A 55,256-nucleotide genomic window follows, 5' to 3' on the forward strand; every position below is an offset into this window, starting at 1 on the left:
TTACCCCTTGATGACCAAACCCCGGCATGAATTACGTCTACAATTGCAAACTGCTTAAACCGCAAGGGTTTCGGCTTTTCTTAGTGCCATTCAGTCAAGACCATAGAACTGATCCCCGCAAGCAATACTAAAAGAAATATAAATTATTTATTCAAAACTAGATTTTTTTTAAGTGATGTAGGCCACTCAATGATTAAATTTTAATATACCAAGTATATGGCTGAAAGTAACGCATAGAATGAGAAACATCTTGGTGTAAACTTTAGCAACGAGGTTAAAAAATTTCTCAATGCTTAACAAAGTCATCGCTTTTTCACAAACTACAGTATAAAGAATTGGCAACATTGGTAAAGACAGTAAACAATAACCATAACTAACCTTGGAGTTTTGCCAACCTATGCAGCCAATTCGCACATTTAACGTATCCCCTTCACTACCGCCGCGACTCGAACCACTTCGTCGGCTAGCATATAACTTGCACTGGGATTGGAACGTTGAGAGTAAAGATGTATTTCGTCGTTTAGACTCTGACTTGTGGGAGTCTAGCCATCATAACCCAGTGTTAATGCTGGGTACTATCTCTCAAGCGCGGCTTTTGGAAGTTGTTGAAGATGAAGGCTTTCTCGCGCAAATGGATCGCGCTGATCGTCAGTTAGACGATTATTTACAAGAGCGCACTTGGTATCAAAAACAACGGGAAGATAAACCAAAAGAATGTTACGCCTATTTTTCGGCGGAATTTGGACTTGTCGATTGTTTACCTGTTTATTCTGGGGGCTTGGGAGTTCTGGCGGGGGATCACCTCAAATCTGCTAGTGACTTGGGGCTACCGCTTGTCGGTGTAGGTTTGCTGTATCAGCAAGGCTACTTTGCCCAGTATCTCAATGCCGATGGCTGGCAGCAAGAACGCTATCTGCTCAACGATTTCTATAATATGCCCTTGCATCTAGAGCGCAATGCCGATGGTTCAGAACTACGGATTGCGGTAGATTATCCTGGACGCAAAGTATACGCCAGAGTTTGGCGCGTACAGGTGGGAACGGTTCCCCTATATCTGCTGGACACCAATATTGAACCAAACAACACTTACGATCACGACATCACAGATCAACTGTACGGTGGCGATATCGATATGCGTATCCACCAGGAAATCATGCTGGGGATCGGTGGTGTGCAAATGCTCAAAGCTTTGGGGCTGAAAGTCACAGCCTACCACATGAATGAAGGACACGCCGCCTTCTCTGCCCTAGAACGCATCCGCTTGCTGATTCAGGAAGAAGGACTGAGTTATATCCAAGCAAAACAGGTGGTAGCTTCGAGTAATATCTTTACTACCCACACACCAGTCCCGGCGGGAATTGACTTGTTCGCTCCCGACAAAATGTTGTACTATCTGGGATACTATGCAGAGATATTTGGCTTGTCCAGAGAGCAATTTTTAGGATTGGGGCGCGAGAATACAGGCGATTTATCTGGGCCTTTCAGTATGGCGGTGCTGGCGCTGAAAATGGCAACATTTTCTAACGGTGTCGCCCAACTACATGGTGTGGTATCGCGGCAAATGTTCCAAGGCTTGTGGCAGAAAGTGCCAGTAGAGGAAGTACCGATCGCAGCAATTACTAACGGTGTCCATGCTCGAAGTTGTGTTGCCAAATCAACTCAAGAGTTGTACGATCGCTACCTTGGCCCAAATTGGTCATCGGCACCACTAGATAGCCCATTATGGGAGCGGATGGAAGCCATACCCGATGAGGAGTTGTGGCGCAATCATGAACGCTGCCGCTTGGATATGGTTTTGTATGTGCGAGAGCATTTAGTCAAGCACCTACGCGATCGCGGCGCTTCCGCTTCCGAAATTACCCAAGCCCAAGAAGTTTTAGATCCTTACGCTTTCACCATTGGTTTTGCCCGTCGCTTTGCCACCTACAAACGTGCTACCCTATGGATGCGTGATTTAGAACGCATTAAGCGGCTTTTACTGGGTAACAAAGATCGGAAAGTGCAATTTGTAATTGCTGGTAAGGCACATCCCAAGGATATTCCCGGTAAAGAACTGATCCGCGATATCAATCACTTTATCCGCGAACAACATTTAGAAAAACAGGTAGTGTTTGTTCCCAATTACGACATTCACATAGCCCGGTTAATGGTTGCGGGTTGCGATATCTGGTTAAATACACCGCGTCGTCCACGGGAAGCCTCTGGTACTAGCGGCATGAAAGCAGCAATGAATGGATTGCCAAATTTAAGTGTCCTAGATGGCTGGTGGGATGAAGCTGATTACGTCCGCACAGGCTGGGCAATTGGACATGGCGAGAATTACGACGATCCTAACTACCAGGATGAAGTAGAAGCAAATGCTCTCTACGAGTTATTAGAGAAGGATGTTGTACCACTATTTTACGATCATCGGGATAGTGATGGTTTACCTCGTCCCTGGGTTGCCAAAATGAAGGATGCAATTCGGTTGAATTGTCCTTTCTTTAATACAGCGCGGATGGTGGGAGAATATGCTGCGAGAGCTTATTTCCCAGCTAGCGATCGCTATCATACTCTGACTGTTGATAACTATGCCCCAGCGAAAGAACTAGCTGCTTGGAAAGAAAAATTGGGCGAACACTGGTTCAACATCAGAATCAAAGATGTTGACGTATCGGTAGCTTCAGACATTGAAGTTAACCAAACCGTTACTGTCAAAGCCAAGGTTGACTTAGCAACCTTGACCACTGATGATGTGCAGGTAGAGTTATATCAAGGTGCGATCGATGCCAATGGTGAGATTGTCAACGCTGTAACAGTGGTGATGGATTACCAAGGTGAAGATGCACAGCAATTGAGTACTTACACAGGTACTATTACTTATACCGCTTCTGGTTTGCAAGGCTTGTCTTTGCGTGTATTGCCGAAAAATCAAAATCTAGCTAATCCTTATGAACCAAGGTTGATTGCTTGGGCAGAGTAATAGTGCTGAGTAGTTATTAAATACTCAAAATTAGGCGTTGCTAATTTACGTTTAGCAACGCCTTTTATGTTACAAGTTTTCAGGTAGATAATTAATACAGCGTATTGCGGGTAAATAAAGTACACGGGTAGGGGCACAACATGTTGTGCCCCTACGATGATCTGTACCTCACCAAGTTGCAATCTGCTGTATCTAGGAGCTGTTCTAAGGTGTAAGTACAAAACTGAGGTAAATTATCGAGTTTTCCCTCAGTTTTATCAATTACATATCCTAACGCATCATCATAAATTGATGCTAATTCATTTTCTAAGTATTGATATAAATTTGTTGTTATCTGACGTTTTAATTGATTCCTAAAACTTCTAATTTCTGCTTTCCAATGTCCAGAATTATATTGAGATTCTTCTGTCCAATATTGCAGCAATAAAAGATGTCTAATAATTTGTTCTAATAAACTAGCAACCTTGGCTTTGTCTCTACGACCAAAATTCTCTAACTCCTCAATTAAATTTTCTAAATCTAATTCTCCTAACTTGTTAGCTTTTAATAGCTTGATTGTTTCCTCCAACCAAAGATGATCGTCAATTTCATAAAGTTGTTTTAAACTCAAATTAGAACTAACTCTTTGCATAAAAACTCCTTGAGTTAAATCTTACAATATTACAATTTTAGGCTAATATTCTTTGGGGGATGATAATGTAGCCTGTGGTGCGATCGCCAAGTACTAAGTTACGTTGTTCTCCCCAATACCACCAATAAGCGGCAACATAAGCGCAAACTAGGCTATCTAGTTTATCTTCGGTTGCTTTCAGGGCTGCGCCTGTGGTGGGGATTTCAAGAGGAAACGAACCGCAGAGGCGCAGAGAAGCCAGTGCGTTGCGGAGCGAGTGTGGTGTTGGGGGTTTCCCCCATGAACAACTCGCGTCGGGGTTCCCCCCGTTGTAGCACCTGGCGCAACGCAGAGGAGGAGAAAGAGAGGGGAGGATATTGAGAAGATAATTTTGGAGTTTAATTAGTTCTAGGCGGCGATCGCTGAGTCGTCCTTTTTTGTATTTGAGGATGCGTTCTAAGTTGAATAGGTTAACGATTGCTGGGTGGGGGAAGACTTCTATTTGATATCTGCTGAGTTTTTGCGGTTCAATGGTGGGTGCGTGGGCAAAACCGCGTGATTCTAATTCTAAGCCAAAGTTGATGGTGCGATCGGCGAAGGGTAAGTTTTGATTAGCTGGGTAGCATCCCGCATGATATTTACCAAAGTATTTGTGACTAAGTTTATCTGGGAGGCGACTTCCAGTAGCGTTGGGTATGAGGGTAGGTGCATCTACGGCGATGATGGCTGGTTCGTCTGGTTGGACGCTGCAATCAATCCAGGTGAGGATGTCTGCAATGGCTTCTTTGCGATCTAGATCGAGTAGTTGCAGTTGTCCATCTATCCATTCTAAACAGCATAGTCCGCTTGGTTGCGATCGCCAGCCTAAATCAATACCAATAAATTTCATTGTCATAACACGAATTTGCGATTATTCTCACATTTCCTGACAACCATTTATCTAAATTTACTTGCTCAAAATCTTAATAAATAATCTTATAATCTTAAAAAGATTGTCTTAATTTATTTTATCTCGCAATAAATTAATCAAGATTATTCCAATGAAAATCTTATTTTTACATCCCAATTTCCCCTCGCAATTTCGCAATCTAGCGATAGTTTTAGGAAAAGATCCTAATTGCCAAGTCGTCTTTGGAACAAACCGTCGGGAAGGGGAAATACCTGGCGTTTATAAAGCTATTTATACTCCTTCTCGTGAAGCGGCTCCCCAAACCCACCATTACGTTCGCAACCTGGAAAATGCTGTTCTTAGCGCGCAAGCTGTCTATCGCGTATCCGAAAAATTAAAAGCTGAGGGTTTCATTCCAGATGTAGTTTATGGGCATTCTGGTTGGGGGCCGACTTTATTTATGAAAGATGTTTTTCCCAAAGCAGAGTTATTGTGTTATTTTGAGTGGTTTTATCGCGCTCACGGTTCCGATGCCGATTTTGATCCCAACGAACCACTAAATGCTGATGATGAATGCCGTATCCGCGCGAAAAATGCGCCGATTTTGACTGATTTATATAGCTGCGATCGCGGGCTTTCTCCCACCAATTGGCAGCATCAGCAGTTTCCCAAAGAATATCATAGCAAAATCACTGTCCTTCATGATGGTGTTGATACTAAATATTTTGTTCCAAAACCAGACTCAAAATTAGTTTTACCAAGAATAAATCTTGACCTTTCCCACGTTGAAGAGTTGGTAACTTATGTAGGACGGGGAATGGAACCTTATAGAGGATTTCCACAGTTTATGGAAACGGTGGCACTAATTCAGCAACGAAGACCTAAATGCCATGTAGTAGTTGTGGGAGAAAATAGGGTTGCTTATGGCAAGAATCTCCCCGATGGTCAGACTTATAAACAATTAATGTTAGAAAAATTGAAATCATCTTTAGATTTATCCAGGCTGCACTTTACAGATAGGCTACCTTATAATGAGTATCTTCAGGTTTTGCAAGCTTCTTCTGCTCATATTTATTTAACCCGTCCTTTTGTTTTATCCTGGTCAATGTTAGAAGTAATGGCAGCAGGATGTTTGTTAATAGCTTCTAAAACTCCGCCAGTATTGGAAGTGATAAAGGATGAGGTAAATGGATTACTAGTAGATTTCTTTTCTCCCCAGGATATTGCTAATCGGGTTGAAGAAGCGCTGAATAATCCTCAAGAGATGAAAGCAATTCGGGCGAATGCGCGAGAGACAATTTTGAAGCGTTATGATTTAGCCAAACTATTACCACAGCATTTGCAATGGATATTTGCTGGTAAAAATTCTGAGACTTTGAAAAAGCCCTCAGTTTCTAAAGGATTTGGCAAAAGTCATTAGTCATTGTTCATTGGTCATTAGCCTCTTGCATAAATATTTTTTGCTTCCAGCAAAAGTGGAAATAAAAACCTGAAAATAAAGACTTTTGTAACGACTATTTTAATTATTAGCTATGGGTCAATAACAAATAAAAAATGAAAAATTACAAATATAAAAGCGATAATTAAAATGCGGATTCTTTTTACCATTGCCCATTTTTTTAAACCTAGCAATGAGGGTAGTCATGCTTCCCAACGTAAAGACCCACAACCCCGCTTGCAGGCATTAACTAAAAGCCTTACCGCTTTACACGAATTATTTAGCAAATCTCAAAGGATCATCAATATTGCTCAACGAATAGCTTTCCCTGCTAACCAACCTCAATCTCACGAACTAGATATTGTTGTTTGTACAACTAAAGATAATCATCTTTTAAATCGGCTTCCTTTACCATCCCATTTATATAAGCATCATTCTACTAATGTAGAACCTTTACTTTTGGGGTTTGAGTGCCAAGCTGTTCTGCAAAGCTCTCTCGGTCAGTATGATTACTATTGCTTCCTTGAAGACGATCTAATTATCTATGACCCTTGGTTTTTTATAAAATTAAACTGGTTTACCCAACAAGCGGGTGATTTAAATTTACTCCAGCCAAATCGTTATGAAGTCTCCGCTCACGGTATGGTTAACAAAGCTTACATTGATGGGGATTTGGCTTTCCGAGTAACTGCTCCCTTCCAAAATGTGCAGGAGCAACAAGAACTAAAGGGTACAATCCTGAATACACCAATTACCTTTCGTCGTGCGCTCAATCCTCATTCTGGCTGCTACTTTTTGAATGCAAATCAGATGGCTCAATGGGCTAATCAAACTTATTTTATCGACAGAGATATTAGCTTTGTTGGGCCTCTAGAAAGTGCTGCTACCTTGGGAATTATGAAGACATTTCGGATTTATAAAACTTCACCTGAGCAAGCAAGCTTTTTGGAAATTCAACACTTTGGAACTGGGTTTCTGGGGCTAATTGGAGGGCAGGTAGATTTAGCCGAATAGTAAATCGAATTTAATTTGGTTGGGTAGAAGTTCATCTATACAATAATTCCAAAAATGTAAAAAGATGTATGATAATTCAGCTACTTGCAACCATTAATAAATATCTAGCCAAGAGGATATCTCTCGGCTAAATCTCATATTGTATCTTAAAAAATATTTCTAAAAGTATCTTAAGATTTATTACATTTTAGCGTTATCGTTATAAAACTAAAAAAATCTAATTATTATACTCATGTAGCGTTATCTGAATGCTTTTAGGAGTTATGACTATGACTGTTGATACTCTGCTGCAAGAAATAGAAAAGCATATCCCTATTGTGGGAGATATAAATATCAAGAGTCCATTGGCATACCAAGCAACTCGTGGAGCAGTTGAGGTAGTGAACACAGTGCAAATGGCAGTTGCAGAGGCTTATATCAATGGATTAGAAGTTCCTGATTCAGTCCTAGAATCGCTTTTCGATACTTGTATGCCAATTTTCTTTCAGTATTTCCCATCCCTGCTAGCACCTTATGAATGGGTATTAAAAGAAACGGATCATCTCGCCGAAGGATCGCGGGAACTAATGAAAATTCAGTACGACTTGCCTCAAGCCATGCTGAATACTATGTTGGGGGATGGAAAACTCATTTATCCTAAGTACAGTATGGGATTGTGGGAAAAAGGAGCATTAAACCTTGAGCAATCCCAGATGCAGATGATTGATGATGTGATTGAAAAGCTAGACATCAAGGACGGAGACAATATTTTAGACTTTGGGTGTGGGTGGGGATGTGTTCCTAATTACATTCTTTCTAAGTTCCCCAATGTCAAGTTTACGGGTCTTAATTTGAGTCATGAGCAATGTGAATATATACGCCACAAAATGCAAGATCCTCAGAGTTATCTTAGTTCAGATCGCTTTACCCTATATGAGGGTGATTTGAATAATGCAAATTTTGAAACCAAGTTTGATAAAATCCTCTCGATTGGTGTTTTCTGTCATGTTGGTAACTTAACGGAAGCCTTTAAAAAATTAGCTTCGTTTTTGAAGGATGATGGGAAAGTTTTTATTCACATCATCACAGTCCGTATCCCTAATAATATGTCCAGCGTTTACACTCACAAATATATTTTCCCACACGGTCGGTACTGGAATTACAATGCTGTTCCTAGCCATCAACAAGACCTCAAAACAGTTAAGCAATGGTATCTCAATGGCTTTAATTACTCTACAACACTAACTAACTGGTTACGGAATTTTGACAACAATCAGGCAACAATAAAAACATTAAACTATGGCATGGACTATGCCAAGTTTCGCCGGATATGGAGATTTTATTTGATATGGTTTATTCGCAATTTTGCTAGTTGTGATGGAGAATATAATGGTAATGGTCAATTTTTAATGGTTCATTCTTAACTGGACAAAGCTAGAGTTTCCTCTCATAGGGATTGAACAAAATAATGTTAATCTCAATTAGATTCTCTTTGCTTAGTTTGACCAATCTGTTAACCAGAATATCAGACGAATGTCTTTCCTTTACCCTTGAACACTGAGTTTTGACAGTTTTGGTTTCTGGCACGGGCAATAACTTCTGTTTCAGAAGGCACTCTAACTTTTGACGCTAGCTTCAGGAACTCAAGCACTCTGATAAACCAAAATGTTGGGTCTGGAAGATAAGCAACCTGCCCCTCTCGCACGGTGATGCCATGTCGGGCTGACGACTGGAATGCATGATGAAGATTATGCCAGCCTTCACCCAAAGTCAGAAATGCGACAAGCCAAGAGTTCCGGCTGTGGTCGTTGGTTGTGAACGGTTGTTCGCCCAGGATGTGGCTGAGTGAGTTGACAGTGGCGACACCGTGGAAAAGGACAGTCGTGCTGAGGAAAAAAGCGCCGAGATATTCAGTTCCACCAATGTAGTACGAGAACATACCGAGAGCAATGGTGGGAATGAAGTGCAAGCGGTCAATAAGCTTCAAAACCAGATTACTCTCAACATCCGTGGGAAGTTTCGAGGGAAAAAACTGTGGGGAGAATAGCCATCCAGCTTGAGACCACCAGAATCCTTTGATTCCCTTGAAAGGCATATAAGGGGAGTGAGGATCTTGTTCTTGGTCTGAGTATTGATGATGGGTCATGTGGTGAGCTTTCCACCAACTTGGCCCCATCTGCCCAGCTGAAGCAGCCACGATGCTTCCAACGCAGAGAACTGAGGTTGGAGCCTGGTAGCTCTTATGGGTGAGTAGTCTATGGTAGATACCAGTAGTTGCAAGCATTCGTATTACATATAACCACACAGCCCACAAGGCAGCACCCCACGATAAGCCAGTAAAAATAATTAGTAGCGATCCTAAATGACTCACCACGATCAAAGTAGGGCCTACTATGTAAGAAATAATCGTGAGATGAGAGTACTGTTTCATTAGTCTTCTAACGTCCTTAAGCTTCAAAATAAAAATGCATCATATCCTTGCCGTAGCTAATACTGGCAACGGTAGACACCCACTCTTGCCAGTATTAACACCATAGAGATATCTTGGCACAATTCACTTCATAAGACCTCTTGCAAAAGTCCCTAACATCCCACCCCCAACACCTCCCCTTAGCAAGGGGAGGGGAGACAAAGCGTAGCTTTGGCGGGGTGAGGTTCTTATATTTTTGATTTATGCAAGAGGTCTATAGAATATGAAAAGCAGCTTCAAACCATCAGTGAGAGGTTAAGGTAATTGCACATTTGTCAAGAGGGTGCAGGAAAAGGCGATAAATCAAGCTTGGAGACTGGCGATCGCCTAGCTTTGACTACTTTTAAGTCTTGATTCTCTGGGGTAGAACAGCTAGAGCGCCAGCCCAGTAGAAGGAGTTGACATAAAATGCAGAATATATTTGTTGTTTAAATTGAACATTTAGGAGCTTCGTTTTAATGCGATCGCTAAAAACCAGACCTAAATATTTAGCCCAAAATAGACGTTCAGCCCTGACACATATACTTAAGCTTTTGTCAACATACAGCGTATTGCAGGTAAATGAAGTACACGGGTAGGGGCACAACATGTTGTGCCCCTACGATGATCTGTACCTCACCAAGTTGCAATCTGCTGTATATTAGTGGACTGGCTCTCTAGCTGTGCTACCCTACTGCGTGTTGCATCCAAAAGAAAATTGCTAATTTTGAGAAACGTAGGCATAGATATCGCCTCCACCTTGTTAGATACAAAATCTAGATGAATATCAGATAATAAATAACTTTAAGTAATATCTTAGGAAGTTGGCAATAAATAAAGTGAACTATTAAGGGTTATCATTTTTTATCTAGAAATAGTCAAAGATACTTGATTTATAAGCATTAACGGCTTTCACTAGGGAAGAAAAAATAACAATAAATATAGCTATGTTTATTTATACCTACTTATCTAATTTCTCATAATTGTCTATGTATTATTCTTTACCAAAAATTAGAAATCCAATAACAGGTAAATAACTGTTGAATAACTGTTTTAAAACATGAAACAATGAGAGATAGCTAAGACAGTAAAGAAAAAAGCACACAGATAATTACTGATATGAAGCAATCTAAGAGTACTCGGAAGCGGGGACTTATCCTCACAATTGCTGGGCTAAAGCGTTTACAAGCAGCGATTCTGGCGATAGAAAAGGTTCAAAATAACGGCAATCACTTCACTCTAGAAGATTTAGGCGATCGCATGAATGTTTCGACCAAAACTCTAAACCGATTATGGTCATTGAATACAGGCGTGGATCAAAAAACCCTGAAATTGTGCTTTACCGCTTTTAACCTAGAATTGCATAGAGAAGACTATGCAATCTTGAGTGAGCCGAACAATATTGAAAGCTCTCGAACTTACTCACTAAGTTTAGATACAGACAAACAAACAGTACCTCAGTCTTTACCCTTAGACTTATTTGTTACTCAAGAACATCACCAACTCGAAAACCTTTGGTCATACCCAGACGGCCCCGTACCTCTAGATTCCCCCTTCTATGTCGAACGTTCTCCCATTGAAGAACTAGTTTATCGAGAAATAATTCAACCAGGCTGTGTGATCCGAATTCGAGCGCCAAGAGAGATGGGTAAAAGTTCTCTTGTGCTGCGCCTGTTAGCCTTTGCCCAGATGCAAGATTATCGGACGGTAAACCTGAATTGCAAACAAATCGATGCGAGTTGTCTAACAAGCCTAAATAAGCTTTTGCGTTCTTTTTGCTGGCAAGTTGCAACAGAATTAGGCATAGATCCCAAGCTAGATCAGAACTGGGATGAGGAAATAGGTTGTAAGTTAAGTTGCAATTTATACTTGCAATCTTATTTACTCAAGCAGAGTAAAAGTCCAGTGGTTTTAGTGTTAAATGAGGTTGACCGCTTTTTTGAATATCCTGAAATTGCTCAGGAGTTTTTTGGTTTGTTGCGTTCTTGGTATGAAGAAGCACGACAAGATACTAACTTACGTAAATTAAGGCTAGTGGTTGTTTACTCCACAGAAGTGTATGTCTCTCTGGATATCAACCGTTCTCCATTTAATATCGGACTACCGATTCGTCTACCAGAATTTACTAAGCATCAAGTCGAATATTTAGCCCAACGGCATGGGTTAGACTGGGCTTCTGGTAACGAGGTTAATCAACTGATGTCTCTTGTCGGGGGACATCCAGCCCTAATTCGGATTGCTCTGTATTATCTCTGCTGTCAAAGAATTAGTTTAGAAGAACTGATAGAGGAAGCGATCGCTAACGGTGGTATCTATCGTTATCATTTATGGCGACACTGGGCAATGTTGCAAGAAAATTCCAGTTTGGTAAAAGCGTATCTTGAGATCGTTAGCGCAAAGCAAAGCATTTCTCTCAATCCCATTAATGCTCATAAGCTCGAAAGCTTGGGGCTGATCGCTTATGAAGGCGATCGCATCTTACCACGTTGCGAACTCTACCGTGCTTACTTTAACAAACAACTCAGCCTTGCTGAATTTGGATATAAAGCATTGCAAAAACGTGCTTAATAATAACTCTCAGCTACTTTTTCTCTTATATCTTTATACCTACCAAAACTCTGGGCGAAAATCCTCTGCCCAGGGTTTTCTAGAGCATCAATCAATTTTAGATTTTAGATTTAACTCACATCTACAGTTAAGGGTGAGTCAATTAGTTTTATATTGGGAATTTTTAAATTGTTTTTAGATTGTTTTTATAAATCAACTCCCAGACTTACGCGAAATAGCCTAAACCTTGATTTTCCCGTAAGGGCAATTCATGAATTGCCCCTAACACGTGTAGTTTTGTCTAAGTTGTAAATGCGATGGTTTCAAACTTCTTTAGATTATAGATTTAAGGATAAATCCAAAATCTAAAATTTATCAATTCCTAAATCCTACGATTGTTTAGAACTATAGCTTTAGAAATTTCCCACAAAAATTAACTATTTGACCAATAAAGCTGATAGTCCTCGATTAAAAACGTTCCGTTATTAGAAGACATTTTAAAAAAGAAGTAATAATCTCCTGGTTCCCAAATACTAAATTCTTGCTCTTGTTCTTGAGCAACAGCCGTAGAGCCACCGTTAGGGATAGTCATGCTAGCAGTTTGTGTTCCATTCTGTGCTCTCATCAAAAAAATTTCCAGCAGTGAGAAACCTTGTAATTCGGCAGAATAACGGATTTTGAAGCGGATTCTACCTCCATCTCTTACGGTCTTTTGAACAAGAAAGTTTTCAGTTTGAATCGGATTACCAGACAGTTTAATATTCTGAGCTTGTGTTAAAATTTCGATCTGCTCGTGATGAACTGAACTCATTAATTTTTCTCCTGAGAAATAATAGGGTATATTGAAGTAATTACATTGTTGACAAATGTCTTTTGGTAAGAATTCAGCACTCAGGAATTAAAAACCAGAATTTAGAACCAGGTCTACTTTGACTTATATATATGATTAATCAAGTTTATTGTGATTCTTTAGTTATTCTGATTTTTGAATTATGACTCCTGAATTATTCCTGTCACGCTCGTATTTTCCCGTTATCGCTAAGAAAATGCAATGACAGATAAGACAGTTAAGACAGTTAAGAAATATAGTTAAATATTTAACCGAGAACAACAAAAATAATCTAGACTTAAGCCTTAAGTATAGGAATCCGGTTTGATTCTTGGAATTACTAGGATTTAGGCATCGATAGAAAAAGTTAAATGCGAATCATTTGAAAAACCACATCTATCGTAGGGTCAATTTGTGAATTGCCCTTACAACAGATGATTCTGAATTATTCTTCAAGAAACTTGCATATCTTGCAGCTTTGCCACCATTTCTGCACGCGCCGAAACCTTCAACTTACGAAACATCCTCTTCAAAGCTTGTTTGACGGAATTTTGCGTAATCCAAAGTTTTTCCCCAATTTCTGCATTTGTTAACCCCTGCGCCACTAACTCGGCAATTTGTAACTCACGTGCTGTTAGAGGATTGACTAAAAGGGAATGGAATATTTTTGGTTTTGTCCGCAGAGTTGCCATTTTTGCTGACAAATGAATGCATAAGGCACTCAAATCGGCTAAATCATTGCCATTAAAAGGAGGATTTCCCTTATCACGAGCTAAGTTGAGCGTTCCCACAAGACGACCATCGCAAACAATTGGCCCAGTCATGACGTGTTCATGATCCGAACGCGAACAAAAATGCTTCCAGTCTGCTGGTGATAATAATAACTGTTCATGGGCGGGAGCGTGACGCTCAACCACGTAGCGCCCAACTGGATTGCTTTCTAAGCAGACTGCTGGAATAGCTTGAACATCGATTTCATCTGTTGGTTGCTCATTTAGGAAATAAATGCCCCAATTTTGCACGCCAAAATGCTCACCAATTTGATCCGTTAGAGCTAGCTTTAATTCTTGCTCATTTTGGACATTAGCGATCGCATCAAATACAGCGTGGAGAGAATTAACCATAAGTGTACCCAGTTGGGGACTATCCAAGCCTCAACAATTACTTCTATGCTAATACCAACGAAACTAAAACGCTAATTACAGTAGCGACTAGGAGAAGCACATGACAGTTACAAAACTCTCTGCTCAGGAACTTTTCCGGGCTGCTTATGAGAACCGCTATACTTGGGACAAGAATTTCCCCGGCTATACTGCAAATATTACCTTTAAGCATGACGATAAAGTTTTTACAGGCAAAGTAATCATCAATGCCAATCTCAAAGCCGAAGTTTTAGATGTAGATGACGAGTCTGCCAAGCAAGCAATTCATGGCCAAGCCTGGGAAATAGCAATTCACCGCATCCGCCGCAGCTTTGATGACACCCACAGCGCCAATACATTTAGCTATGGTAAAACTGACGAAACTGGTGCGTTTGAGCTTTTAATTGGTGGTAAGGCTGAGGGCGATAAATACAAAGTCCGCAATAATGAAGTATGCCATGTTCACCGTCTAATTCACGGTACTTTTGTGACAATTGACACTTTCAGCAGTCATGAAACTGGGGAAGGCTACTTATCCCACAGCTATGATTCTGTGTATCACGATCCCAAAACTGGCGAACAAAAGGGCGGTAGAAGCGAATTTATTGATGAATATGAAAAAGTTGGTGACTATTTCATTCTAAATCGTCGGGAGATTCGCACCGAGACAGCAGGACAAGTATCTATTCAAGAATTTATCTTCTCTGATATCAAATTGTTGGAACCTGTTGCTGCTTAAATTTTATTTGGGAATTTAACAATTAGCGTAGGCGCAGCCCGCCGCAGGCATCGCTATTTAGTTTAGATCCCCGACTTCTTAGAGAAGTCGGGGATCTAATTGTTCATTCTTCTTCTGTTAGCTAACCAAACTCGAACTACTGAAAAAATAATGAGAAGAGAAATTAGAACCATTTTTGTGACTACTTAAGTCACAATATAAGGCGATTCAATCGCCGCTACACGACCAGCATCTAGCAAAGCTTGGTATACCATAACTGTTACCTCTGCGCGTGTAGCATCGCGGGTAGGATTGAGTTGTTTGAGGTTCGGGTGATTGACGATAATCCCCTTGTCTATAGCTTTTACTATCTCATCTTTAGCATAATCAGGAATCTTTGCTTGGTCATCAAAAGTTTTGATAGATGCTGTACCATCAGCAGATAATCCTAACCCATTCACTAGGGATACAATCACTTGCACGCGCTGGATATTTTTGTTGGGGCCGAAGGTATTATCAGGAAAACCAGAGAGAAATAAACCTTGATATGCCTGTTGAATTACCTTGGATGCCCAAAAGTCTGCTGGTACATCTTTGAATTTGCTCACGGGGCGATTTGGTGATGGGTTGAAAGCTTTTACCACTAATGCGGCGTATTGCGCCCGTGTCATTGTAGCATCGGGTTTAAATGTGCGATCGGGAAAACCATTAACTATCCCCAATTTGACTAATTCCCGAATAAACCCACCTGCCCAATGATTACTAATATCGGTTAATTCAATAGTGGGAGTTGGCGTTGGTGTGGGAGTCGGAGTTGGTGTGGGAGTCGGAGTCGGAGTCGGAGTTGGTGTCGGAGTCGGAGTTGGAGTTGGAGTTGGCGTTGGTGTCGGAGTCGGAGTCGGAGTTGGCGTTGGTGTCGGAGTCGGAGTTGGAATGGGAACCGAACTATCTGCAAACTCTATGTTTCCTGTAACTTTAGACGCATTTATTTTATTTCCCACAGAAACCAGCTTATTGGAACTGGCATTTTGCAAATCGAATTTACCGTTATTTTGTAGAGTATTGCCTCCTGGATTATTGGCACTGCCAATATCTGGTAGGGCAGTTCCAATTACGGTGATGCCATCGTCAGTATTATTTTCGCTGACATTGTTACGCAATACAGGACGAGTACTGCCAGAGATGACAATTCCAGAACGGTTTTCCGAAAGTTTGTTATCTCGAAGTATGGGTGATGCAGTATCACTAATGGCGATCCCAAAACCTGTTTTGACACAGGTATTACCTTGAATTTGACCTTTAGAATTTTTAGCGATCGCAATTCCATTGGCTGCATTCTCTCTGAATACATTATTTAGAATAACTGGGTTAGCATCACCTGTAGCAAATACTCCCTCCCGCTTACAGTTGATGAAGGTACTATTAGCAACAGTAGGGGCCGTTGATTCAATCCAGACACCACTACCACGACTAGCTAGATTTGTGACAGTTACTCCCCGTAGTTCAGCCTTATCCAGCAACAAAAATGTTACATTTTGAGCCGCAAAAGTACGGCTGAGGTAGCTACCATTCCCTTCAATCAAAATACCATTACCAGTGTTTGTTTCATCACCTACCACTATTACGCCCGATGGAACCGTTAGTGGAAATACTTCACCGCTAGCAGCATTGTAATTACCATTTGCTAGTTGAATCTTGGTGCTATTTGTAGCTACTTTCAGGGCTTGGCTAATAGTTTTGAACGGCGCTTGTTGGCTACCAAGGTTAGTATCGCTACCTGATACTGGATTTACATAAAAAGTCTGAGCCATATTTATACTTCCAAAAAATACATAGCTATCCTAACGCTAACGATAAAAGTAGGTAGCGGTTGATGCATTAAATAACTTAAAGTACTTCTCACTCCGAAGTTAAAAAATTATGCCAATACTTTTGGGTTTTACTATTTAGACAAGTAATTACATTAATTTAGATTAATATTTGATACATAATGTGAAGCAAATTCGCATAATTCCACCCAAGCTAATTGAAAGGTTTACGGCAGCTAGATATTTTAATAGAATAATCTCATCATAAAGATTCGCAGAAATATCAATGGACTGGATTACACTACTGCGATCGCTACAGTCTGATTTTATTAAAAGGTTAACATCTGGTTGTCTGCTTCATTGTGAAACAGAAGGTCAATATAGTGAATTAACTATAATCTCTGGAGAGAGATTAAAGGCACTACGGGAATTTTGCTGGTTAATGGCTGAGAAATATAAGCGTGTTTCGCCAGTGCGTGACGTTTTTATCAGCTATCTTAAAGGTAAATTGGGTGAGGAAGTTGTCAAAGAACGTTTAGCAGATTTTATTACCGAAGTCGATTATGAAAAGCGATTCGGCGGCGATGGCAATATAGATTTTACTTTGACTTCTGATCCATCTATTGGTATCGAGGTTAAATCTCGTCATGGTAATATTGATAGAGTTAGATGGTCAGTTAGTTCTGAAGAAGTTGAAAAAAATGCAGTTGTAGTTTGCATTTTGATTCAGGAAGATGTAAGTGAGGCACAATCTGAATATCACCTTTTTTTGGCTGGCTTTCTCCCAACCAGGATGATTAAATTAAAGACTGGGAAAATTTCCTTTGGGATAGAACAATTACTGTATGGCGGTGGTTTATGGTGTTACCTAGAACAGTTACAATCTTCTATAAATAATTCTTCTAAACAACAATCACAAATTTACAAATATCTTGCGAAGCCGGAAGTTATATCTAAGCCTACTAATAATCAATTTATTAAAGCTTCTTTTCAATCTGAATATAGTGATGAAGATTTAAATATACTTTATGTAAAATTGGGTGATGAGTGTTTTGAGAGAGGAGAATATACAAATGCAATAATTAACTATAATAAAGCCTTAAAAGTTGGTCATAGTGATGTTGATTTATATTATAAACGAGGTTTAGCGCACTATCAACTAGGAGATTATGAAGCTGCGATCGCAGATTATTCTCAGGCAATCCAGATGAATATTCAGGATGCTAAATCTTACAATAAACGAGGTTTAGCTTTATCTCAACTGGGGCGATTAGAAGAAGCAATTAATGATTATACCCAGGCTATCAGAATTAATCCTAATGTTGCCGTAGCTTATAAAAACCGGGCTGAAGCTCGTTCTCATGTAGGAGATAACCAAGGAGCAATTGAGGACTATACCCAGGCTATTAAAATTAATCCTCATTATGCTGATGCTTATAAAAACCGTGGAATTGAGCGTTATTTATTAAGTTCTCAACCGGGATTCCCTCAAGCAATCAAGATTAATCCTCAAGATGCCATAGCTTATAAAAAACGTGGCAATGCTCGTTCCGATTTAGGAGATTTGGAGGGAGCAATTGAAGATTATACTCAGGCAATCCAGATTAATCCTAATTATGCCGATGCTTATTACAATCGTGGTAATGCTCGTTCTGACTTAGAAAATTTTCAGGAAGCAATTAAAGATTATACTCAAGCAATCCAGATTAATTTAAATTATGCAGATGCTTATTACAATCGTGGCAATATCCGTTTAGAAATCGCAGATAAACAGGGAGCAATTGAAGATTTTCAAAAAGCGGCAGACATCTATCGTAAAGAGGGTAAACTAGAAGCGCTCAAAGATACACGAGAAAGAATATTAGATTTAGAAATCGAAGAATCATTAGATATTTTAAAATTCTAGAAAATCTGCAAATTCCAGAACCCCGACTTCTTTAAGAAGTCGGGGTTCTAATAGATTGAGCGCTTATTTAGCTCAAAAAATCGTTCCAGTTTCTTTCAAATAAACCCTTGTAAATGGTTCATCTTCAGCCAAAGTATAATCTTCAATCAATCCTTTGCGACGGATAGAAATATCATTGCCTTTTCTAGTCACCACAGTAGAACCATCGAAGACATCCCGTGTTAGCATCATCTCAGTTTCGGTGGGATTGTCCAAAACTACAATATTACTATTTTGGTAAAACATCCCCTCTTCATCTAAGATTTCTTCCGCATATTCGGCAATCAACAAATCAAGTTTGGGGTGACGCAGCAAAGTTTGGACGTTGCTGTTGTAATTTTTGCCTAATACTTTTTTCGAGCGATTCACAAAAACTGCATCACGACAAACAGCCCCTATTGTCAAATTGGGATGTTGCAAAAGGATATGGTCAATGGTTTCTTGCAGTTCTTCAACGGAGATTTTATTAAAGGTGATAATCGGTATCCTCGCATCTGTACCCGACTCAAAAAAGGTTTCTAGAATATGAGAAGGTACATCAACACTTTCACCCTCAGAAGGTTTAAGATGCATTAAAACTCCCGGTGCAGCGTTGATTTCTAGGATAGCGAAGTTACTGGATTTCCAAGATTCTGAGAGACTCTTGGTAATAACATCAATCCCCAGACAAGTCAGTTGGAAGTGTTGAGCAATATCTTGCGCCAAGATAATATTGTCAGCATGAACCGTGCGCGTTGCATCGATGCTCATACCCCCGGCTGAAAGATTGGCGACTTTACGCAGATAAACAGTGCGCCCCTTCTCAATCACGCTGTCTAACGATAAGCGCTGTTCCTCTAAGTAGAGTTCCATTGCTTCATCAATCTGAATTTTACTCATCGGTGAGGTAGGCGTATCTAAACGTGCAGGTTTACGGTTCTCTAGGCGAATTAATTCTGCAAGCGTTAAATACCCATCACCGACAACCGATGCTGGACGGCGTTCTGTGGCGGCGACAAATCTGCCATTGACGCACAACATGCGAAAATCCGATCCTGAAATACTTTTCTCAACAATTATCCGAGTTAGCTGATCTTCAGGAATCGCTGCTAATGCCCTATGATAAGCAGATTCCAGTTCTTTTGAGTCTTGGATGTCAGCTGTAACACCAATTCCTTTGTGACCTACCACTGGCTTAACTGCCACTGGGTAGCCAATTTTTCTTGCTGCTGTTAACGCTTCCTTTTCAGAAAAGACGATATCGCCTTCAGGGACAGGGAAACCCAAGGTTTTCAAAAATGCCTTGCAGTCATCTTTACGGGTGGTAAATTCTGAATCTAAATGACTATCGCAGTTAAATGTCGTTGCTACCCCTCGGACATGTTTTTTCCCAAAGCCGTATTGCATTAATCCTTCTTCCCACAAATAAAAGGCGGGAATACCTTTTTCGTAGGCTGTTCGCAATAGGGCGTAAACTGTGGGCCCACCATAGACAGATGCACGGAATTTATTTTGCAACCTGACTAGCTGCTCATCAAAGTTAAAGTCTTCGTCTTGGGTAATGGCTTCAAACCAATCCCAAACAAAATAAACTACCTCTCTAGTTGTGCGTTCATGCAGTGATTGGACGCTAATTCGCACGAAATCTGGATATGGCTTCACACTCCATTGCTTCAGGTGCAAATCCATGTCCAGTTTTCCAACTTCAGACACAACTTGGGCGAACAGATGGGCATGGGATTCGTAGCTTTGGCTGCCCAGAGTTGGATAGCGATGTCTCTCGACAAGCCGCTCTGAGTCTACGCCAATGCTTGCAATATAATCTTCAACGGGCAAAGGCTCTCTAGATTCAACTAGAGCAAAGTCAAATACTATTGCCCCTGTATTCAAATAGGGGTTGGGGCCAACAAAATGCTTGAAGTTGAAAATATCGAATACATCCGTTCTTCTAGCATTAATGCGGACTAAATCACTGCTTTTTTGTAGAACCATTGATTACGAACCTTTGGCTAAACACCCTGACATTTATATGCTGAGTTATAGTTACTCAGACTTATTGAGTGGAGATTGATTCAGATTAATTTTGGGCAGTGATGGCAAAGCCATTGATCTAATCAGAACCTACATTAACCCTATTAGTAAGCATTTTTAACTATCTCAAGGCATAATTAAATTTTCTTTCCTCAGTAAAGAATCTAGAATAGTAACTTCATCCTCACGAAAAGTCAAAGATATAACCTTTGAAAGGTGCAACACCCATCAGAAAAAAGGATAAATAAGTATCCAGTATTGTAAAGACAGCCAAGTATGAATACCACACAAGCTGCTCTAAGAGACGAAATTCGAGAACTTGCTGAGGAAGCTTTCCATCAAAAGCTGATCTCTGGGCATGGTGATGGGGCAGACATAAACGAGTATCAAATTGTCTACCAAGGTAAACCCAGGCATCTCCCACTAGAACAAGCACGTTTTTTCTTGACTAACTTGCTTTACACAAGTCGTATTCATTAGGACTTACCATCAGATATTCAATTGGACGATAAATTTTCTGGCAATTAGTAAAGATATAAGCTAATCGGCATTTAACTTGCATCATCAGGGCGGGCAAGATGCCCACCCTAAAAGAGACTGATAAAATTTGAACATGCAAATTAGATGTGTTTTAGCTTATGACTTACGCATTGACAGGAAAGATTAAATATGGATAACTCGAAAAACCACATTTGTCGTAGGGGCAATTCATGAATTGCCCCTACAGCGCCGGTTATTTACCATCAAAGAATGATTGATAAAAACCTGAAACGACGTATCTGCGTTGATACATAACATAATTCTTTTGTGAAGTGCGTAAGTCCTAACATAGTAAAAATTGCCTTGAGAACAATATCTCTAGGCAGTTGCTCTCCAGGTTTTTATTTAGTTAAGAGAAAATTAATTTTGAGGGAAGCTGTTCTCTGGGTAATTTTCCTGAAAAATCTTTTGGTCTAATTGCGATGTCTAAACGACAAGCCGCTTTGCGTCTACGCAAATTTTAATCCTACCTTCTATCAGGTAATCTACCATAGGGATGATTTGATACTTTAATTGTCATGGTTTAGTGAAATTTATTAACTCACATCAGGGAACATCAAGGTGGAAAGTAATTTCAAACGGCAGCTGGTAATTATTGGGGGAGCCGAAGACAAAGAAGGAGATTCCCAAATTCTCCGAGACTTTGTGCGACGTGCTGGCGGTACGAAGGCGTACATTGTCATTATGACGGCAGCGACAGAATTACCAAGAGAAGTGGGAGAAAATTATATTAGAGTTTTTGAACGCTTGGGAGCCGAGAATGTTCGCATTCTTGATACAGAAACCCGCGAAGACGCATCTTCATCTACCGCATTGGAAGCAATCAATAAAGCAACTGGGATATTTTTTACAGGGGGAGATCAAGCTCGCATTACTAACATCCTCAAGGACACCGAAATCGATGTGACAATTCATAAACGGTTTGCCGAAGGTATAGTTATCGCTGGCACAAGCGCCGGAGCGGCCGTGATGCCAGATAAAATGATCGTGGAAGGTGATTCGCAGACACATCCGCGAATTGAAACTGTTGAAATGGGCCCCGGTCTAGGCTTTTTACCAGGGGTGGTAATTGACCAGCATTTTTCCCAACGCGGACGCTTGGGACGGTTAATTTCAGCTTTAATACTAGAACCTGCTGTTTTAGGATTCGGTATTGACGAAAATACCGCTATGGTCGTAACTGATAATCAAATTGAAGTGATTGGTGAAGGTGCGGTGACGATTGTAGATGAATCAGAAGCTACATATAACAATATGGGCGAAATTTTGAGGGATGAGTCCTTGGCGATTTTTGGAGCAAAGCTTCATATCTTGCCAAATGGCTTTAAATTTGACTTGAAAACCCGCCAACCCATCCTCAATAATGGCTCTGTCGCAAATCTCCCTGTATCTGTTGCTTAAATCAACACCCAATTTTTAATAGGTTCGATAATTCAATACTTGTAGATTAGTGACATTTATCTTTTAAATATCCTTCCAAATACTTTCAGGAATAGGGGACATAGCTCCTGTTTTTTGGAATAAAGGGAGGATTTATTATATATAGTACTTACGCAAAAAGGCAGTGAAACCTTTGATTTACCGTAAGGGCAACACCTGATGAAAGATACCTTCTGCTTTTGGGAATACTAGATTTAACCACCAGACCTAACAGGAAGGGGTTGATGCCTAAAGGCAATGGAATAACACATCGAAAAATACAATTACCTAGAACAAACTTAAAACCAGTGAAGCGTAATACAATTACCCATGAATTTGACTCTGGTTCAAACGCAGAAATACCACCTCCACACGAAAGTGACGACAATTTATCCGAAGCATCTAACTTACTACGGCAAGGAATTCAACAACAGCAAGCTGGTGAATTAATAGCAGCGCTAAAGTCTTTAGAACAATCTTTGGGGCTATTTCAGGCAGTTGGAGATTTGCAAAAACAGGCACAGACGCTTTCTTTTTTAGGATTGGTAACTTACAGCGCTGGAGACTACAAAGGTGCTATCTCTTACTCCGAGCAGTGTTTGTCTTTGCTCAATAACATCTCAGATTTAGCATTACAAATGCAAGCACTTTCCCATTTAGGCAATTCATACCGTCACCTGAATGACCAGAACAAGGCTATTGAGTTTCTAGAAAAGTGTTTAAAAATAACGCAACAGCTGCAAGACAAACGGAGTCAAGTAGCAGCACTGAATAATTTGGGATTGGTGTATAAATCTTTGAGTAACTTTACACAGGCTATTCAGTATCAGCAGCAAAGTCTAGAAATTGTGCGGGAACTCAAAGATAACTGGGGTGAGGAACAGGTACTCAAAAATTTGGGTAATGCTTGGTATGCTTTGAATAATTACCCAAAAGCGATCGCCTATTATGAACAGTGTGTAGTACTAGCACGCTCCTTAAAAAATGTCCGTAGTGCTTCTCAGGTGCTAAAAAATCTAGGTAATGCTTGTTATGCTTTAAGTGATTATACTAAAGCCATTAAGTATCATCAAGATCGCTTGGAGTTAGCTAGAGAAATTCAAGACAAGCGTAGCGAGGAACAGTCTTTAGGTAGTTTAGTCGTTGCTTGTGAAGCTTTGGGTGACTATAAAAAAGCAATTACATATTATGAACAACGTTTGCTCTTAGCTAGGAGTATGAAAGATCAGCGCAGTGAAGAAGAAGCGCTTAAGCGTCTGAAAGCTGCTTATGAAGCTTTGGGTGATTATGCCAAAGCTATGCAATACGGGCAAGAAATATCTCCAAATAGTTAAAAAGCAAGAGAAGGAAACAATTCAAAATTACTCGCACAGATCCATTGGCCCTATTGGATTTTGTTGCTGGAGATATTTGATAACTTCTAATGTATCAACTTGAGGAAATTGGGCATAAAAATTACTTACACTCCAGAAGGGTTCTGGTGTTTCCAAGACAATTATGCGATCGCCCCACTGTTCTAACCAAGGTAGCAATTTTTGCGGAGCTACTGGAGTACATAGCCAAACTGCTGCTGGCGAAAGCGCTTTGATGGCAGTTGCCGCTACTGCTATTGTCATACCCGTAGCAATGCCATCATCAACTAAAATGAGCGTAGCATTCTCACTATTCACCTGCGGACAAGCAGGAATTAATTGAGCCTCAAGAGACTTCGCTTGGTTGATGGCTTTATTTAAAGCCACCTCCTGCAACCGCACATCATATTTAGACCGAAATAGCTTTTGATTGGCCCAAAGAACATTTCCGTAAGTAGTCACTGCACCAATTGCTAACTCTGGGTTTTCTGGATGGCTAATCTTTTTCGCTACAACGATTGTCAAAGGACAATTCAAAAGACGTGCTATTGGTGCTGCTACTGGTATGCCTCCTCTTGGCAAAGCATAAACAATTGGTAGAGGCTTTACCCCAGAATCAATAGTTTGCTTAGTCAAAAGATCATTAATCACTCGCGCCAATAACTCACCCGCATGGGTGCGATCGGCAAAAAGCGGAGTCTGTGACATGGGTTCCCCCAGCATCTTAGGACGGCACTGCTTTTATCATGACTGAATTTTGTCTCAAATTAACTGATACAATAAGATTTGTATAAATAATAATTATTCAGCAAAAGTCTATTTTTTCTGATAAATCTCTAAGCAGAGCAGTATTTAACTCAGATAAGACAGATGGTGCTGATGCAAAAATCATAATTTTCATGAGCAGCGAAACCCAACTCACCCTCTTCGACGACTCAACGTTTAACCAACGAGAACTGATTCCCACAGACGCGAAAATTGCGATCGCTCCGGGAACTTACTCTGATATAACGGAGTTGACACAGCATTGCGATCGCTGTCACCGTTGCCCATTAGGAGACACTCGGACTCATACTGTTGTCGGACGCGGTAATCTCAAAGCACCAATTATGGTTATAGGGGAAGCACCTGGTCAAAATGAAGATGAAACAGGTTTACCATTTGTAGGTAGATCGGGGCAGTTGCTAGAGAAAATTCTCGCATCTGTAAATCTAACTACTGAGCATGATGTATATATTGCCAACATCAATAAATGTCGCCCACCAGATAATAGAGTTCCCACCCCTGTAGAAGTGGCGGCTTGTCTACCCTACTTACTAGAACAAATTCGCCTAGTTGACCCCAAAATAATTTTATTAACAGGTGCAACTGCTGTCAAAAGCATCACTGGCGATAAGCGGGGGATTACGAAGATTCGCGGCCAATGGCTAGAGTGGGAAGGACGTTTATGTATGCCAATTTTTCATCCTTCCTATTTGCTGCGTAACCCCTCTAAAGAACAAGGTGCGCCTAAATGGTTGATGTGGCAGGATATTCAGGCTGTGCGGGCTAAGTTAGACGAAATTCAAAATAACAATTAATTTGGTAAGATTGCTCAAAAAATAAGTCTTGCTTGCCGATTGAGGCATTGCGATCGCTGTCTTTGATTTTTTTTGCCATGCTGGAGTAATGGGTCTACTGAGGTTGTTGCCATCCTCTATGAGAATGAGCGAGTTGGTTGGCAATCGGGTGAGATTTGCTTCTTACTTAAGCTCTGCTGTTTCAACACAGAAAAAACAAAATTTAGTTCTCAGCCAGTTAACAATCAGCAAAGTTTACTTCTTTACAGATAAATATGCTTGGAGAGAATTTGAGTATAAAAAAGGAACGGTATAATTACGCCTAAATCAAGTGAATCTTATCTTAAAAGAGATAACCTCAAACTTTACCTTCTGTTGGGAATTGAACTACTTACCAGCCTTTTTCACTTCTTGCCATCTCTCTCGCAATCGCTTCAAGTTAGGTGTATGACCACCATAACGCCAACTAACATAGGCTTGGCTAATCTCATCTATTACTTCAGCAGTTGCTGGGGCATGATGCTGGTACGATCCTCTGGCATACTCTAAGGGTGTTTGGGCTGGATGCTTACCTAAACCTTTTTGGGTTGTCCATTGCAGCATTTGTTGATAGAGGCTTTCCATTGCTGGCAATTTCTTTAACCATCGGCGGTTGCGCCACTCTCGCCACTGACCCCAACCTAGCCAACCCAAGAAAGCTGCCGTAGTTGTCAAGATTAAGCCAGTTAATACGCCGAACCAACCTTGAGAGAATAAAGCTAAAAACCAAGCGATCGCTCTAATCACCCATCTAAATATTGTCTCAAATACATTATTCAACAAACCTGTCACCGGAGAAGGCAACCATCCAGCAACCCAGTGCCACAACTGGCGCAACACACTAAAAGTCTGAGTATCTTCTACTGATGGAGGGATGAGGGGATGATTGGGAATCGGGTCAAAAGCGAACCAGCCATATTTCGGAAAATATACTTCCGTCATTGCATAAGCGTCAGTATTCCGGACAACATATAGCCCTGTAAATGGATTAAATTCTCCTGCACTAAACCCTGCTACTAACCGCGCTGGAATGCCAATAGAACGTAGCATCACCGTGAGAACTGTTGAGAAGTGATCTGGATAGCCGCCTTTGTATTTGAATAAAAAAGCTTCTACTAAGTCATCTTTTTCTCCCAAATAAGGTAAATCTAAGGGATTTTGCGGAAGAGAGTAGCGTTGCTTTAGATATTGAGCTAAGTAGAGAGCTTTTTCGTAGGGAGAATCCAGTCTTTTAGAAGACTTTGATACCCCTTCCCGATTGTAGTCTGCAAGAATTTCTTCGGTACGTTGTCGGACTTTTTCGGCAATTTCGGGAGGAATTTGCAGATAATGCTTCTTAATCTGTTGCGGATAATTAGTAGAAGCTTCACCTAACAAAGTGCGATCGCGGTATGGTACTTCAGAAATGACTGTGTAAGTGAGTCCTTGTGATAATTCCACAGGCGATCGCAATCCATTTTCTGTATCAACCGCAATCAGTGGTGTGGGAAAGTAAATCTCTTTGGGATAAGCCATCGCCGGAATTAAGTTAGGCAAATCGTCCACCACTGTATAAGTTTGGACTATCTCTTGGGTTTTACCAGTCATCAAAGGTCGGTTAAGAAAAATTTGGTAAGACCAAGGCGCTCGCCTCATGGTCATCACATTTTCATTCCGGGAGACTTCCCATCCCTTACCTGTATAACGGTCAAATCCTAATACTCGCCAAAAACCCTCAGCTTGCGATCGCACCCGCATTACAACTTTAGCTTTCATCTCGCCGCGTAAGTTTTGATTAATCTGGCTATTAAAACCGTAATAAAAATTATTATCTATTTTTCCCGGTTCACCTGTTTTATTTTGTCCTGTACCACCGCTAGCATTACCTTGATTATTACCACTACCTTGACGGACATAACCGGGATTAATGATCCTACTACCAGTAAACTTGCCTTTTAACTCGATGGGAGAACTTACAGGAAAATTCCGTAACTGATAGCCAGGGAATCTGGGTAAAACAGCAAAAATTGCCAGTCCTAGACCGACAATTAGCAAAAAAGTCAGAATTAAAAATTTAAAATTAAGAATTGAAGAATTTTTATTGGTAAGTTTTTCCTTTTGAGTTTTTAACGGCTGTAAACCCAAGCGTGAGCGATAATCTAATACTAAAGTTGGTAGAGCGATCGCTAAAAATAACAGCAGCACAGGTGCAAATGCTAAAGTTTGACTGAGCGTTGCCGCCACACCCAATAAAATTAGTCCTATAACAATCGAATAACCTAAATCTTTCCGGCGGGGTGTATCAAAGCTGTGCAACACCTGGAGTTGAATTAATAACTCCGCCAAACTCAACCGCGTATCATTCAACTCTCCCACTAACCGCCCAAAGAAACTACCGAGTGCTATTAACATCCCGATAGCGATGCAGAATTTAATTGCAACATTGGCATCACGGCGACGATAGTAACTCCAAATCGCACCAACTAAACTCAGGGGTAACGCCCAAAAACTGAATGAAGTTTCGGCGGCGATATCCGTCGCCACAATTCCCAAAATAACCAACGCTAGCACCAGCGATCGCAAGTAAATCGAATCTTCCACTTCTATTAAAGGCGATCGCTGCAAATTTTGCCGCCAGAAATTACCTACAGGGACACGCCAAAACCGATTCATCCTAAATAAGTTGAGCATTTCGAGTCTAAATTATAGATGCCACGGAAACAATGCCGAAGACGAAACTCTTCGCCCTACTTTAAAGTATTCCCGTTAGAAGAAGCTTTATTATCCTGCCCCCATGCATCTATCTAGGTTTAGCGCCTATTTATTACAAGATGAACTACCCCAAGCTGGCAACGCCAGAGCCTGGGATTTATACATTCGCCGACTCATCAATAGCATCACATTTCTTTCTTCTCTCTGCGTTCTCTGCGCCTCTGCGGTAATGCCTCCGGCACGCTCCGCGAACGTCAAAACATAATTTTGTATAAAAAAACAACACAAGCGAATAAATTCGTTGTGAAAAATTGGTGGCTTGGTAAAATAGAGGCGAAATCAGCAAAACAAACTAACTCGTTCCCCAGGCTTTGCTGACAACCAAGTGGACTGACGAGTACCCAGTAAAAATCAATTATTAGGTAGAGGGTGAGTCTACACCCACTGGTTAACTATAACCACGCATTAAGTATAAGTAAGCACCCTGAAGCTAGTATTATCTAGAGGATGAAAAAACCCCAAGGCAATAGTTACCTTAAGATATTCGGCATTACATACTAGCGGTAGTAGTTAAGGTTACACAGTGGGATTAATGACAAACAAAAGTGGCTGCTCGTCAATTTCTGGAAACTCAACTTCCAAAGTATAAGTTGGGTTAAGTTGCTCACAGCCTAACTCTACACTTAAGTATCCCGGAGTCGAAGATGTTGCCATTGCTAACGTGCCACTTCCCCGAAGTGTCAAAGTCCCTTTAACGGGTAACTCAGCCTGAACAAGTAACTTCGTAAGTTTACCTACAGACTGATACTCTACTCTGATGTTCAAATTACCGACAGTGGTTAACCATTGTCTTTCTACCACTGGACTGGTTACTGAAAGTGGTAGAGTCAAATTTTCCAGCAATTGTTTAGCCGCCATCAACGACAAAGCCATCTGTTGACGCAGCTGTAAATCTGAATAATCGCTTTGAATATTCGGTATTATCTCCAAAGTACTAGCAGAACGATAAGTGCTTCTTAACACCAATCCAGCTATATCGTTTAGTGCTTGAGACTCGTTGGGAAAAAAGTTCTCCACCACTTGAACTAATTTTGCTCCCAGAGGTACTGAAGATGTCACCAATGCCTGACATTGTTCCAGCAATTGCTGGAAAACTCTCTCCGGCAAGGCACACGGCAGTTTCAGCTTCGACTGTTGTACCATCCACCCCCAGCTAGGAACGAGCGTCATTGACGGCTCATCAACAAAATCGGGATAGTCGATTAGTTGTGTTTCCCAGGGAAACAAAGGTGGGTGTTCTTGGACTTGGATTTGTAACCGACGCTTAAGGACGGCTTGGAAACGATCTAGCACAGTAGGAATTTCTCCCAATTGAAGGGTTTGGGGGGTTTCTCCCAATTTTGGCTCACTGCTTTTTGAAGCAGTAGCTTCATTGAGGAGTTTTTTTACCCCGTCATTTTCCTCACATTCTACCGATTGCTCGTTATTTTTGACATCATCTGTCAATAACCAACTGAGATACTGGTATTGTGAGGATTCTGAGTCACTATTCATGAGTAGATGCACCTGATCCGGACACTAATGAGTTACGAATTTCCCAAGCTTGCTCAAGAATCTTAAACCATCGTTTTTGAAGCTGTGCCATTGACAACCCTAAAGTTTTTGCAATTTTCTCATCGGCTTGTCCTTGTTGCTTCAACTCTAGTAAAGATCGTTGCTTATTGTCCAGTTGTGCTGTGTATACTTGCCATTGCTGGGGAGTTAAGCCCAAATTGGTATGCAAAGAGGCTTCTAACCACTCGTGAACTAATTCCCAACGGTGTAACAATGCAAACCGAATCAAATGATACTTGAAGCGCTGCTGTAAGTAATCTCTCTGGCGAGGGGTTAAACCTAAAACCGACTCAATTTCCTGGGCTGATAGATCCTGGAGGCGGAGGGAAAAGTAATCAGCACAGTCAGATTGTTGCCGTTCTTCGAGATAATTCATTAATTCTGTAACTACAACGGAACGCAAAGTATCTTCTTCAGGTTCAGGTTCGGCTTGCGTTGCCATTGTGGAGCGTAATTGATGCACTGCTGGTTCTTCCCAAGAACCATCGCCTTCATTATTGCTGCCTTCTGCGGCTTGTTCTATATCTACACTGGTTTCTGGGGGCTGCTGTTGAGAAAAAGTTTGCGCCCGCAAGATAATTAGCTGCTGCTGACGGCCTGGTAAAGGAATGCGTCGTTTGCCGTAGCGTTCAGTAAATGCCATGTACTCGGACAATTCTAGAAGCGTCTGAGGGCGATAAGTAGCACCAAGTTGATTTTCTCGGCGGAAAGCGTTTAATGCTTCTAGATAAAAACTTTGTAAAAAATCCTCAATTATAGTCAGTCGCCCTTGATAACTCAATTGCTTCTGAGGCGGATTAATGTATCGATAAATAATTGCACTCAGAGTACTGTGTAATTCTACCCTGCCCCGATTTGAACCCAACTGATAGTACCTGAGACATTGTTGTAGCCGATGCCGAGCTAGAGTCATCGCCGAGCTTTCTACAGTTCCAGAAGCTTGGATACGTTTGCTCTCATGGCAAATTCTATATACTTCGGTAGTAATACGTGTTGCTACATCGTGGCAATTTTGTTCCGAAGCTTTGGTCGATTGTTGAAACTCCTTGGACAGGAGTTGAAAGATCACCTCCACGCCTTTAGAATTTTCTCCCAGAATATTTGCAGATGGAATAGTTACGGTTGCGGCTGAATTCATAGTCTCAGTTTTCAAAAGACCCTAAGTATTTAAATACAACCTGTACGACTGTGGGTATTGGCTTTTTTGATTTTACGTATAAGCTAAACGCAGACCAATCCTACATTGAGAATGTGGCTGATTTTATTATTCCCAACTTGGCTGGGATTGTTCACACTTTGATAGATGTTATTGCCATTACCCAGGAGCCGTATACAAGTCATTATGGATTTAGAAGCACAAATTCAATTGCTGATTGACAATGCACCCCGCGATGGTATAACACCAAATCTGATTGCAGCAATTGCTCCTGCCCTTAGAGCGATCGCTCAAAAATTACGTCACTCCCAGTACTATATTCTCCAAAATTCGGAGGCAAGCTGGGTTTTAACTACTTTGAGCAATCGTGCTAATCCAGGATTGGAAAAGCGAGTTATTTACGCTTTCCCTACCATACAGGATGTCTCTCTAATTTCCCCTGCTGGGCTTGACCCTCAAATGCTAGCTAAAATTACTCCTGTCACCCATATTTTGTTCCAATTGGTGGCATTAGAACCCGTAGATAGTATCGTTTTTTTGGAAACGCCGGGTAAGACCACTCATACCGTTGAAATTCGGCGAACCGAGCTAGAGAAACGTATGCAGCAACAGTTACGAGAGCAGCGATCGCCTAAACAGATACCTCCTGATATTGCATAGAAAAATTTGGGATGTGGGATTTTTTAGATACAATCCCACATCCCAAATTTTATATCTCAAATTCTTTTAAAAAAGTTTTTGATGAAAAGAAATTAATGCCCCTCACTACCCTTTTTGTTCTTTAAAAGACCAAGCGATCGGCTTAATTTTCCACCTAATCTAAAATTGATTAACAAATAGTTATCAGTGAACATTTTTCAAATTTTAGCTGACCATTAAGCCAAATTCGCCCACCTAAGTACATCTGGTAGGTTCAGATTGGCATCTAAAACCCTATTTTGTACCTAATAACTAATAACTAATTTAATAGAGTCGGCTCAGTGTGTACTCAGCGATGTTAATCAATGCCTGGTGAGATTCTGAGGGTGGAAGAACTGCAAGATGTTCAATTGCTAATTTCGCATGTTGAGCAGCTAACTCCCGTGCTTGCTGTATGCCTTGACTATCTTGAATTAGTGCTAGTGCTTGTTCTAAATCCCCTTCTTGAGCAAACTCTCGATCAATCAGCGCTTCCAAGGATGGTTTTTCTGCTAAAGCAAATAAAACTGGTGCAGTCAGATTACCACTTTTCAGATCCGACCCCACTGGTTTACCCAAGGTGTCTGTTGTGCTAGTGAAATCTAAAATGTCGTCAACAATTTGAAATGCTATACCAAAATGACGACCGTAGCTATACAAATGCTCAACAGTTTCCCGCGAAACCTCACTGAGTAACCCAGCAGCTTTAGAACTGTTGGCGATTAACGAAGCTGTCTTGTAATAACTCTTCTGGAGGTAAGTTTCAATCGAAGTACCAGCATCAAAACGATTTAGTCCCTGCTGGATCTCCCCAGTAGCCAGATCCATAATGACTTCTGAGAGGAGTTTTACCACCTCCAAATTATCCAAATTTGCTAAATACCAGGAAGATTGGGCAAAAAGAAAATCTCCTGCTAATATGGCAATGCGATTACCGAACAAACTATGAACGGTAGGAACGCCTCGCCGCACGTCTGATTCATCTACCACATCGTCATGTACCAAGCTTGCTGTGTGAATCATTTCTGTAATCTCAGCAAGGCGGCGATGACGCGGTGTAATGTCTTGCTCTAACATTGTTGCCCGCGATATTAGCAGGACAATTGCTGGTCTGATACGCTTTCCCCCGGCTCCGAATAAATGTTCGGCGGCTGCAAACAAAATGGGGTGGCGATTTCCAACTAGCTGTTTTAGGTTATCTGCTAGTAGTCGCAGGTCTGCTTCCACAGGGGTAAACAGGGAGGTGGCTGGGGTCATGGATGGGCGGACTCTGACTTAGGTTACGAAAATTTACATATCCTACACTCATTTTAAGATAACCCTGTGCCAGCGCAAAGTTTTCATAAAGTAATCTCATTTCCATGAGTCTATGGGTGATAACTAAGATAGATCGTGCGTTTGTCAATAAGCAATTATGCTTAGTTTTTGTGGACTCAGGTTTTAAACTCACTTAAAACATGAATTCTCAGTATATGAGAATAAATATCAGCTTAAATTGTATTAAGTAGTTTCCTAGTACACGTTTACCGCCACAGTTCAAAACAAAATTCAAGCAATATTACTTATTGACAAAATGGATACATTTAAACACGTCGCCAATGGTAGGACTAAATTTCTTCAGGACTGAATTATAGCCGGTCAAAAAATTTGAAATTTAGCAGTCAAGTGGGCTTCAAATTCAGGGCTGTTGTGTTACGCTAAAATATAGGAATTATGAATTTTTCAGATATTCACATCCCCAAAAGTAGGTCACTTAGTAAGTGATTTCACTGGCTTGGTTATGTGAGTCTAAAATAATTAGTCGTATTTTAGATTAAAGGGATTATTCCTTTGGTTTATTCTCCGATATGCAAAACTCCTGGTTTGGAGCTATGTGATATCCCTATGGGAAGCCGCTACACGTCTTCAGCGCACGTTGAGCGCGAGCATTGCTCTTTTCACATCAGTGTGAAAAAAATAACGCAGATCAAGTAGACCGATGATAATCGTGGTTTTGGCTTGCTAAATAGCAATCTAAACTACTGTTGGATATATGGTCTGCAAGAAGTCGCATTGAACAATAAATTCTTTGTCCCTAGAGAATTTTATCTCTATAGGTAATTTTAACATAGGAAACTACAGCCATCAAGAATGTACTCGGTTGGCTGAGGTTCTACTAATTTTATGGAATTTTATATTCGTTTGAAAAGGTGCTAGTAAAACAATGATTTACGGAAGTATACCTATGATGATTTTTATTTTAGCGTCTGGATATTTGTTCACAGTCTACCTGTTATTAGCACTGGCAAAGCGAACGGGTACAAACACTGTTTCTACAAGTTTCCCTTCATCTACCGAAGGAAAACACAAGCAGGAGATATCTCTAAGGGCAAAGGTGAGTGAAGCTGTTAATAGTCAGTAGGGATTGGGGATTGGTCATTGGGCATTGGATATTGGCAAATGACTAATGCCCAATGACTAAGGACAAATTAGTTTTATTGGAGTTGGGAAATAGCGGTATCAGTGAAGCAAACCTGTTCAACCATTGGGGTATAGCCTAGCCATTGCACTCCTGATTGGGAAAACTGTTGCGGACACCCGCTAACAGCGAAGCGAGTTGGCAGTGGGAGGTGAGTATTCCTTAAGCCTAGCAAATCTAACTCTTGGGCACAAGCTGCCACGACATGAACGGCTGGGTCAACTAGCTTGACTTGAGAGGGGAGGAGCGATCGCAATACTGGTGTAAGGTGGGGGTAATGGGTACAGCCATGAACCAAGGTGTCAATTTCCTTCTCTAGTAGAGGCTGTAGATAGGCTCGTGCTACTTCAGCAGTATAAGGGTCATGAATGCGGTTTTGCTCGATGAGTGGGACAAATTCGGGACATCCAACTTGCCAAACTTGAACATCAGGCGCAATTTCGAGGATGGCGTGCTTATAAGCATTACTTTTTGCCGTCGCTGGAGTAGCAATTACACCAATTCGCTTTCCTTGCTGCACGGCAGCTTTTGCACCCGGTAGAATTACTCCCAAAATGGGTATATTGAATTCTTGACGCACGGTTTCTAGGGCTAGGGCTGAACTGGTATTGCAAGCCATAATTACCATTTTTACCTGTTGCTGTTTTAGCCAGGTAAGAATTTCGCGCGTAAATTGTAAAATTTCTGCTTGGGAACGGATTCCGTAAGGAAGTCTAGCTGTATCCCCAAAGTAAACAATTGATTCATTAGGGAGTTGCCGATATAGTTGTCGCAGTACCGTCAATCCACCTACACCACTGTCAAAGATGCCAATTGGGGCACGTTGGGGTTCAAGAGCCGAAAAATCGTCAAGATTCGCATCAAAGATCGAAGATGAATACACAGGCAGATATAAATTTAGGTTTTGGGATTTAAAATACAGAATTTAGCAGAGAATTGGCTAATTGACCACTAAATTCTGCACGCCAAAGGAGTCTAAATACCACCTTTTAATAGGAATTTGTACTATATTAACGCTGTAAGTATTTTAAGATGCCACGAGCGATCGCTTCAGCCATCTGATTTTGATATTCTCGTGTTGCCAATCTAGGATTATCTTCTCGACCAGTCATATAACCTGTTTCTACTAAAATCGAGGGCATAGAGTTTTTTCTGAGAACGTAGAATCTGGCTTTGCGGGTTCCCCGGTTTTTGATTGTACCGATGTCCTGGAGGATGGTATTGCGAACTACTTCAGCCAGAGCATAACCACTATCGTAATAATATACTTCTAACCCATTGACATCAGGGCGATTATCAACTGAATTAGCGTGAATGCTGACAAAGGCAGTCGCATTAACTCGCTGGGCAATTTCTACCCGTCCCTGAAGTTCTACGAAAAAGTCAGCATCGCGCGTTAGTACTGCTTGTACACCATTTTGCTCTAAAATTGCTGCTACCCTTTTACCAATAGGCAGAATTACATCCTTTTCTAAAAGTCCACCTAAACCGGGAGCGCCTGAGTCTTTTCCACCATGCCCAGGGTCAATAACTACTAGTAATTTCCCTCTAGGAACTGTGGGGCGCGGCTTTGCCTGGGATATAGGACGGGGATTATCTATTGGATTTGGGAATTGCCCTTGACTTGACGATGATAGAGGAGGTAAAACAATCGGGGGTGTGACGCTACCAGAGGATTGTAATTCTAGTGCCAAAAGCTCGTCGCCAACCTGGTTGAGTTCCCCAATTTGCACTCCGGCGGCTGGTTGAACTAAGACGACGACAGTATTAGATTCTTGTGGTTGCAGGCGGACTCGCAGGATAGGGCTATTAGGATTAAAAGTCGGGCCTGTGACTTTGGGAGCTAATCGAGCATTGTTGATGGTAATGCGGTACAAACCAGAAGTTCTATCCCAACCTCCTGTAGCAGATAAAGCTTGGTTGGCTCTAATTAGCAGTTGTGTGCCATTATTACCCAGTTGCACTGACTCAATAGTGGCTGTACTAGATGGTATGGGGCGTGGACTATTTCCCCCAGGTAACTGGGCAATGCCACGACTGGGCAGAAGCAGAAAACCGCCAACACTGCTAGTCGTTGCTCGCCAATTTTGATTATTTTCATCCACCTGTAAAGTCATGCGAACAACAGATGGGCTTGTTTGTAGTTGGCTGAACTGAATCCGGCTGACACCAAAGCGATTAATTGACAAATCGCGTTGCTCTAGATTTGGTGATAAAGTAGCGCTGGCAATGTCGATGTTAATTGCCCTTTGATCGTTGCTACGATTTACCTGAATCTGAGGATTACCACCATTGGTACGGATGAAAAAACCATCGCCTGTGACTTGTAAGTTCTCAATTTGAGTTACCCTGGCGGCAAGCATTCCGTTTTTAGGTGGATTGACAGGGGGTGTTGTCACCACGTTGTAAATACTTCTTGGGGGGAATACTGATGGAGATGTTCTCGGTGGAGTTGCGGTTGCTAGAGCTTGTTCTTGCCCACCAGTATTTGTTGAGGGGATATTTTCGGCTTCTGGCGTAGGTAATTGCACCATCCAGCGTTCACGAAGTCTCTCCGCAGGAGATTCGCCACTTCTACCAACAAATTGTACTCCTTTGGGGTCTAGGGTATAACCAGGAGTCAGTTCAACGACTATGCGTGTTGTTTGTTCGTCAAACTGTCCAACCCGGATAGCGCGAATTGCACCACCTACCTGTTGGGTTAGCTGCGGACGGCCAAATGTCGTTCCTGGTAAATCAATTACCAAACGAGTGGGGTTAAAAATTAATTGTGCTTGGGGTTGAACATTCCCTACAGTATTAAATTCCAGCTTATTTTGATTGATATCAAAACGCCAAGATTCAAGTTTCGCGGCCATTGCTGGCGACGATAGCATGAAGATAGTTCCAATAGTACTGGATAGTAACCAGCGTAATTTCACAGTCTTTTCTCCTGATTCATATTCATGGGAGCCGTCAACATCTCAACATATTGGCAAATCCTCACACCATCACCGCACACACTTGAGTATTACGCTGTTATTAAGACACAGCTAATGGCGTAAAATATAGCACGCTCCTCTAATTTTGCCATGCCATCCATTAGCTCATATAAATTTGACTTGCAAAGCATCAGATGACAATAACTAAAGATGCTATTCTTGTCCCGCCGCAATAATACTTAAATTGTTTTACTACTAAATTGGAGAACAATGGTAAAGATTAGATGTATTTACTCAATAATTTCGGCTAAATTACTTATCTTCTCTTTAAATACTGAAGAACACCACGAGCGATCGCTTCTGCCATTTGATTTTGGTAAGCTGAGGTTCTCAGCCTAGCCATATCCTCACGACCAGTCATATAACCCGTTTCCACGAGAATGGAAGGCATAGAACTTTTTCTGAGGACATAAAATCTGGCTCGTCGTACTCCCCTGTCTTTGAGAGTACCAATACTTTGAAGAATGCTACTACGGACAATACGAGCTAGACCCAGACCACTGTCGTAATAATAAACTTCCAAGCCATTAACATCGGGACGAGTCGCACCTGCTGAATTAGCGTGGATACTAACAAACACATCAGCATTAGCTCGCTCTGCTAATTGCACTCTTCCAGGAAGAGTAACAAAATAGTCAGAATCTCTCGTCATAATTACTTGTACACCATTTTGCTGCAAAATCTGTGCTAGCCTTCTTCCAATCGGCAAGATCACATCCTTTTCGCGTGCCCCCCCAATACCAAGCGCTCCTGAGTCTTTACCGCCATGTCCGGGGTCAATAATGACTACCACTCGTCCATTGCTAACTCGGCGTTGTGGTTGGAATTGCGGCTGGGGATTGGGATTGTTTGGGTCTGGGAATGGCCCCCGATTTGGCGGTGGTAGCCCAGGTAAAGCAAAAGGCGGTTTTCCGGGGAGGGCGACAATTCGACGAGAACCTTGTATTGGTATAGCCAGTAGCTCGTCGCCGATTTGCCGGGGTTGTTCAAGTTGCACTCCGGCTGCTGGTTGGACTAAAACAACGACTGTGTTGGCTGCTTGGGGTTGCAGACGTACCCGGAGAATGGGGCTATTGGGGGAAAAAGTCGGGCCTGTAACTCTCTTAGCTAACTTGGCATTGGTAATTGTAATGCGGAACACACCGGAGGATCTATCCCAGGTTCCTGTAGCAGATAAAGTTTGGTTGGCTTTAATGAGCAGTTGTCTGCCATTATCAGCCAGTTGCACAGACTCAATGGTTGCTAAGGAGTTGTTAGCAGATAATCTGCTAGGTAATGAGAGTGGTTGTGATTGATTGTCCGAATTACTACTTCCAGGCAATTTGACAACACGACTAGGCAGAAGCACCAAACCACCACTGTTACTATTACTTGCTTGCCAATTTGGGCTATTTTTATCTATCCGCAAAGTCAAGCGTACACTAGGAGTTTGGTTTTGTACTTGGGTGAATTCGACACGGCTAACACCATGTTTGTTAACAGGTATACTATTCTGTTGCGCCAGACGTGGTGATAAAGATGCGCCAGAGACATCTATGAAGATGCTAGCCCCATCGCGGCTGCGAACTACCTGAATTCCAGGATTACCTCCACTGGTACGGATGAACAACCCATCGCCTGTTACTGTCAAGCCCTCTATTTGAGTTGCCCCTCGTGTAGTAGTGGCAACCCTTGAAATGCTACTAGGTTGCGGCTCAGAGTCTGGGGTAACAACACTATAAGCACTTCTAGGAGATAAGGTAGGAGATGAGGCTACTCTATCAACTTCTGGTCTAGGTAATTGCACCGTCCAGCGTTCACGAAGTGTCCCCGCAGGGGGTTCGCCAGTTGTCCCCACAAATTGGACTCGTTTGGGGTCTAAAGTATAACCAGGTGTCAGTTCGACAACTATACGTGTTGTTTCTGTATCAAACTGCCCAACGCGAATCGAGCGAATTCCACCGCCCGCCTGTTGGGTTATTTGTGGACGGCCAAATGTCGTTCCTGGCAAATCAATTACCAGTCGAGTTGGGTTAAAAACTAGTTTTGCCTGGGGTTGAACTGTTCCTACAGTATTAATTTCCAGCCTGTTTTGATTAGCATCAAAGCGCCAAGATTCAAGCTTCGCAGCCATTGCAGGCGACGATAGCATGAAGATAGTTCCAATAGTGCTGGGTAGTAACCAGTGTAATTTCACAGTTCTTTCTCCTAATTCACGTTCATGGGAGCCATCAATATCTCAATTCATTGGGAAATCATCACGCCATCACCACCTCGACTTGATCTTTGATGCCTTGTTGGATTTTTAAGCTGGTATAAAGACACGCTTAAATCAGTTTCCAGGTTTCATAATTGGGTTTAAATCCCCATGTGAAATTTTCCACCTCTAGAGGTAGAAACTCTAACTCCCAAGGGAGCTAGAAAACTAATAACTGATAACCGTTCACTGATAACTTTTTTTTGTTTGTTGCCATCAATGTACTAAATAGATAATTCCCATTACCGTCAGACGATCTAGCAAGATTTATGGGTTTTACTCCCTAACTAGCTGGAAAATATTCAGATAAAGGCCAACTTGCCAAGGGAGACTGGAAATAAATAACATTCCGAATGCTGGTAGAAATTATAAACAGACGATTATTCTACAATCAGATGGGACGGAAATTTGGAGAGAGAAGTTTCCACTTTATAATTGCAGAATCTTCAAAATACGGTGATTTTACTGAATTTGGAGTGCTGAGTTCTGAGAGAAAACCACTCAAAACTCAGTAAGAATTTACCCAAGAATTTGATTAGCGATCGCTAGAATCTGGAGTGACTTCCAAATTGCTACTATCATTTGATGCTGACACCCTGGACTGAGGTGGTTCAATTACCAACGAGTTACCAGAGGAACCATCTAAAACCAGTTGCTCTAAGCTTGTATCAACAGTTTTTGGGTCTGGAAACACAAATCGTAACAAAGGAGGAGCTAAAAAGGTTGTCAAGATAACCATCATAATGATTGCTGCCCCTAATGGTTTCGAGAGAGCGCCACTGGCTGCGCCGACACCAGCAAACACTAAGCCAACTTCCCCTCTGGGAATCATCCCCACACCGATCGCTAAACGGTTAATTCCTGGTTGACCAAACACGCTTAAGCCTGTGATTACTTTACCGAGAATGGCTACTGTAATCAGGAAAGTTGCCATAATTAGACCTTCTCGATTGTCGGGAATTGCTGGGTTTAATACTCCCAAATCAGTTTTTGCCCCAACAGTAACAAAGAAAATTGGCACTAACATATCGGCAATGGGAAAGACTTGCGTTTGCAGTTCTTTGCGCTTATCTGTCTCTTCCAGAACTAAACCCGCCGCAAAAGCTCCCAAAATTGCTTCTAAGTGGATGACGGCGGCAAGGTATGCCATAGCAAAGGCGAAGATGAATGCTGGTATTACCAGTTCGCCGCGTGTTTGGAGCTGATCGGCGATCGCTACAAAGGACTTATTGAAAACATTCCCTAGTAGAATTGCTCCCAAAATAAAACCAGTGGCGCTGATAATCAAATAAATAACTTTGCTGACATCCACCACGCCATCTTTAGCTAGACTGGCAACTACCGCTAAAACGATGATTCCTAGAACATCGTCAATGACAGCAGCACCCAAAATAATCTGCCCTTCTTTAGAATTGAGTCGCCCCAACTCTGACAGCACCTTGGAAGTAATCCCAATACTAGTAGCAGTCAAAGCCGCCCCTGCAAAAATTGCGGGTACAGCAGCAATCCCAAATAAAGTCATCAATCCCACAGTCCCAGCAGCAAAGGGTACTACTACCCCCACTACTGCGACAACGGTGGCTTGGACACCAACTGCCATTAAGTCTTTTAAGTTCGACTCTAAACCGATTTCAAACAGCAGAACGATCGCACCCAACTCTGCCAAAACGGAAATGACCTCAGACTGGGCTGCAAACACGGCTGGAGTGGCTTCAGGAGTTAAACCAGCAGTGATTTGCAGGAAGGACACGATCAAAGAGTTAGAACTGTCTGTGCCGCCATCTGGAAACACTAAAAGGTGGAAAACAGAGATGCCAATTACCACACCACCTACTAGTTCGCCTAAGACGGGCGGTAAACCCACTTTGTTTGATAACTCTCCACCAACTTTGCTGGCGAGATAAATGACTACTAAGCTGAGTAGCACTGCGGCTACTATCATTGAACTGTCTGCTGCTTCTGTTGCGGTAGCCAGCAGAGGAAAAGAGAAGTTGATTGGATCTAACAAATGCATGGGTTCTGTGAAAATCCTTCTCTTTGATTCTGACGTGTTTCTGAAAAACATCTATATGTGGAAACGCTATTGGCAGGTTCAAAAACTTAATTTCTGCCATTCGTCTACTCAATCAAGCGCTATCAGAAAACTTCGTAAGCCTTGCCTACAAACAGTTTAGGAAGTCGTAGTAAGTCAAATTAGGTGAATTAATTTACCATCATGACAAAATCTTTAAAAATTTTCGGGTAATTTTTTTAGTTTCAAAAAATGTAACCATTTCAGCTTTTGGCGATCGCAGTGTCAAAGTAAGAACATACAAATCGGATCTAGCGATCGCACTTAAGTTGTGAAAAACTTGTGGTGACTGGTGACTTTTAACAACCACCAGAAGATTGCTAAATATGCTTATTAAAAACATCTGTGGATACTTTGAGGAGTGCAAATCTTATGACTAGAGCCGCTTTACCCGGTTCACAATTTCCATCTGGAAACTTGTGGAAAATACTGCCTTTAGCAATGCTTTTATGTGCAACTTTTGTACTACCTGCATTGGCGCAAGAAAAAGATAAATTGTGGCGAACCCTTAGTGTCAGTGGTCGGGGAGTTGAAACGATTCCTACAACCCTGGCGCAAGTCAGCTTAGGAGTAGAGATTCAGGGAAAAACAGCAGAGGAGGTACAGCAAGAAGCCGCCCGGAAGTCATCGGCTGTAGTTGCGTTCCTCAAGAGCCAAAATGTCGAAAAATTACAAACTACTGGTATCCGCCTGAATCCAGTTTATAGCTACACCAATAATGTGCAGCGAATTACAGGCTATGCTGCCAATAACACCGTGAGCTTTAGAATTCCTACTGAAAAAGCTGGGACATTATTGGATGATGCAGTGAAAGCGGGTGCAACACAAATTAATGGTATTAGTTTTGTTGCGAATGATGAAGCGATCGCAACTGCTCAAAAACAAGCATTAAAGGAAGCCACCCAAGATGCCCAGCAGCAAGCCGACGCTGTTTTCAGTGCCTTGGGTTTCAAACCCAAAGAAATAGTCAGCATTCAAGTTAATAATGCAACTCCGCCTCCACCACCCATGTTTTTACGGGCTGAGGCTGCAAAGCTAGCTGATTCTTCCACTCCTGTCGTTGGTGGTGAACAGGAAGTAGAAGCATCGGTAACGTTGCAAATTAGTTATTAGTTATTTGTCATTTGTCATTAGTCCTTTGTCATTTGTGAAGACAAAGGACTAATAATCAATTCTCAATGCCCAATTAATTAAAAATGTTCTGGAGACATATCTCCCGTTCTATCGTCTCCATCTTGCTTAGAACCCAATAAGTCCAGTTGATCTACTAGAATAACTGGTTTAGAACGGCTTACTCCTGTTTGGCGATCGCTCCATGTGTCAAACTTTAAGGAACCTTTAACGGCAATTTGCTTACCTTTATGCGCATAATTTTTTGCGAACTCTGCTGTCTTTCCCCATATTTCCAACTCGAACCAGTCTGGTTGATCGCTATTACGGGATCTCCGCTTGACAGCTAGTGTTAATTTACATACAACCTTGCCAGAATCAAAATATTTTATATCTGGGTCGCCGCCTACACGACCAACAAGGGTGACAACATTTATACTCATACGTATTACCTTTGAGTACAGGTGTACTCGTGAATTCTGACTTTTATCATAGCGAATTGTGAAACACTTGAAAATAATGTGTTAAACAGTTAACAATATAATTGACTTGAAAAATTATACATAACTAATTGGAGAAACACATAAAAGTATACGGATATACTAAGCAAACCAGAGAATATCAAAACATAGATCCCTGAGACATCGTAAATATTCCTGGGAATCATATAAAAAAATAGTTTAGTTTACTGAACTTAGGATACAAACATAATCGAATCTACTCTTACCGTTGTAGTCAAGAAGTATCGTACATAGGGGGCTTATAGAGGCGTGGGTATTTTTAGGAACTTTCGCACATCATTGGATATGGGTATCGACCTCGGTACTGCTAACACCCTGGTTTATGTATCTGGTAAAGGGATTGTACTGCAAGAGCCTTCTGTAGTTGCTATCGATGTCAACGAAAAGGTAGCCCTAGCAGTAGGAGAAGAAGCCAAAAAAATGCTCGGCCGCACACCTGGAAATGTGATTGCCCTCCGCCCCTTGCGCGATGGTGTAATTGCTGATTTCGATATAGCCGAGTTGATGCTGAAAAGCTTTATTCAGCGTGTAAATGAAGGCAGATCTCTAATTTTACCCCGAATTGTCATTGGCATTCCCAGTGGTGTCACGGGTGTAGAAAGGCGGGCTGTGATGGATGCGGCTCACCAAGCAGGAGCAAGAAAAGTCTATTTAATCGATGAACCCGTAGCAGCGGCCATTGGTGCAGGACTACCGGTTGCCGAACCCACAGGTAACATGATTATTGATATTGGTGGTGGTACAACAGAAGTCGCAGTGCTGAGTCTTCAGGGTACGGTAATCAGCGAATCAGTACGCATTGCTGGGGATGAACTGACTGATTCAATCATTCAGTATATTAAGAAAGTTCATAACTTAGTCATTGGTGAACGCACTGCCGAAGACATCAAGATTCGCCTTGGTTCTGCTTATCCTACCCATGATGATAATGATGCGATGATGGAAATCCGAGGTTTACACCTGCTTTCTGGTCTACCGCGAACTGTAACCATCAAAGGCCCAGAAATCCGTGAAAGCATGTTGGAACCGCTATCAGTAATTATAGAAGCTGTGAAGCGGACACTGGAACGTACACCTCCAGAACTAGCAGCAGACATTATTGACAGAGGTATCATGTTAGCTGGTGGTGGTGCTTTGCTCAAAGGCATAGATACTTTAATTAGCCATGAAACCGGGATTGTAACCCATATTGCCGCCGACCCTCTCTGTTGTGTTGTGCTGGGAACAGGTCGGGTGTTAGAGAACTTCAAACAGTTAGAACGGGTTGTTACAGAAAGCTCTCGCAATATGTAACAAAAAAATATCATACTTGAGTTCTATTTGAGTTCTATTTGGGTTCTATATAAAGAGAATCCAAATAGAACTTAATTGTGTAAGTAGATAAGGTATATATGGTTACAATACGGCGTTGGTGGGATCGTAAAGGGTTACAAATCGGGTTGTTAGCTCTAGTAGTTGGTAGTGCTTACATATTGCGACAGACTCAAGGTGAATTGGTGCTTGAGACATATCAGGCAATTACCCGTCCGTTAGAGATGTTACAGTCGGGGCCAACTCCAGAAGAACGGATTAGAGATGCCCGGATATTGGAATTGGAAACCCGGATAGTAGATTTGGAAAGTCAAAAGACAAAGCTACAAGATTTATTAGGCTATGTAGAAAAAGAGCCTCTGGCATCACGGCCAGTTCCAGCCCGGGTGATAGGACGTAGTGCTGACCAGTGGTGGCAACAAGTTACTCTGAATCGCGGCGCGAATGCAGGGATTCAGGAAGGCTTCATAGTCAAGGCAGATGGCGGACTAGTGGGTTTGGTGGAAAGTGTAACTCCTAATACTAGCCGAGTATTATTAATCAGTGACCTCAAAAGTCAAGTGGGTGTATCAATTAGTCGTACGGCAGCTAAAGGCGTTTTGCGAGGAGATTCTTCTGCTGAAGCTGTGCTGGAGTTTTATGAAAAAGTTCCAAATGTTAAGGTAGGAGATTTAGTTTCCACGTCTACTTATAGTCAGAAATTTCCATCTGGCTTGGCAGTAGGACGAATTAAGTCCCTCGATTTAAAGAAACTTCCGGCATCAGTGGCAAAAATTGAGCTTTTTCCGCCAATCCGCTCTCTTGATTGGGTAACAGTTTATCCAAAGCCAGAAAACCAAGAGTTAGAAAACGAAAAGCCGGCAAATCAATTACCGCAAAAGTCTAAGTAAATTCTTCCAGAAAATCTATAGAAAAATGAAGATTCCTGCATTTGGTGCTAGCAGGCAGAAAAAGCCAAAATCGTCGGGGCGAAAATCTAAGTTTCAAATCCAGCCGCTTTCTCGTTGGCATCCCGGTGTCCGAAAGTTGTTCGGGTGGATGGTGACGGCTAGTTCTGTACTGTTATGTTTACTATTATTGCCAACCCGCCTGCCAGGTATGGAATTATTGGGAATTGGCCCTAACTGGCTGTTAATTTGGGTGGTAGCTTGGAGTGTAAAGCGTACAGTATTTGCCGGAGCCTTGGCAGGTATAGTTCTGGGGCTACTTCAAGATTCAATGACATCACCTAACCCTACTCATGCCATCAGTTTAGGGATAGTGGGAATTTTAACTTGTCTGCTCCAAAAACAGCGTTTTATTGAAGAAGATTTTATTTCAATTGCTGTAATTGTCTTTGTGATGGCAGTTTTGGCAGAAACTATCTTTGGGTTGCAATTAACTTTGATAGGGAATGAGCGCAAACTAACAGATATTTGGACATATTACCAGCGTGTCGCCCTAGCCTCTGCCATTCTTAGTAGTCTGTGGGCACCTGTGGTCTATTATCCCCTCAATCGTTGGTGGCAACGGATGAAATTGTTGGAGCAATAGTCAAACAATTTTGGATATTAAATTTTGGATTGACTCTGATAATCAAACAACATCGTATTATAGTAGTTAGTGGCATTTATGTTTGACGCTTTCTTTTTTGCCTTCAAATAATATCAAGTAAGTCATATCCTGATTTTTTGACAGCAGAATGTGGAGGCTTTCACTAAGTAACCTAGTTGGAGAACGCTGATGTCGAAGGAAAGAAAAAGTAATAAAGAAGTTAAAAAACCTAAAAAAGATCCCAAAGACAAAAAGGAGAAAAACAGCCCAAGCAAATAGGATGATTTAGGTAAATAGCTTTAGCGAAGACCAAGAGTTGTATTTTTTTAATTGGCAATATCTCGTCCATGAGCATTGAGGAAGAGAAGTTATTGTCAACAATCTATTCACCCTTGGTCAAGCCTCAAAATTTGATAAATTAGGTTAGCGCGTGCATATCTCTACGACGTATTAGGCAGGGGTAAACTTCAACGAAACCCCGTTCATGCAGTAGCGTTTGCCAGTGGGTGCAGGGCCGTCATCAAAAACATGACCTAGATGACCACCACAGCGACTACAATGTACTTCAGTTCTGCTCATAAACAACGACTTATCTACAGTAAAAGCGATCGCACCTTCAATCGGTTTAAAAAAGCTAGGCCAGCCAGTACCACTGTTAAATTTGGTATCAGAGGTAAATAGTGGTAGTTCACACGCAGCACAATAATAAGTACCATTGTCGTATTCCTTATCCAATGGGCTGGTGTGAGGGCGTTCAGTCCCGTGTTTACGCAATACATTAAACTGTTCTGGCGTTAAAATTGTACTCCACTCTTGTTCTGGTTTGGTAATTTCAAATCCACTCTTAGAAGTTGTCATCGCTTTTGACTCCCAATTGATATACTTTGATAACAATGCTGTGCCGACTATTACTGCACTAGCCTGAAAAAAATAGCGTTTGTCCATATATCTATTATTTTCTATTTTCCGGTTAACTGGACAATCAACTCCAGTACGGAATTCCCTACATTAATCACTATAATCAGCGATCGCTCTGAATTAGCCCTGATAGACTGATTAAAATTAGCTAAGAAACAACAAATTGGGTAATCATTGGAAGTCGGCGGCAAACTCCATTCCCTTGTGGGTGGAGAAGAATAGCCGCCGCATTGAGCATTGGTAGCTCTTCCCTATGCCCAATTTTTGCGATCGCGATCTTATTGAACACTGTTTAATATACATTGGTCTGATAGGAATACCGGAGTTTCTAAAAAAACTTCTTGCGGGCTTTTGTAGAATATGTGATACTCTAAATCTATAAAAATAAAGCACGGTATTTCTATCGTTTTACCGTATTTAAAAGGACAGGATTCATGCAGCTACTATGGTTCATCCCAACCCACGGCGACGGACGTTACCTTGCAACTGCTACAGGCGGTAGGGCAGTAAGGTTTCCTTATCTGCGGCAGATAGCCCAAGCGGTGGATGACCTTGGTTATACAGGGGCATTACTGCCCACAGGACGTTCTTGTGAAGATGCTTGGATAGTAGCGTCAACGCTGGTATCGCTGACGCGACAGATGCGTTTTTTGGTAGCGATTCGTCCCGGCTTGGTATCCCCTGGAGTGGCAGCACGGATGGCGGCAACTTTCGATCGCCTCTCTGGAGGACGCTTGCTGATTAATGTCGTGACAGGAGGCGATCCTGTAGAGTTGGCAGGAGATGGCTTGCATTTGGATCACGATCAGCGCTATGAATTAACAGATGAATTTTTGACAGTATGGCGAGCGATCGCTAGTGGAGAACAAGCCAATCTTCAGGGCGATTATCTCAATATTCAAGATGGTAAGCTGCTGTTTCCACCTGTTCAGAAGCCATATCCACCCTTGTGGTTTGGTGGTTCCTCTGCCGTTGCTCAAAAAATTGCTGCCAAGCACATAGATGTCTATCTAACTTGGGGTGAACCACCGGCGCAAGTAGCCGAGAAGATTGCATCAGTTCGCAGACTTGCAGAAGTAGAAGGCCGGACTTTGCGGTTTGGGATTCGTTTACATGTGATTGTGCGCGAAACCGAGAGTGCAGCTTGGGATGCAGCCAATGATTTGATTAAATATGTAGATGACGAAGCGATCGCTAAAGCTCAAAAAGCTTATGCGCGGATGGATTCAGTTGGGCAACAACGGATGACTCAATTACACCACGGCAATCGTGAAGCATTAGAGATTAGCCCGAACCTGTGGGCAGGAGTCGGTTTGGTACGGGGTGGTGCGGGAACAGCCTTAGTAGGAGATCCTCAAACTGTAGCGGCCAGGATATTGGAATATGCAGATTTGGGTATTGAGTCCTTTATCCTCTCTGGCTATCCCCACCTAGAAGAAGCTTATCGAGTTGCAGAACTTCTATTTCCCCATTTGCCCTTAGAGAATCTGCCGACAGTGGAGAAGCAACATGTCTTGAGTCCATTTGGCGAAATTGTGGCAAATGAAGATTTCCCTAAGCAACAGCATCAAGAAAGGGCAACGTCCATATCCTAGTAATTAAGAACTAGAAAATTACCAGCCATGTTGCACCAACAAATTGACCAAAAAATCTCAGAAAAAGAAGCGTGGGCATTGCGTCGTCAGTTGGGGATACCTAACAATAAACGCTTGTGGGTGTTGGCGTGTATGGATGAGCGATTACCAATAGAAAAAGTATTGGGAATTGGTGAGGGAGATGCTCATATTTTCCGTAATGCTGGAGGGTTAGTTACGGATGATGCTATTCGGTCAGCGATGTTAACTACACAGTTTTTTGGCACAAAAGAAATCATCGTTATTAATCATACTGAATGTGGCATGATGACAGCATCAGGAGACTTTGTCAGTGAGGTATTGCGAAATCAAGGTATTGATGTGGATCAAGTTAGTGTCGATCCTGCTTTACCAGAATTAAAGCTACCAAAAGGCGTTTTTTCCAAATGGATTAAAACCTTTACCGATGTAGATGAAATCTGCACACAGCAGGTTGAATTGCTGCGTAATTCTGCTCTAATTCCCCAAGATGTGGTTATTCATGGCTACATCTGGGAAGTGGAAAGTATGAGTTTGCGCCGTCCCTACAAACGTCTCAGTGAGAAAGTTAACACCGCAGAAGCGATGAAGACTAAAACCACAAAACATACTCAACCCGTTTTAGAAATTGGGAGTTTAATTGAATGACAACTATTTTAGCGATCGCAGGTAGTCCAACCCATCCATCTAGAACTTATGGTGTTATTGAATACACCGCCAAGCTTTTACAACAAGAAGGCTTGCATGTAGACATTATTTCAGTTCGGGATTTGCCTGCTGAAGATTTAGTTTTTGGACGATACGACAGCCCTGCTTTGGAACAACCAAAAGCTTTATTAGCAAAGGCAGATGGTGTGATTATTGCCACCCCAATCTACAAAGCTGCTTACACAGGAGTCCTGAAAACATTTCTAGATTTGCTCCCACAAAAATCATTCACAGGTAAACCTATATTACCGATCGCCCTTGGTGGAACGATCGCTCATTTATTGGCAATTGAATATGCTCTGAAACCTGTATTATCGGAATTAGGAGCGCGGCATATCCTAGCTACTGTTTATGCAGTAGATAAACAAATTCAACGACAAGCTGATAACAGCGTTGTCTTAGATGAGGAAATTGACCAAAGACTCAAAGACGTTCTCAATGAATTTGTTAAAGCTGTAGCTTATGATGCCGCCGCGCCCCAAGAATTAATTCATGCCAATTAAATAATTAAGTTTATACCTCCGTTTGTTTGTAGCAGAGTGGTAAAAATTACCCTTCTGCTACTTTCTTTTTTCTAAAAGTTAATCAAAGTAACATCAAATTATTTTATTAGAGCTTACACAAAAAATATCCCCAATCTTGGTTTTCCGGTAGGAGCAATTCATGAATTGCCCCTACCGCGTGTAGTTTTGTGTAAGTCCTATTTATATGGCAATACAGTTTAGATAAGACCAAAACACTTGTAGATACGGCGATTTATCGCGTCTCTCGAAAACCCAAAATTTTTACCAGTAGCCCTTAACTGAACCGTATTGATTTATATGGCAATGCGCTTTTTTGGTCAGGTTAACCAGTAAATTAGATGTAGGGCGTAAAAAAATAAACTCAATGAAAGCGATGTCTAACGACAGGCCGGAAGGCGTGTGCGCTACTGATTTTGCATCTATTATCGGCGAAGAAAATGCTGTTTGCCTTTGGGAAAATATCGAAATAGTCCAGCAAAACCGTATCCAACAGGCTATAACTTCTGGAAAATCTCCCAGTTGTATCGTCTATCCCCATAGCCAACAACAATTAGCCGCAGTTATCGCCAAAGCTCACAGTCACAACTGGCGCGTCCTCCCCTGTGGTAATGGCAGTAAACTTAGCTGGGGTGGTTTAGCTAAGGGCGTTGATGTCGTAGTTAGTACAGAACGCATCAAGCAACTGATTGAACATGCTGTTGGCGATTTAACTGTCACAGTAGAAGCTGGAATGAAGTTCTCGGTTCTCCAAGCACTTTTGGCAAAATCGCGGCAATTTCTTGCCCTTGACCCCGCAGCACCGGAATCAGCAACCATTGGCGGTATTGTCGCCACGGGTGATACAGGTTCTCTGCGACAACGTTATGGTAGTGTGCGCGACCAGTTACTAGGTATTACCTTTGTCCGTGCTGATGGAGAAATCGCCAAAGCTGGGGGAAGAGTAGTTAAAAATGTTGCTGGATATGACTTAATGAAGTTGCTTACTGGGTCTTACGGCACATTAGGCTTTATTAGTCAACTAACTTTTCGCCTGTATCCGCTATCGGAGGCATCGGGAACGGTGGTACTAACTGGTAATGCTGAGGCTGTATCTCAAGCGGCTGATATCCTTCGAGGTTCGGCTTTAACACCAGTTCAGGCTGATTTGCTATCAACTAAATTGGTGTCCAGCTTAGGTTTGGGTGAAGGGCTAGGATTAATTGCCCGCTTTCAAAGTATTAGTGAGAGTGTTAAGGAACAGTCAAACCGAGTTTTGGAAGTTGGGCAAAAGTTAGGTTTAGATGGGGCAATTTTTACCGATGGTGATGAGGCTAGTCTATGGCAGAGATTGCAAGAACGAATACATACTAATGCTACAGAATCTGTAATTACCTGCAAAATAGGAGTGTTACCTACTGCTGCTGTGGAGATTTTGACTCAGGTGGAGTTGGGTTTAATTCATATAAGTAGTGGTTTAGGTTTGTTACAATTAGAGAGTAAAAATCAAGTTTTGAAGGTGCGCGATTCTACTCAAGCTAATAGAGGTTTTTTAACAATTTTGTCAGCACCAATGGCGGTTAAAGAACAAATAGATGTTTGGGGTTATACGGGAAATGCTTTGCCGTTGATGCGCCGTATTAAGGAACAGTTTGATAGTAAGAAGATTTTAAGTCCTGGTCGGTTTGTGGGTGGAATTTAGTTTTAATAGAACGAACCGCCAAGAACGCCAAGAACGCCAAGGAAGAGGGGAAAAGAATTAATTATGCAGGTTTCAGAAAATTCTGTTAATAATACGGCTAGTTTAAAGAATTTGAAGGGGTTTGATGAGAGTCATCCGCCTGACCCGAAGTTGATTGATAGTTGTGTACATTGTGGATTTTGTCTCTCGACTTGTCCGAGTTATCGGGTGCTTGGTAAGGAGATGGATTCACCTAGAGGACGCATCTATTTAATGGATGCAATTAATGAGGGTGAGATTGCTTTAAATACGGCAACTGTAGAACATTTTGATTCTTGTTTGGGATGTCTTGCTTGTGTAAGCACTTGTCCTTCTGGGGTGCAGTATGATAAGTTGATTTCTGCAACTCGTCACCAAGTTGAACGGAATTATCCCCGCAGTTTGCCAGATAAATTTATTCGGAAACTAATATTTTCTTTGTTTCCCTATCCCAATCTTTTACGAGTTTTATTAGTTCCGTTGTTGGTTTATCAAAAGTTGGGGTTTGCTAAATTCTTTCGCGCTACAGGTTTACTCAATAAAGTATCGCCTCGTTTGGCAGCGATGGAATCTATTTTGCCAGAAATTACTCTCAAATCTTTTCAAGATAATCTGCCTAGTGTGATTCCTGCTAAAGGTGAGAAGCGCTATCGAGTCGGGGTAATTTTGGGTTGTGTGCAACGGCTGTTTTTCTCTCCCGTGAATGAAGCAACGGTGCGGGTTTTAACAGCGAATGGTTGTGAAGTTGTGATTCCCAAATCTCAAGGTTGTTGTGCAGCGCTTCCTGAACACCAAGGGCAAACAGAACAGGCGAAAGCTTTAGCAAGGCAGATGATTGATAGTTTTGCCAAGACTGATGTAGATTTTGTGATTATCAATGCTGCTGGTTGTGGTCATACTTTAAAAGAATACGGTCACATTTTAGAAAATGACCCTGAATATCGGCAAAAGGCGAAGGATTTTGCCGCTAAAGTTAAAGATGCTCAAGAATTTTTGGCAACTGTTGGGTTAACTGCCAAACTTTCACCGCTAACTGATAAACCTTTGAATTTAGTTTATCAAGATGCTTGTCATTTATTGCATGGTCAAAAGATTAGCGTCCAACCGCGTCAGGTGTTGCGACAAATTCCAGGGGTGAAGTTGAGAGAACCAATAGATGCGGCTTTATGTTGTGGTAGCGCTGGGGTTTATAATATGCTACAACCAGAAGTTGCTGAAGAATTGGGTCGGCAAAAAGTGCAGAATTTGTTGAATACTGGTGCTGAGTTAATTGCTTCTGCTAATCCGGGGTGTACTTTGCAAATTACGAAGCATTTGCAGTTGCAAGGTAAGAAGATTTCAGTTATTCACCCGATGGAGTTGTTAGATTATTCGATTCGGGGTGAAAAGTTAAAATTGTAGACATTTTTTGTAGCTTGGACATTTTGTTATTGATTTTAAAGCAAACAGCCAAAGCTACGTTTTTACTCCCCTCCTCGCTTGCCTACGGTGTACACACAAGTCGAATTACCCCCCTTTCCAAGGGGGAAACAAGAAATCCAGTTCCCTCCCCTTTGTAAGGCTGCCGTGTATACACAAGTCCTATTACCCCCCTTAATCCCCCCTTATAAAGGGGGGAAACAGAAAAAATGTTGTTCCCTCCCCTTGTAAAGGGGAGGGTTAGGGTGGGGTAAAACCTTGGTTAATCAGCTATTTCAGCTATGATAATGTTGGGTTGAAGAAGGAAACCCAACAACCTACGCCAGTTTTAGTTTTTAGCCATAACTTAACCATATCGGGACGTAAATAATCAGTCATTCTAAAAAAGGTTTTTCCGAAATAGCCGCTTTATCGTCTGTATAATCACTGAAATGGGCAAGAGTGTCAGCCTAATTTCAGGTTATTTGTGATGAAACTAGATTTAGTCAGGTTTTTTCAAGCTTGCAACCCCAGCAAAACTCTGATTGTAAGCAAACCAGAGGATAGACAATATTATATTGATTTCTCTAAAGTGCGTGGTGCCAAGATTATTGAAGAACTTGGGCGAACTATCACCCGCCTTGCACCAGAACAATCTACCTGTCAATTATTTACCGGACATATCGGCTGTGGCAAATCGACTGAGTTACTGCGGCTAAAAGCAGAGTTAGAACAGCAGGAATTTCATGTGGTTTATTTCGAGTCTAGCCAAAGTCTGGATATGGCTGATATTGATGTTACAGATATTTTACTGGCGGTAGCTCGTGAGGTGAGTCAAAGTCTAGAAGCAATCAAAATTAACCTTAAACCAGGATACTTTAAAAATCTATTTACTGAAATCTCAGAGTTTTTGCAAACGCCGCTAGATATTGGCGTTGAGGCTGAATTATCTGTAGGTATTGCCAAAATTACTGCCAAAACTAAAGATAGTCCCAAACTTCGCGGTCAGTTACGGCAATATTTAGAACCGCGCACCAATGGCATTTTAGAATCAATTAACAAAGAATTGCTCAAGCCTGCTAGAGAAAAACTCAAGCAGCAAGGTAAAAAAGGACTGGTGGTAATTATAGATAATCTCGACAGAGTGGATAATTCTTTGAAGCCTTCGGGTTATTACCAGCCAGAATATCTTTTTGTGGAACGCGGTGAACAGTTAAACCAGCTAAATTATCATGTTGTTTATACCATTCCCCTAGTGTTGATTTTTTCTAATGCTTTAGGAAGGTTAACAAATCGCTTTGGCGTAGACCCCAAAGTTTTGCCGATGGTTCCTGTGCAGTTACAAGATGGTTCGCAATTTTTACAAGGAATCACGCTGCTGCAACAGATGGTTATGGCGAGGGCTTTTCCTGGTGTCAGTTGGGAACAAAGCCGGCATTTAATTACTGAGGTTTTTGATAGTCCTGATACTTTAGAGCGACTTTGCCGAGTTAGCGGCGGTCATTTGCGTAATTTGTTGATGCTGTTGTTTCGCTGTCTTCAGCAAGAAGACCCACCTTTGTCGCGGGAGTGTGTGGATAGAGTGATTAAACAACGCCGCAATGAGCTAACTTTGGCAATTACGCCCGATGAATGGGAATTACTGCGTGAGGTGGCGCAAGAGAAAAACTTAAGAGGTCATGAAAGATACGACCTTCTGCTCCGTAGTATGTTTGTATTTGAATACCGAAATGAGGATGGTTCTTGGTTTGATGTCAATCCGATTTTGGCTGAAGCCAGGGAATTTAGGTTATGAATCAATACGCTTGGGTTCAAGGTCGTGAAACTCAACAAATCACCGAAAATGTTGGGTTTCGTTCGTCAACACAACCTACACAGTTTATGGTCTTTGACTTAACATAGCTTGAACTGGTCGCGCCGACTTACTTATCAGGTATTTTGTGAAATGGTATGACGTTAAGCATCTTAGTGGTGACGGGAGCGGTTCCAGGGTTGACGGGAGTGGTTCCAGGGTTGACGGGAGTGGCTCCAGGGTTGACGGGAGTGGCTCCAGGGTTAACGGGAGTGGCTCCAGGGTTGACGGGAGTGGCTCCAGGATTGACGGGAGTGGCTCCAGGATTGACGGGAGTGGCTCCAGGGTTAACGGGAGTCGCTCCAGGGTTGACGGGAGCGGCTCCAGGGTTGACGGGAGCGGTATTACACCAATTCTCTGTGAATTAGCTACTTATTTATATTATGAGTAATCAGCAAGAAGCAGGAAATTTACCCTTTGACAATGAGCATTCATTGCAAACTTTAGTGCGAACAATTAGGCTTTCTCAGGGAGAATTTTCGCTGATTTTGCTGCGCTGTAATTATGCTGCTTTAGGTCAGCAGATGGTAGAACGTCTGCACCAATTATCTCCTGTACGCATTCATGAAATTACTTTAACTGCATCAGTTAAAACGCTTTACACAAATATTCGTGAACAATTAGGAGATGAACAGCCACCAGTATTGATGATTTTTGGTTTGGAGTCTGTTAAAGATATTGATACAGTTCTGACTTCAGCTAACCAAGTACGGGAAGAGTTTAAAAAGAATTTTCCGTTTCCGATATTGTTGTGGGTTAATGATTCAGTTTTGCAAAAGTTTATTCGATTAGCAACTGATTTAGAAAATTGGGCAACTATTATTGAGTTTGAAAACCCTACTGAGTATCCGCTCGGTAAATCGGGGTAGAACTAAAAAATCAGAATGTAAAATGGTACACAGTGCGTTATAAAATATGACACATGACGCAAATATCAT

General features: G+C 41.7%; 47 protein-coding genes. 27 read left to right on the top strand and 20 right to left on the bottom strand.

Going from position 1 to position 55,256, the window contains the following annotated elements:
• Window positions 1-397 precede the first annotated feature (397 nt).
• Entirely contained in the window at window positions 398-2,962 is a 2,565-nt protein-coding gene (glgP, locus tag V7K38_RS17115; protein WP_334859518.1) for an alpha-glucan family phosphorylase, read from the top strand.
• A 151-nt stretch (window positions 2,963-3,113) separates the two neighbouring features.
• On the opposite strand, the gene V7K38_RS17120 is transcribed toward glgP, so the two are convergent.
• Together V7K38_RS17120 and V7K38_RS17125 are read right to left on the bottom strand one after the other, a co-directional pair.
• Entirely contained in the window at window positions 3,114-3,593 is a 480-nt protein-coding gene (locus tag V7K38_RS17120; RefSeq protein ID WP_334859520.1) for a DUF29 domain-containing protein, read from the bottom strand.
• A gap of 37 nt (window positions 3,594-3,630) precedes the next feature.
• Entirely contained in the window at window positions 3,631-4,461 is an 831-nt protein-coding gene (locus V7K38_RS17125; RefSeq protein WP_334859593.1) for a DUF429 domain-containing protein, read from the bottom strand.
• Window positions 4,462-4,612: 151 nt separating this feature from the next.
• Between V7K38_RS17125 and V7K38_RS17130 the strand changes: the two genes are divergently transcribed.
• The 3 genes from V7K38_RS17130 (at window position 4,613) to V7K38_RS17140 (ending at window position 8,316) form a co-directional block, all read left to right on the top strand.
• Window positions 4,613-5,881 carry a glycosyltransferase family 4 protein gene (locus V7K38_RS17130; protein ID WP_334859521.1) on the top strand — a complete coding sequence of 423 codons (1,269 nt, stop codon included), beginning with the start codon at window positions 4,613-4,615 and terminating at the stop codon, window positions 5,879-5,881.
• Between the two features lie 168 nt (window positions 5,882-6,049).
• Window positions 6,050-6,913, top strand: coding sequence for a calcium-binding protein (locus V7K38_RS17135; RefSeq protein ID WP_334859523.1), 864 nt, complete (start codon window positions 6,050-6,052; stop codon window positions 6,911-6,913).
• 269 nt (window positions 6,914-7,182) lie between these two features.
• Window positions 7,183-8,316 carry an SAM-dependent methyltransferase gene (locus V7K38_RS17140; RefSeq protein ID WP_334859524.1) on the top strand — a complete coding sequence of 378 codons (1,134 nt, stop codon included), beginning with the start codon at window positions 7,183-7,185 and terminating at the stop codon, window positions 8,314-8,316.
• A gap of 101 nt (window positions 8,317-8,417) precedes the next feature.
• Here V7K38_RS17140 and V7K38_RS17145 read toward each other — a convergent pair whose 3' ends face one another.
• Window positions 8,418-9,323 carry an acyl-CoA desaturase gene (locus tag V7K38_RS17145; protein ID WP_334859526.1) on the bottom strand — a complete coding sequence of 302 codons (906 nt, stop codon included), beginning with the start codon at window positions 9,321-9,323 and terminating at the stop codon, window positions 8,418-8,420.
• Between the two features lie 1,137 nt (window positions 9,324-10,460).
• On the opposite strand from V7K38_RS17145, the gene V7K38_RS17150 reads away from it, so the two are divergent.
• Complete coding sequence (locus V7K38_RS17150; protein WP_334859528.1) at window positions 10,461-11,909, top strand: AAA-like domain-containing protein; 1,449 nt, start codon at window positions 10,461-10,463, stop codon at window positions 11,907-11,909.
• Window positions 11,910-12,321: 412 nt separating this feature from the next.
• Here V7K38_RS17150 and V7K38_RS17155 read toward each other — a convergent pair whose 3' ends face one another.
• The gene (locus V7K38_RS17155) at window positions 12,322-12,699 is read right to left on the bottom strand and encodes a hypothetical protein (RefSeq protein ID WP_334859530.1); all 378 of its coding nucleotides are present in this window, start codon (window positions 12,697-12,699) and stop codon (window positions 12,322-12,324) included.
• 470 nt (window positions 12,700-13,169) lie between these two features.
• Window positions 13,170-13,841: a helix-turn-helix transcriptional regulator gene (locus V7K38_RS17160; protein WP_334859531.1), complete on the bottom strand. Its 672-nt coding sequence runs from the start codon at window positions 13,839-13,841 to the stop codon at window positions 13,170-13,172.
• A 100-nt stretch (window positions 13,842-13,941) separates the two neighbouring features.
• Here V7K38_RS17160 and V7K38_RS17165 point away from each other — a divergent pair, with 100 nt between their 5' ends.
• On the top strand, window positions 13,942-14,598 hold the full coding sequence (locus tag V7K38_RS17165) for a DUF3386 domain-containing protein (protein WP_334859532.1): 657 nt from the start codon (window positions 13,942-13,944) through the stop codon (window positions 14,596-14,598).
• 185 nt (window positions 14,599-14,783) lie between these two features.
• Here the strand turns inward: V7K38_RS17165 and V7K38_RS17170 are convergent, their stop codons facing one another.
• A complete protein-coding gene (locus V7K38_RS17170) occupies window positions 14,784-16,388 on the bottom strand; it encodes a DUF1565 domain-containing protein (RefSeq protein ID WP_334859533.1) in 1,605 nt (534 codons plus the stop codon).
• A 283-nt stretch (window positions 16,389-16,671) separates the two neighbouring features.
• On the opposite strand from V7K38_RS17170, the gene V7K38_RS17175 reads away from it, so the two are divergent.
• A complete protein-coding gene (locus V7K38_RS17175) occupies window positions 16,672-18,291 on the top strand; it encodes a tetratricopeptide repeat protein (protein WP_334859534.1) in 1,620 nt (539 codons plus the stop codon).
• Between the two features lie 72 nt (window positions 18,292-18,363).
• Here the strand turns inward: V7K38_RS17175 and V7K38_RS17180 are convergent, their stop codons facing one another.
• Window positions 18,364-20,301, bottom strand: a complete 1,938-nt coding sequence (locus V7K38_RS17180) for an acetate--CoA ligase family protein (RefSeq protein WP_334859535.1) — start codon at window positions 20,299-20,301, stop codon at window positions 18,364-18,366.
• Window positions 20,302-20,616: 315 nt separating this feature from the next.
• On the opposite strand from V7K38_RS17180, the gene V7K38_RS17185 reads away from it, so the two are divergent.
• The 3 genes from V7K38_RS17185 (at window position 20,617) to V7K38_RS17195 (ending at window position 23,633) form a co-directional block, all read left to right on the top strand.
• Window positions 20,617-20,820, top strand: coding sequence for a hypothetical protein (locus V7K38_RS17185; RefSeq protein WP_334859537.1), 204 nt, complete (start codon window positions 20,617-20,619; stop codon window positions 20,818-20,820).
• 621 nt (window positions 20,821-21,441) lie between these two features.
• Window positions 21,442-22,281 (top strand): cyanophycinase, encoded by an 840-nt coding sequence (locus V7K38_RS17190; RefSeq protein WP_334859538.1) that lies wholly within the window; start codon window positions 21,442-21,444, stop codon window positions 22,279-22,281.
• Between the two features lie 263 nt (window positions 22,282-22,544).
• Window positions 22,545-23,633, top strand: coding sequence for a tetratricopeptide repeat protein (locus V7K38_RS17195; RefSeq protein WP_442940781.1), 1,089 nt, complete (start codon window positions 22,545-22,547; stop codon window positions 23,631-23,633).
• Window positions 23,634-23,660: 27 nt separating this feature from the next.
• On the opposite strand, the gene V7K38_RS17200 is transcribed toward V7K38_RS17195, so the two are convergent.
• On the bottom strand, window positions 23,661-24,359 hold the full coding sequence (locus tag V7K38_RS17200) for a phosphoribosyltransferase (RefSeq protein WP_334859541.1): 699 nt from the start codon (window positions 24,357-24,359) through the stop codon (window positions 23,661-23,663).
• Window positions 24,360-24,550: 191 nt separating this feature from the next.
• Here V7K38_RS17200 and V7K38_RS17205 point away from each other — a divergent pair, with 191 nt between their 5' ends.
• Complete coding sequence (locus V7K38_RS17205; RefSeq protein ID WP_334859543.1) at window positions 24,551-25,231, top strand: uracil-DNA glycosylase; 681 nt, start codon at window positions 24,551-24,553, stop codon at window positions 25,229-25,231.
• 124 nt (window positions 25,232-25,355) lie between these two features.
• Window positions 25,356-25,526, top strand: a complete 171-nt coding sequence (locus V7K38_RS17210; protein WP_334859544.1) for a hypothetical protein — start codon at window positions 25,356-25,358, stop codon at window positions 25,524-25,526.
• A gap of 71 nt (window positions 25,527-25,597) precedes the next feature.
• Here V7K38_RS17210 and V7K38_RS17215 read toward each other — a convergent pair whose 3' ends face one another.
• Window positions 25,598-27,901: a transglutaminase TgpA family protein gene (locus tag V7K38_RS17215; protein ID WP_334859594.1), complete on the bottom strand. Its 2,304-nt coding sequence runs from the start codon at window positions 27,899-27,901 to the stop codon at window positions 25,598-25,600.
• 121 nt (window positions 27,902-28,022) lie between these two features.
• Between V7K38_RS17215 and V7K38_RS17220 the strand changes: the two genes are divergently transcribed.
• Window positions 28,023-28,205 carry a hypothetical protein gene (locus V7K38_RS17220; RefSeq protein ID WP_334859546.1) on the top strand — a complete coding sequence of 61 codons (183 nt, stop codon included), beginning with the start codon at window positions 28,023-28,025 and terminating at the stop codon, window positions 28,203-28,205.
• A gap of 311 nt (window positions 28,206-28,516) precedes the next feature.
• Here the strand turns inward: V7K38_RS17220 and V7K38_RS17225 are convergent, their stop codons facing one another.
• Together V7K38_RS17225 and hetZ are read right to left on the bottom strand one after the other, a co-directional pair.
• Window positions 28,517-29,494, bottom strand: coding sequence for a PatU (locus V7K38_RS17225; RefSeq protein ID WP_334859548.1), 978 nt, complete (start codon window positions 29,492-29,494; stop codon window positions 28,517-28,519).
• Window positions 29,487-30,692: a heterocyst differentiation protein HetZ gene (gene hetZ, locus V7K38_RS17230; protein WP_334859549.1), complete on the bottom strand. Its 1,206-nt coding sequence runs from the start codon at window positions 30,690-30,692 to the stop codon at window positions 29,487-29,489. The genes V7K38_RS17225 and hetZ overlap by 8 nt, the downstream gene beginning before the upstream one ends.
• A gap of 204 nt (window positions 30,693-30,896) precedes the next feature.
• Between hetZ and V7K38_RS17235 the strand changes: the two genes are divergently transcribed.
• On the top strand, window positions 30,897-31,370 hold the full coding sequence (locus V7K38_RS17235) for a hypothetical protein (RefSeq protein WP_334859551.1): 474 nt from the start codon (window positions 30,897-30,899) through the stop codon (window positions 31,368-31,370).
• Window positions 31,371-31,673: 303 nt separating this feature from the next.
• Here V7K38_RS17235 and sds read toward each other — a convergent pair whose 3' ends face one another.
• Window positions 31,674-32,645 (bottom strand): solanesyl diphosphate synthase, encoded by a 972-nt coding sequence (gene sds, locus V7K38_RS17240; protein ID WP_334859552.1) that lies wholly within the window; start codon window positions 32,643-32,645, stop codon window positions 31,674-31,676.
• A gap of 946 nt (window positions 32,646-33,591) precedes the next feature.
• On the opposite strand from sds, the gene V7K38_RS17245 reads away from it, so the two are divergent.
• Window positions 33,592-33,789, top strand: coding sequence for a hypothetical protein (locus tag V7K38_RS17245; protein WP_334859553.1), 198 nt, complete (start codon window positions 33,592-33,594; stop codon window positions 33,787-33,789).
• 73 nt (window positions 33,790-33,862) lie between these two features.
• On the opposite strand, the gene murI is transcribed toward V7K38_RS17245, so the two are convergent.
• The 5 genes from murI to V7K38_RS17270 all read right to left on the bottom strand — a co-directional run bounded on the left by murI (window position 33,863) and on the right by V7K38_RS17270 (window position 41,477).
• The gene (gene murI, locus V7K38_RS17250) at window positions 33,863-34,729 is read right to left on the bottom strand and encodes a glutamate racemase (RefSeq protein WP_334859554.1); all 867 of its coding nucleotides are present in this window, start codon (window positions 34,727-34,729) and stop codon (window positions 33,863-33,865) included.
• A gap of 127 nt (window positions 34,730-34,856) precedes the next feature.
• Window positions 34,857-36,767 carry an N-acetylmuramoyl-L-alanine amidase gene (locus V7K38_RS17255; protein WP_334859556.1) on the bottom strand — a complete coding sequence of 637 codons (1,911 nt, stop codon included), beginning with the start codon at window positions 36,765-36,767 and terminating at the stop codon, window positions 34,857-34,859.
• 316 nt (window positions 36,768-37,083) lie between these two features.
• Complete coding sequence (locus V7K38_RS17260; RefSeq protein WP_334859558.1) at window positions 37,084-39,003, bottom strand: N-acetylmuramoyl-L-alanine amidase; 1,920 nt, start codon at window positions 39,001-39,003, stop codon at window positions 37,084-37,086.
• Between the two features lie 595 nt (window positions 39,004-39,598).
• Window positions 39,599-41,077: a cation:proton antiporter gene (locus V7K38_RS17265; RefSeq protein ID WP_334859560.1), complete on the bottom strand. Its 1,479-nt coding sequence runs from the start codon at window positions 41,075-41,077 to the stop codon at window positions 39,599-39,601.
• Window positions 41,078-41,276: 199 nt separating this feature from the next.
• A complete protein-coding gene (locus V7K38_RS17270; RefSeq protein WP_334859562.1) occupies window positions 41,277-41,477 on the bottom strand; it encodes a hypothetical protein in 201 nt (66 codons plus the stop codon).
• Between the two features lie 29 nt (window positions 41,478-41,506).
• On the opposite strand from V7K38_RS17270, the gene V7K38_RS17275 reads away from it, so the two are divergent.
• The gene (locus V7K38_RS17275; RefSeq protein ID WP_334859565.1) at window positions 41,507-42,247 is read left to right on the top strand and encodes an SIMPL domain-containing protein; all 741 of its coding nucleotides are present in this window, start codon (window positions 41,507-41,509) and stop codon (window positions 42,245-42,247) included.
• Between the two features lie 77 nt (window positions 42,248-42,324).
• Here V7K38_RS17275 and V7K38_RS17280 read toward each other — a convergent pair whose 3' ends face one another.
• Window positions 42,325-42,687 (bottom strand): single-stranded DNA-binding protein, encoded by a 363-nt coding sequence (locus V7K38_RS17280; RefSeq protein WP_334859567.1) that lies wholly within the window; start codon window positions 42,685-42,687, stop codon window positions 42,325-42,327.
• Between the two features lie 363 nt (window positions 42,688-43,050).
• On the opposite strand from V7K38_RS17280, the gene V7K38_RS17285 reads away from it, so the two are divergent.
• The 3 genes from V7K38_RS17285 to mreD all read left to right on the top strand — a co-directional run bounded on the left by V7K38_RS17285 (window position 43,051) and on the right by mreD (window position 45,609).
• Window positions 43,051-44,058 carry a rod shape-determining protein gene (locus tag V7K38_RS17285; protein ID WP_334859595.1) on the top strand — a complete coding sequence of 336 codons (1,008 nt, stop codon included), beginning with the start codon at window positions 43,051-43,053 and terminating at the stop codon, window positions 44,056-44,058.
• A gap of 98 nt (window positions 44,059-44,156) precedes the next feature.
• Window positions 44,157-44,966, top strand: coding sequence for a rod shape-determining protein MreC (gene mreC, locus V7K38_RS17290; protein ID WP_334859569.1), 810 nt, complete (start codon window positions 44,157-44,159; stop codon window positions 44,964-44,966).
• A gap of 25 nt (window positions 44,967-44,991) precedes the next feature.
• Window positions 44,992-45,609, top strand: coding sequence for a rod shape-determining protein MreD (gene mreD, locus V7K38_RS17295; protein ID WP_334859571.1), 618 nt, complete (start codon window positions 44,992-44,994; stop codon window positions 45,607-45,609).
• Window positions 45,610-46,059: 450 nt separating this feature from the next.
• On the opposite strand, the gene msrB is transcribed toward mreD, so the two are convergent.
• Both msrB and V7K38_RS17305 read right to left on the bottom strand, forming a co-directional pair.
• Window positions 46,060-46,554, bottom strand: coding sequence for a peptide-methionine (R)-S-oxide reductase MsrB (msrB, locus tag V7K38_RS17300; RefSeq protein ID WP_334859573.1), 495 nt, complete (start codon window positions 46,552-46,554; stop codon window positions 46,060-46,062).
• 121 nt (window positions 46,555-46,675) lie between these two features.
• Window positions 46,676-46,816: a hypothetical protein gene (locus V7K38_RS17305; protein ID WP_334859575.1), complete on the bottom strand. Its 141-nt coding sequence runs from the start codon at window positions 46,814-46,816 to the stop codon at window positions 46,676-46,678.
• A gap of 145 nt (window positions 46,817-46,961) precedes the next feature.
• Here V7K38_RS17305 and ssuD point away from each other — a divergent pair, with 145 nt between their 5' ends.
• From ssuD to V7K38_RS17345, 8 genes are all read left to right on the top strand, one after another.
• Complete coding sequence (gene ssuD / locus V7K38_RS17310; RefSeq protein WP_334859577.1) at window positions 46,962-48,122, top strand: FMNH2-dependent alkanesulfonate monooxygenase; 1,161 nt, start codon at window positions 46,962-46,964, stop codon at window positions 48,120-48,122.
• A 27-nt stretch (window positions 48,123-48,149) separates the two neighbouring features.
• A complete protein-coding gene (locus V7K38_RS17315; protein ID WP_334859579.1) occupies window positions 48,150-48,788 on the top strand; it encodes a beta-class carbonic anhydrase in 639 nt (212 codons plus the stop codon).
• Complete coding sequence (gene ssuE, locus V7K38_RS17320; protein WP_334859581.1) at window positions 48,785-49,351, top strand: NADPH-dependent FMN reductase; 567 nt, start codon at window positions 48,785-48,787, stop codon at window positions 49,349-49,351. Before V7K38_RS17315 ends, ssuE begins: the two co-directional genes overlap by 4 nt.
• Window positions 49,352-49,736: 385 nt before the next feature.
• Window positions 49,737-51,050 (top strand): FAD-binding oxidoreductase, encoded by a 1,314-nt coding sequence (locus tag V7K38_RS17325; RefSeq protein ID WP_334859583.1) that lies wholly within the window; start codon window positions 49,737-49,739, stop codon window positions 51,048-51,050.
• A gap of 63 nt (window positions 51,051-51,113) precedes the next feature.
• A complete protein-coding gene (locus V7K38_RS17330) occupies window positions 51,114-52,469 on the top strand; it encodes a (Fe-S)-binding protein (RefSeq protein ID WP_334859585.1) in 1,356 nt (451 codons plus the stop codon).
• Window positions 52,470-52,956: 487 nt separating this feature from the next.
• The gene (locus V7K38_RS17335; protein WP_334859587.1) at window positions 52,957-54,261 is read left to right on the top strand and encodes a P-loop NTPase fold protein; all 1,305 of its coding nucleotides are present in this window, start codon (window positions 52,957-52,959) and stop codon (window positions 54,259-54,261) included.
• A 155-nt stretch (window positions 54,262-54,416) separates the two neighbouring features.
• Entirely contained in the window at window positions 54,417-54,686 is a 270-nt protein-coding gene (locus V7K38_RS17340) for a hypothetical protein (RefSeq protein ID WP_334859589.1), read from the top strand.
• A 15-nt stretch (window positions 54,687-54,701) separates the two neighbouring features.
• Complete coding sequence (locus V7K38_RS17345) at window positions 54,702-55,187, top strand: hypothetical protein (protein ID WP_334859591.1); 486 nt, start codon at window positions 54,702-54,704, stop codon at window positions 55,185-55,187.
• The last annotated feature ends 69 nt before the right edge of the window (window positions 55,188-55,256 follow it).

Origin of the sequence: Nostoc sp. (assembly GCF_036917465.1) — a bacterium.
Taxonomy (GTDB): Bacteria; Cyanobacteriota; Cyanobacteriia; order Cyanobacteriales; family Nostocaceae; genus Nostoc.

What these genes read in the sequence shown, in the direction of transcription:
- glgP (WP_334859518.1), top strand. Translation starts at nt 398, where the DNA reads ATGCAGCCAATTCGCACATTTAACGTATCCCCTTCACTACCGCCGCGA.
- V7K38_RS17120 (WP_334859520.1), bottom strand. Translation starts at nt 3,593, where the DNA reads ATGCAAAGAGTTAGTTCTAATTTGAGTTTAAAACAACTTTATGAAATT.
- V7K38_RS17125 (WP_334859593.1), bottom strand. Translation starts at nt 4,461, where the DNA reads ATGAAATTTATTGGTATTGATTTAGGCTGGCGATCGCAACCAAGCGGA.
- V7K38_RS17130 (WP_334859521.1), top strand. Translation starts at nt 4,613, where the DNA reads ATGAAAATCTTATTTTTACATCCCAATTTCCCCTCGCAATTTCGCAAT.
- V7K38_RS17135 (WP_334859523.1), top strand. Translation starts at nt 6,050, where the DNA reads ATGCGGATTCTTTTTACCATTGCCCATTTTTTTAAACCTAGCAATGAG.
- V7K38_RS17140 (WP_334859524.1), top strand. Translation starts at nt 7,183, where the DNA reads ATGACTGTTGATACTCTGCTGCAAGAAATAGAAAAGCATATCCCTATT.
- V7K38_RS17145 (WP_334859526.1), bottom strand. Translation starts at nt 9,323, where the DNA reads ATGAAACAGTACTCTCATCTCACGATTATTTCTTACATAGTAGGCCCT.
- V7K38_RS17150 (WP_334859528.1), top strand. Translation starts at nt 10,461, where the DNA reads ATGAAGCAATCTAAGAGTACTCGGAAGCGGGGACTTATCCTCACAATT.
- V7K38_RS17155 (WP_334859530.1), bottom strand. Translation starts at nt 12,699, where the DNA reads ATGAGTTCAGTTCATCACGAGCAGATCGAAATTTTAACACAAGCTCAG.
- V7K38_RS17160 (WP_334859531.1), bottom strand. Translation starts at nt 13,841, where the DNA reads ATGGTTAATTCTCTCCACGCTGTATTTGATGCGATCGCTAATGTCCAA.
- V7K38_RS17165 (WP_334859532.1), top strand. Translation starts at nt 13,942, where the DNA reads ATGACAGTTACAAAACTCTCTGCTCAGGAACTTTTCCGGGCTGCTTAT.
- V7K38_RS17170 (WP_334859533.1), bottom strand. Translation starts at nt 16,388, where the DNA reads ATGGCTCAGACTTTTTATGTAAATCCAGTATCAGGTAGCGATACTAAC.
- V7K38_RS17175 (WP_334859534.1), top strand. Translation starts at nt 16,672, where the DNA reads ATGGACTGGATTACACTACTGCGATCGCTACAGTCTGATTTTATTAAA.
- V7K38_RS17180 (WP_334859535.1), bottom strand. Translation starts at nt 20,301, where the DNA reads ATGGTTCTACAAAAAAGCAGTGATTTAGTCCGCATTAATGCTAGAAGA.
- V7K38_RS17185 (WP_334859537.1), top strand. Translation starts at nt 20,617, where the DNA reads ATGAATACCACACAAGCTGCTCTAAGAGACGAAATTCGAGAACTTGCT.
- V7K38_RS17195 (WP_442940781.1), top strand. Translation starts at nt 22,545, where the DNA reads ATGCCTAAAGGCAATGGAATAACACATCGAAAAATACAATTACCTAGA.
- V7K38_RS17200 (WP_334859541.1), bottom strand. Translation starts at nt 24,359, where the DNA reads ATGTCACAGACTCCGCTTTTTGCCGATCGCACCCATGCGGGTGAGTTA.
- V7K38_RS17205 (WP_334859543.1), top strand. Translation starts at nt 24,551, where the DNA reads ATGAGCAGCGAAACCCAACTCACCCTCTTCGACGACTCAACGTTTAAC.
- V7K38_RS17210 (WP_334859544.1), top strand. Translation starts at nt 25,356, where the DNA reads ATGAGCGAGTTGGTTGGCAATCGGGTGAGATTTGCTTCTTACTTAAGC.
- V7K38_RS17215 (WP_334859594.1), bottom strand. Translation starts at nt 27,901, where the DNA reads ATGAATCGGTTTTGGCGTGTCCCTGTAGGTAATTTCTGGCGGCAAAAT.
- V7K38_RS17220 (WP_334859546.1), top strand. Translation starts at nt 28,023, where the DNA reads ATGCATCTATCTAGGTTTAGCGCCTATTTATTACAAGATGAACTACCC.
- V7K38_RS17225 (WP_334859548.1), bottom strand. Translation starts at nt 29,494, where the DNA reads ATGAATAGTGACTCAGAATCCTCACAATACCAGTATCTCAGTTGGTTA.
- hetZ (WP_334859549.1), bottom strand. Translation starts at nt 30,692, where the DNA reads ATGAATTCAGCCGCAACCGTAACTATTCCATCTGCAAATATTCTGGGA.
- V7K38_RS17235 (WP_334859551.1), top strand. Translation starts at nt 30,897, where the DNA reads ATGGATTTAGAAGCACAAATTCAATTGCTGATTGACAATGCACCCCGC.
- sds (WP_334859552.1), bottom strand. Translation starts at nt 32,645, where the DNA reads ATGACCCCAGCCACCTCCCTGTTTACCCCTGTGGAAGCAGACCTGCGA.
- V7K38_RS17245 (WP_334859553.1), top strand. Translation starts at nt 33,592, where the DNA reads ATGATTTACGGAAGTATACCTATGATGATTTTTATTTTAGCGTCTGGA.
- V7K38_RS17265 (WP_334859560.1), bottom strand. Translation starts at nt 41,077, where the DNA reads ATGCATTTGTTAGATCCAATCAACTTCTCTTTTCCTCTGCTGGCTACC.
- V7K38_RS17270 (WP_334859562.1), bottom strand. Translation starts at nt 41,477, where the DNA reads ATGTTTTTAATAAGCATATTTAGCAATCTTCTGGTGGTTGTTAAAAGT.
- V7K38_RS17275 (WP_334859565.1), top strand. Translation starts at nt 41,507, where the DNA reads ATGACTAGAGCCGCTTTACCCGGTTCACAATTTCCATCTGGAAACTTG.
- V7K38_RS17280 (WP_334859567.1), bottom strand. Translation starts at nt 42,687, where the DNA reads ATGAGTATAAATGTTGTCACCCTTGTTGGTCGTGTAGGCGGCGACCCA.
- V7K38_RS17285 (WP_334859595.1), top strand. Translation starts at nt 43,051, where the DNA reads ATGGGTATCGACCTCGGTACTGCTAACACCCTGGTTTATGTATCTGGT.
- mreC (WP_334859569.1), top strand. Translation starts at nt 44,157, where the DNA reads ATGGTTACAATACGGCGTTGGTGGGATCGTAAAGGGTTACAAATCGGG.
- mreD (WP_334859571.1), top strand. Translation starts at nt 44,992, where the DNA reads ATGAAGATTCCTGCATTTGGTGCTAGCAGGCAGAAAAAGCCAAAATCG.
- msrB (WP_334859573.1), bottom strand. Translation starts at nt 46,554, where the DNA reads ATGGACAAACGCTATTTTTTTCAGGCTAGTGCAGTAATAGTCGGCACA.
- ssuD (WP_334859577.1), top strand. Translation starts at nt 46,962, where the DNA reads ATGCAGCTACTATGGTTCATCCCAACCCACGGCGACGGACGTTACCTT.
- V7K38_RS17315 (WP_334859579.1), top strand. Translation starts at nt 48,150, where the DNA reads ATGTTGCACCAACAAATTGACCAAAAAATCTCAGAAAAAGAAGCGTGG.
- ssuE (WP_334859581.1), top strand. Translation starts at nt 48,785, where the DNA reads ATGACAACTATTTTAGCGATCGCAGGTAGTCCAACCCATCCATCTAGA.
- V7K38_RS17325 (WP_334859583.1), top strand. Translation starts at nt 49,737, where the DNA reads ATGAAAGCGATGTCTAACGACAGGCCGGAAGGCGTGTGCGCTACTGAT.
- V7K38_RS17330 (WP_334859585.1), top strand. Translation starts at nt 51,114, where the DNA reads ATGCAGGTTTCAGAAAATTCTGTTAATAATACGGCTAGTTTAAAGAAT.
- V7K38_RS17335 (WP_334859587.1), top strand. Translation starts at nt 52,957, where the DNA reads ATGAAACTAGATTTAGTCAGGTTTTTTCAAGCTTGCAACCCCAGCAAA.
- V7K38_RS17340 (WP_334859589.1), top strand. Translation starts at nt 54,417, where the DNA reads ATGACGTTAAGCATCTTAGTGGTGACGGGAGCGGTTCCAGGGTTGACG.
- V7K38_RS17345 (WP_334859591.1), top strand. Translation starts at nt 54,702, where the DNA reads ATGAGTAATCAGCAAGAAGCAGGAAATTTACCCTTTGACAATGAGCAT.